This window comes from Microbacterium sp. KU4F, from assembly GCF_056868075.1.
Genome location: NZ_CP200324.1, coordinates 2,408,257 through 2,463,536, shown reverse-complemented (window position 1 = coordinate 2,463,536; position 55,280 = coordinate 2,408,257). Strand labels below are relative to the sequence as shown.

Annotated in this window: 55 protein-coding genes and 1 pseudogene (2 of these 56 only partly in view); 32 read left to right on the top strand and 24 right to left on the bottom strand. The window is 71.0% G+C overall.

From position 1 onward, the window contains the following. The 7 genes and pseudogenes from AC1VNH_RS12565 to hemL form a co-directional block, all read left to right on the top strand. On the top strand, positions 1–173 hold the end of the coding sequence (locus AC1VNH_RS12565; protein WP_243226567.1) for a phage holin family protein. The gene continues 229 nt to the left of window position 1, outside the view; the window shows 173 of its 402 coding nt (coding positions 230–402); its start codon lies beyond the left edge, outside the window; the stop codon is at positions 171–173. Then, positions 170–442 (top strand): DUF3618 domain-containing protein, encoded by a 273-nt coding sequence (locus AC1VNH_RS12560; RefSeq protein ID WP_243226566.1) that lies wholly within the window; start codon positions 170–172, stop codon positions 440–442. The genes AC1VNH_RS12565 and AC1VNH_RS12560 overlap by 4 nt, the downstream gene beginning before the upstream one ends. An 84-nt stretch (positions 443–526) precedes the next feature. Next, on the top strand, positions 527–1,204 hold the full coding sequence (hemQ, locus tag AC1VNH_RS12555; RefSeq protein ID WP_483111729.1) for a hydrogen peroxide-dependent heme synthase: 678 nt from the start codon (positions 527–529) through the stop codon (positions 1,202–1,204). 28 nt (positions 1,205–1,232) lie between these two features. Further along, positions 1,233–2,217: pseudogene (gene hemC, locus AC1VNH_RS12550) on the top strand (hydroxymethylbilane synthase). Next, entirely contained in the window at positions 2,214–3,032 is an 819-nt protein-coding gene (locus AC1VNH_RS12545; protein WP_483111728.1) for a uroporphyrinogen-III synthase, read from the top strand. The pseudogene hemC and the gene AC1VNH_RS12545 overlap by 4 nt, the downstream one beginning before the upstream one ends. After that, positions 3,029–4,012 carry a porphobilinogen synthase gene (hemB, locus tag AC1VNH_RS12540; protein WP_483111727.1) on the top strand — a complete coding sequence of 328 codons (984 nt, stop codon included), beginning with the start codon at positions 3,029–3,031 and terminating at the stop codon, positions 4,010–4,012. The genes AC1VNH_RS12545 and hemB overlap by 4 nt, the downstream gene beginning before the upstream one ends. Positions 4,013–4,088: 76 nt before the next feature. Then, a complete protein-coding gene (gene hemL / locus AC1VNH_RS12535) occupies positions 4,089–5,417 on the top strand; it encodes a glutamate-1-semialdehyde 2,1-aminomutase (protein ID WP_483111726.1) in 1,329 nt (442 codons plus the stop codon). Here hemL and AC1VNH_RS12530 read toward each other — a convergent pair. Continuing rightward, positions 5,408–6,358: a hypothetical protein gene (locus tag AC1VNH_RS12530; protein WP_483111725.1), complete on the bottom strand. Its 951-nt coding sequence runs from the start codon at positions 6,356–6,358 to the stop codon at positions 5,408–5,410. The genes hemL and AC1VNH_RS12530 overlap by 10 nt on opposite strands. A gap of 52 nt (positions 6,359–6,410) precedes the next feature. Here AC1VNH_RS12530 and cofD point away from each other — a divergent pair, with 52 nt between their 5' ends. The 4 genes from cofD (at position 6,411) to eccCa (ending at position 13,919) form a co-directional block, all read left to right on the top strand. Then, positions 6,411–7,379: a 2-phospho-L-lactate transferase gene (gene cofD, locus AC1VNH_RS12525; protein ID WP_483111724.1), complete on the top strand. Its 969-nt coding sequence runs from the start codon at positions 6,411–6,413 to the stop codon at positions 7,377–7,379. A gap of 164 nt (positions 7,380–7,543) precedes the next feature. Beyond that, positions 7,544–8,917, top strand: a complete 1,374-nt coding sequence (locus AC1VNH_RS12520; RefSeq protein ID WP_483111723.1) for a hypothetical protein — start codon at positions 7,544–7,546, stop codon at positions 8,915–8,917. Beyond that, a complete protein-coding gene (locus AC1VNH_RS12515) occupies positions 8,914–9,951 on the top strand; it encodes an RDD family protein (protein WP_483111722.1) in 1,038 nt (345 codons plus the stop codon). Before AC1VNH_RS12520 ends, AC1VNH_RS12515 begins: the two co-directional genes overlap by 4 nt. Continuing rightward, positions 9,948–13,919, top strand: coding sequence for a type VII secretion protein EccCa (eccCa, locus tag AC1VNH_RS12510; protein WP_483111721.1), 3,972 nt, complete (start codon positions 9,948–9,950; stop codon positions 13,917–13,919). Before AC1VNH_RS12515 ends, eccCa begins: the two co-directional genes overlap by 4 nt. Positions 13,920–14,085: 166 nt before the next feature. Here the strand turns inward: eccCa and AC1VNH_RS12505 are convergent, their stop codons facing one another. Next, positions 14,086–14,976: a LysR family transcriptional regulator gene (locus AC1VNH_RS12505; protein WP_483111720.1), complete on the bottom strand. Its 891-nt coding sequence runs from the start codon at positions 14,974–14,976 to the stop codon at positions 14,086–14,088. An 84-nt stretch (positions 14,977–15,060) separates the two neighbouring features. Here AC1VNH_RS12505 and AC1VNH_RS12500 point away from each other — a divergent pair, with 84 nt between their 5' ends. Beyond that, complete coding sequence (locus AC1VNH_RS12500; protein WP_483111719.1) at positions 15,061–16,005, top strand: EamA family transporter; 945 nt, start codon at positions 15,061–15,063, stop codon at positions 16,003–16,005. On the opposite strand, the gene AC1VNH_RS12495 is transcribed toward AC1VNH_RS12500, so the two are convergent. Beyond that, positions 15,933–16,301: a hypothetical protein gene (locus AC1VNH_RS12495; RefSeq protein ID WP_483111718.1), complete on the bottom strand. Its 369-nt coding sequence runs from the start codon at positions 16,299–16,301 to the stop codon at positions 15,933–15,935. The genes AC1VNH_RS12500 and AC1VNH_RS12495 overlap by 73 nt on opposite strands. Before the next feature lie 334 nt (positions 16,302–16,635). On the opposite strand from AC1VNH_RS12495, the gene AC1VNH_RS12490 reads away from it, so the two are divergent. Both AC1VNH_RS12490 and AC1VNH_RS12485 read left to right on the top strand, forming a co-directional pair. Beyond that, on the top strand, positions 16,636–17,631 hold the full coding sequence (locus AC1VNH_RS12490) for an ATP-binding cassette domain-containing protein (RefSeq protein ID WP_483111717.1): 996 nt from the start codon (positions 16,636–16,638) through the stop codon (positions 17,629–17,631). Continuing rightward, positions 17,628–18,452: an ABC transporter permease gene (locus AC1VNH_RS12485; RefSeq protein ID WP_483111716.1), complete on the top strand. Its 825-nt coding sequence runs from the start codon at positions 17,628–17,630 to the stop codon at positions 18,450–18,452. The genes AC1VNH_RS12490 and AC1VNH_RS12485 overlap by 4 nt, the downstream gene beginning before the upstream one ends. A gap of 1 nt (position 18,453) precedes the next feature. Here AC1VNH_RS12485 and AC1VNH_RS12480 read toward each other — a convergent pair whose 3' ends face one another. Further along, positions 18,454–21,279, bottom strand: a complete 2,826-nt coding sequence (locus AC1VNH_RS12480) for an ATP-binding protein (RefSeq protein WP_483111715.1) — start codon at positions 21,277–21,279, stop codon at positions 18,454–18,456. Between the two features lie 229 nt (positions 21,280–21,508). Next, a complete protein-coding gene (locus AC1VNH_RS12475; RefSeq protein ID WP_483111714.1) occupies positions 21,509–22,288 on the bottom strand; it encodes an alpha/beta fold hydrolase in 780 nt (259 codons plus the stop codon). A 60-nt stretch (positions 22,289–22,348) separates the two neighbouring features. On the opposite strand from AC1VNH_RS12475, the gene AC1VNH_RS12470 reads away from it, so the two are divergent. After that, positions 22,349–23,641 carry a condensation domain-containing protein gene (locus tag AC1VNH_RS12470; protein WP_483111713.1) on the top strand — a complete coding sequence of 431 codons (1,293 nt, stop codon included), beginning with the start codon at positions 22,349–22,351 and terminating at the stop codon, positions 23,639–23,641. A gap of 7 nt (positions 23,642–23,648) precedes the next feature. Here the strand turns inward: AC1VNH_RS12470 and AC1VNH_RS12465 are convergent, their stop codons facing one another. Further along, entirely contained in the window at positions 23,649–23,951 is a 303-nt protein-coding gene (locus tag AC1VNH_RS12465) for an antibiotic biosynthesis monooxygenase (protein WP_483111712.1), read from the bottom strand. A gap of 126 nt (positions 23,952–24,077) precedes the next feature. Between AC1VNH_RS12465 and AC1VNH_RS12460 the strand changes: the two genes are divergently transcribed. Beyond that, positions 24,078–25,535: a peptide MFS transporter gene (locus AC1VNH_RS12460; RefSeq protein WP_483111711.1), complete on the top strand. Its 1,458-nt coding sequence runs from the start codon at positions 24,078–24,080 to the stop codon at positions 25,533–25,535. 2 nt (positions 25,536–25,537) lie between these two features. On the opposite strand, the gene AC1VNH_RS12455 is transcribed toward AC1VNH_RS12460, so the two are convergent. Genes AC1VNH_RS12455 through AC1VNH_RS12440 form a run of 4 tightly spaced genes read right to left on the bottom strand, consistent with a single transcriptional unit; the run spans position 25,538 to position 28,920 of the window. Further along, positions 25,538–26,308, bottom strand: a complete 771-nt coding sequence (locus AC1VNH_RS12455) for an IclR family transcriptional regulator domain-containing protein (protein ID WP_483111709.1) — start codon at positions 26,306–26,308, stop codon at positions 25,538–25,540. Positions 26,309–26,330: 22 nt separating this feature from the next. Then, positions 26,331–27,506, bottom strand: a complete 1,176-nt coding sequence (locus AC1VNH_RS12450) for a thiolase family protein (protein WP_483111708.1) — start codon at positions 27,504–27,506, stop codon at positions 26,331–26,333. Continuing rightward, on the bottom strand, positions 27,503–28,180 hold the full coding sequence (locus tag AC1VNH_RS12445) for a 3-oxoacid CoA-transferase subunit B (protein ID WP_483111707.1): 678 nt from the start codon (positions 28,178–28,180) through the stop codon (positions 27,503–27,505). Before AC1VNH_RS12445 ends, AC1VNH_RS12450 begins: the two co-directional genes overlap by 4 nt. Next, on the bottom strand, positions 28,177–28,920 hold the full coding sequence (locus tag AC1VNH_RS12440; protein ID WP_483111706.1) for a 3-oxoacid CoA-transferase subunit A: 744 nt from the start codon (positions 28,918–28,920) through the stop codon (positions 28,177–28,179). Before AC1VNH_RS12440 ends, AC1VNH_RS12445 begins: the two co-directional genes overlap by 4 nt. A gap of 316 nt (positions 28,921–29,236) precedes the next feature. On the opposite strand from AC1VNH_RS12440, the gene AC1VNH_RS12435 reads away from it, so the two are divergent. From AC1VNH_RS12435 to AC1VNH_RS12420, 4 genes are all read left to right on the top strand, one after another. Further along, on the top strand, positions 29,237–30,070 hold the full coding sequence (locus tag AC1VNH_RS12435) for an alpha/beta fold hydrolase (RefSeq protein ID WP_483111705.1): 834 nt from the start codon (positions 29,237–29,239) through the stop codon (positions 30,068–30,070). Further along, complete coding sequence (locus tag AC1VNH_RS12430; protein WP_483111704.1) at positions 30,063–30,632, top strand: TetR-like C-terminal domain-containing protein; 570 nt, start codon at positions 30,063–30,065, stop codon at positions 30,630–30,632. The genes AC1VNH_RS12435 and AC1VNH_RS12430 overlap by 8 nt, the downstream gene beginning before the upstream one ends. Continuing rightward, complete coding sequence (locus tag AC1VNH_RS12425) at positions 30,629–31,033, top strand: DUF4260 family protein (RefSeq protein WP_483111703.1); 405 nt, start codon at positions 30,629–30,631, stop codon at positions 31,031–31,033. The genes AC1VNH_RS12430 and AC1VNH_RS12425 overlap by 4 nt, the downstream gene beginning before the upstream one ends. A gap of 113 nt (positions 31,034–31,146) precedes the next feature. Further along, positions 31,147–32,079, top strand: a complete 933-nt coding sequence (locus AC1VNH_RS12420) for an alpha/beta fold hydrolase (protein ID WP_483111702.1) — start codon at positions 31,147–31,149, stop codon at positions 32,077–32,079. A gap of 58 nt (positions 32,080–32,137) precedes the next feature. Here the strand turns inward: AC1VNH_RS12420 and AC1VNH_RS12415 are convergent, their stop codons facing one another. Beyond that, positions 32,138–34,036 (bottom strand): alpha/beta hydrolase family protein, encoded by a 1,899-nt coding sequence (locus AC1VNH_RS12415; protein ID WP_483111701.1) that lies wholly within the window; start codon positions 34,034–34,036, stop codon positions 32,138–32,140. A 327-nt stretch (positions 34,037–34,363) separates the two neighbouring features. Here AC1VNH_RS12415 and AC1VNH_RS12410 point away from each other — a divergent pair, with 327 nt between their 5' ends. Continuing rightward, a complete protein-coding gene (locus AC1VNH_RS12410) occupies positions 34,364–34,948 on the top strand; it encodes a CatA-like O-acetyltransferase (RefSeq protein ID WP_483111700.1) in 585 nt (194 codons plus the stop codon). Positions 34,949–34,979: 31 nt separating this feature from the next. After that, a complete protein-coding gene (locus AC1VNH_RS12405) occupies positions 34,980–35,948 on the top strand; it encodes a helix-turn-helix domain-containing protein (RefSeq protein WP_483111699.1) in 969 nt (322 codons plus the stop codon). Here AC1VNH_RS12405 and pcaC read toward each other — a convergent pair whose 3' ends face one another. The 6 genes from pcaC to AC1VNH_RS12375 all read right to left on the bottom strand — a co-directional run bounded on the left by pcaC (position 35,949) and on the right by AC1VNH_RS12375 (position 40,770). Beyond that, entirely contained in the window at positions 35,949–36,347 is a 399-nt protein-coding gene (pcaC, locus tag AC1VNH_RS12400; protein ID WP_483111698.1) for a 4-carboxymuconolactone decarboxylase, read from the bottom strand. It abuts the gene before it with no gap. Then, on the bottom strand, positions 36,344–37,123 hold the full coding sequence (locus tag AC1VNH_RS12395; protein WP_483111696.1) for an alpha/beta fold hydrolase: 780 nt from the start codon (positions 37,121–37,123) through the stop codon (positions 36,344–36,346). The genes pcaC and AC1VNH_RS12395 overlap by 4 nt, the downstream gene beginning before the upstream one ends. Beyond that, the gene (locus tag AC1VNH_RS12390; RefSeq protein WP_483111695.1) at positions 37,120–38,046 is read right to left on the bottom strand and encodes a lyase family protein; all 927 of its coding nucleotides are present in this window, start codon (positions 38,044–38,046) and stop codon (positions 37,120–37,122) included. Before AC1VNH_RS12390 ends, AC1VNH_RS12395 begins: the two co-directional genes overlap by 4 nt. Positions 38,047–38,549: 503 nt before the next feature. Then, on the bottom strand, positions 38,550–39,107 hold the full coding sequence (gene pcaG, locus AC1VNH_RS12385; protein ID WP_137418760.1) for a protocatechuate 3,4-dioxygenase subunit alpha: 558 nt from the start codon (positions 39,105–39,107) through the stop codon (positions 38,550–38,552). 1 nt (position 39,108) lies between these two features. Further along, entirely contained in the window at positions 39,109–39,927 is an 819-nt protein-coding gene (pcaH, locus tag AC1VNH_RS12380; protein WP_137418759.1) for a protocatechuate 3,4-dioxygenase subunit beta, read from the bottom strand. 81 nt (positions 39,928–40,008) lie between these two features. Continuing rightward, positions 40,009–40,770: an IclR family transcriptional regulator gene (locus tag AC1VNH_RS12375; protein ID WP_483111693.1), complete on the bottom strand. Its 762-nt coding sequence runs from the start codon at positions 40,768–40,770 to the stop codon at positions 40,009–40,011. A 233-nt stretch (positions 40,771–41,003) separates the two neighbouring features. On the opposite strand from AC1VNH_RS12375, the gene AC1VNH_RS12370 reads away from it, so the two are divergent. The 4 genes from AC1VNH_RS12370 (at position 41,004) to AC1VNH_RS12355 (ending at position 45,176) form a co-directional block, all read left to right on the top strand. After that, on the top strand, positions 41,004–41,756 hold the full coding sequence (locus tag AC1VNH_RS12370; protein ID WP_483111692.1) for an IclR family transcriptional regulator: 753 nt from the start codon (positions 41,004–41,006) through the stop codon (positions 41,754–41,756). Between the two features lie 413 nt (positions 41,757–42,169). After that, positions 42,170–43,354, top strand: a complete 1,185-nt coding sequence (locus AC1VNH_RS12365; RefSeq protein ID WP_483111691.1) for a 4-hydroxybenzoate 3-monooxygenase — start codon at positions 42,170–42,172, stop codon at positions 43,352–43,354. Positions 43,355–43,580: 226 nt separating this feature from the next. Further along, on the top strand, positions 43,581–44,804 hold the full coding sequence (locus AC1VNH_RS12360) for an MFS transporter (RefSeq protein ID WP_483111690.1): 1,224 nt from the start codon (positions 43,581–43,583) through the stop codon (positions 44,802–44,804). A gap of 33 nt (positions 44,805–44,837) precedes the next feature. Then, positions 44,838–45,176 carry an SH3 domain-containing protein gene (locus AC1VNH_RS12355; protein WP_483111688.1) on the top strand — a complete coding sequence of 113 codons (339 nt, stop codon included), beginning with the start codon at positions 44,838–44,840 and terminating at the stop codon, positions 45,174–45,176. Between the two features lie 139 nt (positions 45,177–45,315). Here the strand turns inward: AC1VNH_RS12355 and AC1VNH_RS12350 are convergent, their stop codons facing one another. Next, the gene (locus tag AC1VNH_RS12350) at positions 45,316–45,774 is read right to left on the bottom strand and encodes a MarR family winged helix-turn-helix transcriptional regulator (RefSeq protein ID WP_483111687.1); all 459 of its coding nucleotides are present in this window, start codon (positions 45,772–45,774) and stop codon (positions 45,316–45,318) included. A gap of 89 nt (positions 45,775–45,863) precedes the next feature. Between AC1VNH_RS12350 and AC1VNH_RS12345 the strand changes: the two genes are divergently transcribed. The 6 genes from AC1VNH_RS12345 to AC1VNH_RS12320 all read left to right on the top strand — a co-directional run bounded on the left by AC1VNH_RS12345 (position 45,864) and on the right by AC1VNH_RS12320 (position 51,915). Then, positions 45,864–46,790 (top strand): SDR family oxidoreductase, encoded by a 927-nt coding sequence (locus AC1VNH_RS12345; RefSeq protein ID WP_483111686.1) that lies wholly within the window; start codon positions 45,864–45,866, stop codon positions 46,788–46,790. 64 nt (positions 46,791–46,854) lie between these two features. Continuing rightward, positions 46,855–47,742: an amidohydrolase family protein gene (locus AC1VNH_RS12340; protein WP_483111685.1), complete on the top strand. Its 888-nt coding sequence runs from the start codon at positions 46,855–46,857 to the stop codon at positions 47,740–47,742. A 3-nt stretch (positions 47,743–47,745) separates the two neighbouring features. Further along, positions 47,746–48,939: an acyl-CoA dehydrogenase family protein gene (locus AC1VNH_RS12335; RefSeq protein WP_483111684.1), complete on the top strand. Its 1,194-nt coding sequence runs from the start codon at positions 47,746–47,748 to the stop codon at positions 48,937–48,939. A 23-nt stretch (positions 48,940–48,962) separates the two neighbouring features. Then, complete coding sequence (locus AC1VNH_RS12330; RefSeq protein ID WP_483111683.1) at positions 48,963–49,415, top strand: MaoC family dehydratase; 453 nt, start codon at positions 48,963–48,965, stop codon at positions 49,413–49,415. Positions 49,416–49,465: 50 nt separating this feature from the next. Then, complete coding sequence (menE, locus tag AC1VNH_RS12325; protein WP_483111682.1) at positions 49,466–50,998, top strand: o-succinylbenzoate--CoA ligase; 1,533 nt, start codon at positions 49,466–49,468, stop codon at positions 50,996–50,998. Between the two features lie 2 nt (positions 50,999–51,000). Then, the gene (locus tag AC1VNH_RS12320) at positions 51,001–51,915 is read left to right on the top strand and encodes an alpha/beta hydrolase fold domain-containing protein (RefSeq protein ID WP_483111681.1); all 915 of its coding nucleotides are present in this window, start codon (positions 51,001–51,003) and stop codon (positions 51,913–51,915) included. 12 nt (positions 51,916–51,927) lie between these two features. On the opposite strand, the gene AC1VNH_RS12315 is transcribed toward AC1VNH_RS12320, so the two are convergent. From AC1VNH_RS12315 to AC1VNH_RS12290, 6 genes are all read right to left on the bottom strand, one after another. After that, positions 51,928–52,281 (bottom strand): hypothetical protein, encoded by a 354-nt coding sequence (locus AC1VNH_RS12315; protein ID WP_483111679.1) that lies wholly within the window; start codon positions 52,279–52,281, stop codon positions 51,928–51,930. 42 nt (positions 52,282–52,323) lie between these two features. Further along, positions 52,324–52,887, bottom strand: a complete 564-nt coding sequence (locus AC1VNH_RS12310; RefSeq protein ID WP_483111677.1) for an RNA polymerase sigma factor — start codon at positions 52,885–52,887, stop codon at positions 52,324–52,326. Further along, positions 52,884–53,411: a hypothetical protein gene (locus AC1VNH_RS12305; RefSeq protein ID WP_483111675.1), complete on the bottom strand. Its 528-nt coding sequence runs from the start codon at positions 53,409–53,411 to the stop codon at positions 52,884–52,886. The genes AC1VNH_RS12310 and AC1VNH_RS12305 overlap by 4 nt, the downstream gene beginning before the upstream one ends. Before the next feature lie 64 nt (positions 53,412–53,475). Continuing rightward, positions 53,476–53,883 (bottom strand): hypothetical protein, encoded by a 408-nt coding sequence (locus tag AC1VNH_RS12300; protein WP_483111674.1) that lies wholly within the window; start codon positions 53,881–53,883, stop codon positions 53,476–53,478. Positions 53,884–54,342: 459 nt separating this feature from the next. Next, a complete protein-coding gene (locus AC1VNH_RS12295) occupies positions 54,343–54,645 on the bottom strand; it encodes a hypothetical protein (RefSeq protein ID WP_483111672.1) in 303 nt (100 codons plus the stop codon). Positions 54,646–55,071: 426 nt separating this feature from the next. After that, a protein-coding gene (locus AC1VNH_RS12290; RefSeq protein WP_483111671.1) for a PaaX family transcriptional regulator C-terminal domain-containing protein crosses the window boundary here: on the bottom strand, positions 55,072–55,280 show its 3' portion. Its footprint extends 628 nt past the window's final position; only the last 209 of its 837 coding nucleotides appear in the window; its start codon lies beyond the right edge, outside the window; its stop codon occupies positions 55,072–55,074.

Sequence of the window (55,280 nt, the reverse complement as noted above, 5' to 3'; positions counted from 1 at the left end):
TCTCGTCCTGGTGGCAGCCCTGGGTCGCCGCCCTCGTGCTGTTCGGCGCGATGCTGCTCATCGCCGTCGTCCTGGCGCTGCTCGGTTATCTGCGCTTCCGCAGGATCGGCAAGGACAACCCCGCATCCCACATCGCCGAAGACGTGCGCGTCGTGAAGGAGGCAGGCGAATGACCGCCCCGGTTCCCGTTCCCCGCACCGGTGTCCCCCTGGGCATCACCGACCCCGTCGAGAAGGCGCGTGCAGAGCTCAAGGCGACGTTGGCCGCGATCGAGGAGAAGGCCAACGTCCCGCGCCGCGTGGGGACGGCGGCCGAGCGCCGCATCGCCCAGTTCCGCCGCTTCGCTCGCGAGGAGCCGGCGGCGGCGACGCTGGCCGTCCTCGGCGCCGCGGCGGCCGCGGGCGTCGTCGTGTGGGGCGCCATCCGCGCCTACGTGCGCTGATGGCGTCGCCCGCGTCGACGCATCGCGGATAGCACCGGCGGTCGCCGTTTGGCGTCTGACGACGACGGGGTGAGACTGGAGGTCATGAGCTCCGCACCCGAGTCGACGTCCACGCAGTTCACCCTCTGGGCGGTTTTCCGCCGCGACCCCGCCAAGCCGGTCACTGCGACGGATGACACGGAGCTCGCGGCTCTCGTCGAGCTGATCGAGGCGGGTGGCGTCACCGTCCGCGGGTTCTACGACGTCAGCGGACTGCGCGCCGACGCCGATCTGATGGTCTGGATGCACGGCCCCGTGGCCGAAGACCTGCAGCGCGATCTGCGGCGCCTGCGTCGCACCGACCTGCTGCAGGACCTGCTTCCGGTGTGGAACGCGATGGGCGTGCACCGCGACGCGGAGTTCAACCGCTCGCACGTGCCCGGCTTCCTCCGCGGCGAGCACGCCCGCGAGTGGCTCACGGTCTACCCCTTCGTGCGCAGCTACGAGTGGTATCTGCTGCCGGAGGAGGAGCGTCGTGCCATGCTGGCCGACCACGGCCGAAAGGGCGCCGCGTACACGAACGTGGTCGCGAACACCGTGGCCTCGTTCGCTCTCGGCGACTACGAGTGGCTGCTGCCCATGGAGGCGGATGAGCTGAGTGATCTGGTCGACATGATGCGGGCGCTGCGCTACACCGAGGCGCGTCGCCACGTGCGCGAGGAGGTCCCCTTCTTCACCGGCCGTCTGATTCCCACCTCGGCCATCGCCGAGGTTCTGTCGTGACCCGCGACTGCCATCGCCGGAGCCAGGCGTGAGCGCACCGCTGCGCCTGGGTACTCGGCGCAGCGCCCTTGCCACCGCGCAGTCGCAGCAGATCGCCGATCTGCTCGCGACGGTGTCCGGACGAGAGGTCGTGCTCGTTCCCATCACCTCCGAGGGCGACGTCTCGCGCGCCTCGCTGTCTCAGCTGGGCGGGCGCGGCGTGTTCGCGACGCGCCTGCGTGAGGCCCTGCTGGCCGACGAGTGCGACCTCCTCGTGCACTCGCTCAAGGACCTGCCCACCGCCGACGCTCCGGGCCTCGTGATCGCCGCCACCCCTCGGCGTGAAGACGCCCGCGACGTCGTGATCACACGCGACGGCACCCCGATCGCCGAGCTGGCCGCGGGCAGTGTCATCGGTACCGGCTCGCCCCGCCGCATCGCCCAGTTGCGCCGGCGCAACCCCGGACTCGTGGCGCATGACCTGCGCGGCAACGTGGACTCGCGGCTGTCGCGCGTGCGCGACGGAGAAGCTGGATGCCGTCATCCTCGCGGCGGCGGGACTCGCGCGCCTCGGCGGCGCCGCCGATGGCCTGTTCACCGAGCCGCTCCAGCTCGCGCAGTGGCCCACCGCTCCGGGACAGGGATCACTCGCCGTCGAAGCGCGCCAGGACGCACCGGACGACCTGCTCGCGGCGATCGGACGACTCGACGACGCCGCGACCCGCATCGCGGTGACCCTCGAGCGAGCGGTGCTCGCAGGGCTGGATGCGGGCTGCTCGGCGCCGGTCGGCGCGCACGCTGTGCTCGAAGGCGATCAGCTGCAGGTGCGCGCCGCGGTCTACGCGGCGGACGGAAGTCGCGCGATCGAAGCTGAGAGAAACCTGTGCGTGAGGGACGGGTATGCTGGGCCGACAGGCAGCAGCGATGGTGCAAGAGCTGCCGGCGATGACGACCCGATCGCAGGTGCACGCGAAACGGGGCGTGACGTCGCACGCGAGCTGCTCGAGCGTGGAGCAGCCGAGGTCTCACCATGAAAGCCGAAGCCATGCACGAAGAGCCCCGACGGCACGAAGTCGCCAAGCCCCTGACGGGCTGGCGCGTGCTCGTGCCTCGCGGCGGCCCCTGGGGCGACGGGGTGGCAGCGACGTTGCGCTCGCAGGGCGCCGTGCCCGTCGTCGCTCCCCTCATCAACTTCGCTCCGACCAATGACGAGCAGACGCTCGAAGCCGCTCTCGCCGACCTCGCCGCCGGCCGCTTCGACTGGGTCACCATGACCAGCGCCACCACGGTGGATGTGCTCTTCGCGTACCGCGCGGTCATTCCCCCCTCCACCAAGGTCGCCGCCGTCGGCGAGACCACTGCCGCGGCGCTGCAGGCGGCCGGCTACCGCGTCGATCTCGTTCCCGACCGCGACAACTCCGCCGCCGGCATGGCAGAGCAGATGATCGCGCTCGAGCCCGAGCCGCGCCGCATCCTGACGCTGCGCAGCGAGATCGCCAAGCCCGTGCTGACTCGCAAGCTCACCGAGGCCGGGCATGACGTGCGCAGCGTCGTCGCCTACCGCACGGTCGGCGTGCCGGTCACCGAGCGCATCGCCCACGACGTGGCGTCGGGCCGCATCAACGCGATCCTCGTCACGAGCGGGTCGGTCGCCGAACAGGTGCAGCTGCAGTTCCCCGACATCCCCGAGTCGACCGTCATCGCGGCGATCGGCCCGCAGACCGCGAACGATGCGCGGCGCGCGGGGCTCGGCGTCTCGGTCGTGGCTGACCGGCAGACCGTCGACGCGCTCATCGAGGCCGTGTCGCACTTCGCGCTTCCGCACGCGGCCGACGAGTTCCAGCCGTGAGCTTTCCCACCCATCGCCTGCGCCGGCTCCGCCAGTCCCCCGCCGTCCGGCGCCTGGTCCGCGAGACGCATCTGGTGCCCTCGCAGCTCGTGCTGCCGATGTTCGTGCGCGAAGGCCTGAGCGAACCCCAGCCGATCGGCTCCATGCCGGGTGTCGTGCAGCACTCGCTCGACTCGCTTCGTCGCCACGCGGCGGATGCGGCGGCGGCCGGAGTCGGCGGAGTGATGCTGTTCGGCGTGCCGACCGTCCGCGACGCGGTGGGCTCCGGGGCGGACGACCCCGACGGCATCCTGAACGTCGCCACCGCCGCGGTCGTCGCGGAGGTGGGCGACGAGATCGTCGTGCAGAGCGATCTGTGCCTCGACGAGTTCACCGATCACGGCCACTGCGGCGTACTGACCCCGGATGGCGCCGTCGACAACGACGCGACCCTCGAACGCTACGCAGCCATGGCCATCGCGCAGGCCTCGGCCGGCAGCCACCTGCTGGGACTCTCGGGCATGATGGACGGCCAGGTCGCCCATGTCCGCGGCGCGCTCGACGCCGAAGGCTTCACCGACACCATCCTCCTCGCCTACGCGGCGAAGTACGCGGGGGCCTTCTACGGCCCGTTCCGCGAGGCCGTCGACTCGCAGTTGAAGGGCGACCGCCGCACCTACCAGCTCGACCCCGGCAACGGCCGCGAGGGCGTGCGCGAGGCCGTCATGGACGTCGCCGAAGGCGCCGACATCGTCATGGTCAAGCCCGCCTTGCCCTACCTCGACGTGCTCGCCGACGTGCGCGCATCCGTCGAGGTCCCGGTGTGGGCGTATCAGGTGTCGGGCGAGTACGCGATGATCGAGGCCGCTGCCGCGCACGGCTGGATCGACCGTCGCGGCGCGATCACCGAGTCCCTTCTCGGCATCCGCCGCGCCGGCGCCGACGCCATCCTCACCTACTGGGCCCTCGAGGCGGCCGCGTGGCTGCGCGAGAGCCGCTGAGACCGCATCCGATCCGCACGCACCGGATGCGGACCGGACCGCATCGGATGCGGCGAGATCCTCGGAAGGACGAGTCATGACCGACCGTAACGACGAACTCTTCGCGCACGCCCGCGAGGTCATCCCGGGTGGCGTGAACTCCCCCGTGCGCGCCTACGGCTCAGTGGGCGGGTCGCCGCGCTTCCTCGCATCTGCCTCGGGACCGTACGTGACGGATGCGGCGGGTCGCCGCTACGTCGACCTCGTCGCGTCCTGGGGTCCGGCGCTGCTCGGCCATGCGCATCCCGAGGTCGTCGCGGCCGTGCAGGAGGCTGCGGCCCGCGGACTCTCCTTCGGTGCACCGACGGAGGGCGAGGTCGAGCTGGCCGCGCTGATCGCCGACCGCGTACGCGTGGGCGATGCCGCACCGATCGACCGCGTACGCCTCGTCTCCACCGGCACCGAGGCGACGATGACCGCCATCCGGCTCGCTCGCGGCTACACCGGCCGCGACCTGCTGGTGAAGTTCTCCGGCCACTACCACGGCCACTCCGACGGGCTGCTCGCGGCGGCCGGGTCCGGCGTCGCCACCCTCGCGCTCCCCGGATCCGCCGGCGTCCCGGCCCCCATCGCGGCTCAGACGCTCGTCATCGACTACAACGACCTGACCCAGGTGCACGAGGTGTTCGCGGTGCACGGCGAGAGGATCGCCGCGGTCATCGTGGAGGCCGCAGCCGCCAACATGGGCGTCGTCCCTCCCGCGCCGGGCTTCAACGCCGCGCTCGCCGAGATCGCCCATCGGCACGGCGCCCTGCTCATCCTCGACGAGGTGCTGACGGGCTTCCGCGTACACCCCGCCGGGTTCTGGGGCCTGCAGCAGGAGGCGGGCGAGCACTACGCCCCCGACATCTTCACGTTCGGCAAGGTCGTCGGCGGCGGCATGCCGCTGGCCGCCCTCGGCGGTCGCGCCGAGGTGATGGACACCCTCGCGCCGGTGGGCCCGGTGTACCAGGCGGGCACCCTGTCGGGAAACCCGCTGTCGGTCGCCGCAGGCCTCGCGACACTGCGCCTGGCCACTCCCGAGGTGTACGCGCGGGTCGACGCCGCCGCATCCACCGTCGCGGCGGCCCTGTCGGGCGCGCTCGAACGGGCCGGTGTGACCCATGCCGTCCCGCGGGCGGGTTCGCTTTTCGGCGTGGCCTTCATCGCGGAGGCCCCGCTGTCGTACGCGGCCGCGCAGACGCAGGAGGCGTGGCGGTATCCGGCCTTCTTCCACGCGATGCTGGATGCCGGGGTCTCGCTGCCGCCGAGCGTGTACGAGGCCTGGTTCCTGACCGCCGCGCATGACGACGACGCCCTCGCCGCCGTGGTGGCCGCCCTCCCCGGCGCCGCGCAGGCGGCGGCCGCGGCGCGGCCTCAGGGCTGATCCAGCGTCGACGCGACCGTCGGAATGCCCCGGTCGGTGGGGGTTCCGAGCAGGCGCATCTTGCCGATGCGGATGCCGATCGTGCCGTTGGCCGGCGGCGTGTTCTCCCACACGTCGAGCGCATCGCCGAGTTTCAGCGAGAACATCCCTTCCGCGGTGGGGGCGTCGCGCCAGTCCACCTTGTTCAGGCCGTAGCCTTTCCAGTCGCGCGCCACGAGACGCTGCTCCAGACGGAGACCGGAGCCGTCCGCGAGTTCCTGGGGGAAGATCCCCGTTCCCGCCACGAGCGCGTCGGCCCGGCCCCAGCACGACGCGGGCACCTGATCGATGAGTGAGGCGAGCAGCGCGAGTCGCGCGTCGACGGTGGCCACGTCGAGCTCCTCGGAGCCGTAGGTCAGGATGAATCCGGCACGGATGACGATCGGGCAGCGGGCGGGTGCGACCTCGAGGGCGCTGCGGAATCCGGGGGTGAGCAGGTCGATCGCGAAGGCGGGGATGAACCCCTCGACGCTCCAGCGCGAACTCGGCCAGTTCGGGCTCATCGGCGGGATCCACGGCAGCCGGATGCCGTAGTCCTTGCCGCGCCCGAGCGTGGCGTCGCCGAAGCGGATCTCCGGAAGGCCCGCGGGCAGCCGCATCCAGACGAGGTTCGCCTCGCGACGGTCGCCCCACGAGTTGCCGCCGCTTCCGGTGCGGAACTCGTACCCGACCAGTCGTGCGGCGGTCGCCGGATGGCCGTGCGCCTCGCCCGTGACGACCTCGCTCATCCCGATCGGCCAGATGTCCTGCGAGCGGCGCGCCCGCATCGCCGCCTCCGCGATCTCGAGGGCCGGCGGTGGGGCCGCATCCTCCCACCTCCACCCGCGAGCCTCGAACGCAGGACGCGTGGTGCGTCGTGCGGCCGCATCCGCTTCGCGGCGCTTCTTTCCGAACGGCAGCATGCGCGTAGCGTAACGGCCGGATGCGGCCGGCGGGCTCTGGGAGACTTGGCGGATGGCACAGAACGAGCAGCCCCGAGTCGTCGTCATCGCGGGCGGCGTGGGCGGATCCACGTTCAGCGAAGGGATGCGGGCTGAGCTCTCCCGCCGCAGCGCCGATCCCGCGACGATCATCGTCAACACCGGCGACGACCTCTGGCTGTCGGGCGTTCGTCTGCAGCCGGACATCGACTCCGTGCTCTACCGCCTTGCGGGTCAGAACGACATGGTGCGCGGCTGGGGGCGCGCCGGCGACAGCGAGCGGGTCAACGCCGAGCTGCAGGCGTGGGGAGCCGGCTGGCCGTGGTTCACGCTGGGCGATCTGGATCTCGGAACGCACCTCGCGCGCACCGGCTGGCTGCGCGAGGGGGCGACGGTGTCCGAGGTGGTGGCCCGCCTGTCGGAGCGATGGCCGCTCGGGGTTCGCCTGCTGCCGATGACCGATGCCGAGGTCGACACGCATGTGCTCCTCGAGGACGGCCGGCGACTCCACTTCCAGGAGTGGTGGACGCGCCACCGCGCCACGCTCGCACCTCGCGCCTTCGAGAACCCCGGAATGGACGCGGCCTCGCCCGCGCCGGGCGTCGTCGAGTCCATCGCGCGAGCCGACGTCGTGGTGCTCGCCCCATCCAACCCCGTGGTCTCGATCGGGCCCGTCCTCGCCGTCCCCGGCATCCGCGAGGCGCTGGCCGCGACCTCGGCACGGATCGTCGGCGTCTCTCCCATCATCGGCGGACGCGTCGTGCGGGGTATGGCGGATGTCTGCCTCACCGCGATCGGCGTCGAAACCTCCGCGGCGGCGGTGGCCGCGCACTATGGCACTCGCAGCACCGGCGGCGTGCTGGATGCCTGGCTGCTGGCGGAGGAGGATGCCGCATCCGCCGCATCCGTGGCAGCGCTCGGAATCCGGCCGGTCGTCGCGCCCCTGTGGATGCGGGATGTGGAGGCGACGCGCGCGATCGCCGCGACGGCGCTGGAGGCATGATCGACGCGGGCGCAGAATCGTAGCGGTTCTGTGGACAATCCGCGCGCGGGCGTCGGAGGGCGGTGCCGGACGTTACGCTGTCGAGACGTGAGAAGTGGGGGCGGCACGACGATGGCAGGCGCACACCGGGCGCTGCGGCGAGACACCGCGGCTGGAGGGCAGCAGTGACGACGCCCGCCGACACCGAGGAACGCCGACGGATCGCGATCGTCGACGGAGCCGCGCGCCACGATCTGCTCATTCCGCCGGCGGCCAGCATCGCCGATGCGCTCGCCAGCCTCGGCATCCGGCAGGAGGTCGGCCGCGACGTCCTGCTCGAGGTCGACGGACGCGAGGTGAGCCCGCTGCTCCGGGTCGATGACCTCAGCGACGGTACGGTGCTCGCGCTCGTGGATCTCTCCCAGAAGGTGAAGCAGGACCGCCGCCGCCGTCGCGACCGCTCTCGCGGCGAAGCGCCCGGCGCCTGGTGGGTGCTCGGCGGCATCGCGCTCGTGCTCGCGGTGTTCTCGCTCATCGCCCCCGATGCCGTCCGCGAATCGCTGCGTCTGCCGCTCGCGGGCGCCATGGGGGCCTTCGCCATCACTGCCGGAATGGCGCTCGCGGTGCGCGCGACGGGCGTTGCGAACGGCACGGACGCCGCTCTCGTCGCGGTGCTCACCCTGGCGTTCGCCGCGGGCGCGGGCGTCGTGCCCGCGTTCCCCGCCGCGACCTCGACGCTGCAGGTGTTCGTCGGCCTGCTCTCCGCGGCGGTGCTCGCGGGGATGCTCGCGCTCGTCGGGCGTCCCGCGGGGCTGCACGCACGCCTCTCGGCCGCCACGACCCTGTTGCTCGTGCTGGCCGGGGTCTGGGGCTTCTCGCTCATCCTCTCGCTGCCGCTTTCCGCACCCACCGCCGTCACGCTCGGGCTCGCGCCCGTGGCGCTGCGCATCCTGCTCGCGACCCTCGTCGATGTACCGCCCGGCATCTTCATCGACTACGAGCGTTACCAGACCACACGCTGGAGCGTGCGTCAGCAGCTGCCCGAGGAGATCCACTCCATCGGCGCCGCCGACGCCCGCGACCTCGTCGCACGTTCCACCGGCCGGCTCGTGGCCGGCACGTTCGTACTCACGGTCGCGGTCGCCCTGAGCGCTCCCTTCGCGCTGCCCGACATGGACGATTTCGACCCGCTCGTGCTCTCCGGCCGCATCGCCCTGGCCATCACGGTCGTGCTGGCGCTGCTGCTCGGCGCACGGCGCTTCTCGATCCCCCTGCTGCGGTGGCTGCCGCGCCTCGCCGCGGGCGCCGTCGCCGTCGTCATGGTGCTGACGGCGACCCGAGAGGCGAACCCCGTGCTGTTGACGGTGCTGGCAGGGATCCTCCTCGCCGTCGGTGCGATCGCCGCGCTGGTCATCATCCCCACGAGCCGCGGTGCGCAGTCCCTGCGCTGGTCGCGCTTCGGAGACGTCATCGAGTGGATCGCGATCGCGTTGTCGCTGCCGGCAGGCCTGCTGGCCGCCGACACCATCGATATCCTGCGTGGAATGATGGGCGCATGAGTCTGCCGCCGCAGTTCACGGGCGAACCCGCCGGAGTCGGAGCACGACTCGCCGCCTTCACGATCGACGTCGTGCTCGTCGTCGCAGCGACCGCCACCGTCGCCGTCGTGAGCGGCTCCGCCGTGTTCGGCCTGCTCGTGGGAGCCGAGGCGGTCCTGGCGCTGTGGGTACTCCAGGCCCGCACCGGATCCGGTCCCGGGAAGGCCTTGCTCGGGCTGCGCGTCGCGCGCCTGGATGCCCCCTACTCACCGGGCGCCGGGCGCAGTTTCGTGCGCGGTCTGCTGGTCGGCATCGGCTCCCTCGTGTTCGGCGCGGGAGCATGGGTGGTCGAGGGCTCCGCATCCGCCGACCGCTCCGGGCTGCGGCGATCGTGGGCCGACCGCGCAGCACAGACGGTCGTCATCGCGGTGCCGCGGCGGCCTGCTGCGGAACGTCGGAGCAGAAGGCGCGGCGCCGACGAGATCGTCGCCGTCCCCTCCCCGACCGTCATCGCGCGCCCCTGGTCGCCCGCACCGGTCGAATCCGGCAGAGCCCGGGGACCGATCGCCGCGCCCGCGCCGACCGAGCCGCCCGCCGCTCCCCTCACGGCGCCCGACGCTCCGCCTGCGGCCGCGGCCGTCGCGGGATGGGCGGGTCCCACCGCGGCCGCGCCGCTGCTCGACCAGCCCGAGTCGGGCGAGCGCCCCAGCGGGGAACTGCTGCTCATCTTCGACACCGGTCAGCGCGCCCGCCTGCCTCTGCCCGTCGCCGTCAACCTCGGCCGCAGCCCCGAACAGACCGAGCCGACCGATCTCCTGGTGACGGTGAGCGATCCGGACTCCAGCGTCTCCAAGACCCACCTGCGCCTCGAGTTCGACCACGCGGGCCTCTGGGTCACCGACACGGGTTCGACCAACGGAACCGAGCTCCTCGACGACGACGGCACGGTGGCACCTCTCACGCCGCACGCACGCACCTTCGTCGACGACGACACCCGCATCCGGATCGGGAACCGCATCTTCACCGTCAGCCGACTGATCGGAGCCGCTTCGTGAGCAAGGGACCACGCCTGGCCCCGCCGTCCGTGCCGAGTGGTCGCATCGTCGTGCAGCCGCCGCCGGAGCTGGTTCCGAACGAGGGCGGCAGCAGCATGCTCACCTCCCTGCTGCCGATGCTCGGCAGCGTGGGCGCGATCGTCATGGTGACGATCTCCAACGCGGGCCCGACCGGGTTCATCACCGGCGGCATGTTCCTGCTGTCCTCCCTCGGCTTCGTCGCGGTCAACGGATGGCGCCAGCGCGCGCAGCGCAACGCCCAGGTGCTCGGCAACCGCCGCGAGTACCTCGCCTACCTCAGCGATCTCCGCGAGACCGTCCGCACCGCCGCCCGCAAGCAGCGCCGCCACGGCGCGTGGGTCACACCCTCGCCCTCGGCCCTGCCGTTCATCGCCGAGGAGCGCACCCGTGTCTGGGAGCGCCAGCCCGGCGACGAGAACTTCCTGCTGACCCGCATCGGCGCGTGCGATCAGCCGCTGTGCATCTCGCTCGAGGCGCCCGAGCTTCCGCCGCTCGCCCAGCTCGACCCGGTCGCCGCGTCCGCCGCCCACCGGTTCATGCTCACCCACGAGATCCAGCCGGACCTGCCCTTGGGCGTGACCTTGACCGACTACGCGCGGATCGAGATCGTCGGCCCCGACGAGGATGCGGTGCGCGCTCTTGCCCGTGCCATGGTCGTGGGCGCGGCGACGCTGCAGGATCCCGAGGACGTCGTCGTCGCGATCCTCGCCGGGCCGGACCAGCTGCCCGCCTGGGAGTGGGCCAAGTGGCTGCCGCACGCGCTCTCGTCGCGCTCCAGCGACAAGCTGGGCCCCGCCCGCATGATCGCCTCCTCGCTGGACGACCTCGAAGACCTGCTGCCCGCCGGGCTCCGCGAACGCGCGCGCTTCGCTCGCGGCGGCGGCGCGACGCCGCACGTGATCCTCGTCGTCGACGGAGTCCAGCTGCCGATGGGCGATCCCGTCGTCGGCGGCGACGGGATGCTGGGTGTCACCGTGGTGGAGCTGCCCGGCCGCTGGGGAGAGCTCGAGAACCCCGACGTCCTGCGCATCGTCATGCCGGAAGCAGCCGCATCCGATCGCCACGCCGAGCTCATCGACGTGGTGTCGGGCTCACGCACCTTCACCCCGGACACGACCTCGATCGCCGTCGCCGAGGCCACCGCGCGCCGGCTCATGCCGCTGTACTCGAACCCTGCCGCACTCGCCGAGACGCCCGGCGCCCAGCAGGGTCAGCGCGAGCTCGTCGAGCTGCTCGGCATGCCCGATGTGCGCGAGATCGACTTCGACCGCACCTGGTCGGGGCGCCTGGAACGCGACCGCCTGCGCGTGCCGATCGGCCAGGACACGACCGGCGCCCCGCTCGTGCTCGACCTCAAGGAAGCCGCCCAGCAGGGTATGGGCCCGCACGGCGTGATGATCGGCGCCACGGGTTCGGGTAAGTCCGAGGTGCTGCGCACGCTCGTGCTCGCACTCGCGCTGACCCACTCCCCCGAGCAGCTGAACTTCGTGCTCGTCGACTTCAAGGGTGGCGCGACCTTCGCCGGGATGGCGGGGATGCCCCACGTCTCGGCGATCATCACCAACCTCGGCAGCGAGCTGGCCCTCGTCGACCGCTTCCAGGACGCCCTGCAGGGTGAGATCGTGCGCCGCCAGGAGCTGCTGCGCGCCGCCGGCAACTTCGCCAACGTGTCGGACTACGAGAAGGCGCGGCGCGGCGGCCGCACCGACCTCGCACCGCTTCCGGCCCTGCTGATCGTGGCCGACGAGTTCAGCGAGCTGCTGGCCGCGAAGCCGGAGTTCGTGGAGAGCTTCATCAACATCGGCCGCGTCGGCCGTTCGCTCCAGGTGCACCTGCTGCTGGCCTCGCAGCGTCTGGAGGAGGGAAAGCTGCGCGGTCTCGACACCTACCTGTCGTACCGCATCGGTCTGCGCACGTTCTCGGCCGCCGAGTCCCGCACGATCATCGGCACCCCCGACGCCTACACCTTGCCGCAGGAGCCCGGTGTGGGCTACCTCAAGGCCGACACCGACAACCTCGTGCAGTTCCGCGCCGCCTACGTCTCGGGAACACCGAAGACGAAGCTCACCGGTGGGCGCTCGAGCGAATCGGCCGACACGTCCGGCGAGGCCGCGCGCATCGAGGTCTTCACCGCCGCCCCCCAGCCGCTCGAGCTGGTCGAGGAGCCCGTCGACGATTCGCGCGACATCGCAGCGCAGCCGGTCGAGGAACGTTCGACCTTCCAGATCGCGGTCGAGCGGATGAAGGGTCGCGGCCCCGCCGCCCACCAGGTGTGGCTGCCGCCGCTGGAAGAGCCCTCATCGCTCGACGAGCTCATGCCCGACCTCGTCGTCGACCCGCGGATGGGGCTGCACTCCCCCGCCTGGCGCGCGGCCGGAGCCCTCACGGTTCCGCTCGGAATCGTCGATGTGCCTCTCGAGCAGCGCCGCGAGAACCTCGTGGTCTCGCTCGGCGGTGCGGCCGGACACGTGGCGATCGTCGGAAGCCCGCTGAGCGGCAAGTCGACGCTGGCTCGCACGCTGGTCTCGGCCCTCGCGCTGACGGCGACACCGCTCGAGCTGCAGTTCTACGTGCTCGACTTCGGCGGCGGTACCTTCACGGGTCTGCAGCGCCACCCGCACGTCGCCGGCGTCGCCACGCGCACCGAGGCGGAGGCCATCCGCCGCACGGTCGCCGAGGTGGAGTCGATCATCGACGACCGCGAGCGGTACTTCCGGCAGAACGGCATCGACTCGATCGACACCTACCGGCTGCGACGCAGCCAGGGCGTCGTCGACGACGGCTACGGCGACGTGTTCCTCGTCGTCGACGGATGGGCGACGCTTCGCGCCGACTACGAGGCGCTCGAGACGCGCGTGCAGACCATCGCCGCGCGCGGCCTCAGCTTCGGCGTGCACGTGATCGTGACGGCCAACCGGTGGCTCGAGATCCGTGCCAGCCTCAAGGACCTCATCCAGACGCGCCTCGAGCTGCGTCTGGGAGACCCGACAGACTCCGAGATCGACCGCAAGCAGGCGGCCAACGTTCCCGCCGGTCAGCCCGGTCGAGGCCTCAGCGCCAAGCGCCTGCAGATGCTCGCCGCACTGCCGCGCATCGACGGTTCCTCGGATGTGGCCGCCCTCGTCGACGGCGTCGACGACATGGTCGCCCGGGTCGGCGCCGCCTGGCAGGGGCCGGCGGGTCCGAAGCTGCGGCTGCTGCCGGAGATGATCACCCTCGACGAGGTGCGGGCGCAGACCACGCCCGACGACGCCCGCATCCTGCTCGGTGTCGATGAGGCGCAGCTCGCGCCCTTCGGCATCGACCCGCGCAAGGAACCGCACCTCTTCCTGTACGGCGACTCCGGGATGGGCAAGTCGTCGTTCCTGCGGGGCATCGCGCAGGAGATCATGCGCAAGTACGGCCCGACCGAGGCGAAGATCTTCGCCGTCGACTACCGTCGCTCGCTCCTGGGTGAGATTCCGCAGGAATACCTGGGCGCCTACCTCACCTCGCACGAGCCGGCCACGAGCGGGCTCGCCGAGCTGGCGCAGTTCTTCTCGAGCCGCATCCCGGGGCCCGATGTGACCCCCGAACAGCTCCGCGAGCGCAGCTGGTGGAAGGGCGCAGAGGGCTTCGTGCTGGTGGACGACTACGACCTCGTCGCGACGAGTCAGGGCAACCCTCTCGCCGTGCTGCAGCCGCTGCTGGCACAGGCCGGCGACCTCGGCCTGCACGTGGTCCTCACCCGCCGTACCGGTGGTGCGAGCCGCGCGGCCTACGACCCGATCATCCAGCGCTTCACCGATCTGGGTGTCACCGGCATCCTGCTCGGCGGAAACCCGGAGGAGGGTCCGCTCATCGGCCGCGTGAAGGCCGCGCCCGCGGCGCCGGGTCGCGCCCAGATCGTGAGCCGTGAGCAGGGCCTGCTCTCCGCCCAGCTCGCCTTCTCCCCCTCCCACCACTGACCCCTCGGGCCCGCCCTCGCGGCCCCCGCCCCTTCTTTCCCGCGAGACTGCGTCTCCCGCACGAGATCACTGTCATTACCCGTGATCTCGTGACGGAAATGCAGTCTCGCGGTCGGTAGGGGGAAGAGCAGCGGGCGCGGAGAGGGGGCCGGAACGGCGGGCGGGCTCAGGATGCGGGGAGCAGCTCGCGGATGAGACGCACGGCGGGCGAGTCCGTCATGCTCGTGCGCCACACCAGCGCCACCGGACGCGTCGGCTCGGGGTCGCGCACCGGCACCGCGACCACGGACTCCGGCAACTGTCCGCGCCCCAGCTTCGGAACGAGCGCCACGGCGAGCCCGTGCGCCACGAGCTCGATCTGCGACGCGAACTCCAGGCACCAGAAGTCGATGCGCGGCGGATGCGGCTCGCCCCGGAACATGTGGCAGAACCACTCGTAGCAGATGGTTCCGTCGGGCGTGCTGGACCACACGTGATCGCGGACGTCGGCGGGGCTGATCGCAGCCCTCGACGCGAGAGGATCGTCGCGGTGCACGAGCAGATCCGCGGTGTCGCGGAGGAACTCGACGCTGCGCACGCTCGGCGGCAGCGTGAGCGTGACGCCCTCCCAGTGGTGCACGATCGCGAGATCCAGCGTGCCGGCGGTCACCGCCGCGACCGCATCCCACGGGTCGATCTCGGTGACGGTCAAGCGCAAGTCGGGCGCTTCGACGGCCGCCCGCGTGACGAGCCCGGGCACGACGCCGCGTACGGCGGTCGAGAAGACGCCGAGACGCAACGTGCCCGTGGGTCGGGCGCCGGCGTCGTGCAGCCGTGAACGCAGTTGCTCCACCTGGCTACGCAACTGCGCCCCCTCCTCCACGAGCCGGCGGCCCGCGGCGGTGAGCACGACACCGCGGCCCTGCCGATCGATGAGGCGGGCGCCGAGGTCGCGCTCGAGTCGCTTGATCTGCTGCGACACCGCCGACGGCGTGTAATCGAGCTCGGCCGCCGCGGCATGGACGGTGCCGGTGCGGGCGAGGGCGAGGAGCGCCTCGACGGCGGCGAGATCGATCATGGCGAGAATGTATCACCGGCCTGCATGGATCCATGCAGAACCGTGCGCTGGTGCTGCACGAACGTGCTCGGTCACGATGGGCGAGTGCCCCTTCGTTCCTCTCTTCTCGCCGCCCTCGTCGCCGTCATCTGGGGCGTCAACTTCGTCGTCATCGACGCAGGCCTGGACGGCATGCCGCCCGCCCTGTTCGTCGCGCTGCGCTTCATCGCCGTCCTCGTGCCCGCCGTCTTCTTCGTCCCGCGACCCCGTGGGCGGATGCGGGATGTCCTGCTCATCGGGCTGTTCATGAGCCTCGGTCAGTTCGGGCTGCTGTACACGGCCCTCGCGATGGGGATGCCTCCGGGGCTGGCCTCTCTCGTGCTGCAGGCCCAGGTGGCCTTCACGATCGTCTTCGCCGCCTTGGCCCTGCGCGAAGCGCCCCGCCGCTCGCAGGTCGTCGGCGTGGTGGTGGGTGCCGCCGGACTCGGAATCGTCGCCGCGGGACGCGACGCCGCCACCCCCGCGCTCGCCCTGCTGGTGACCCTGGCGGCGGCGGCCTCATGGGCCATCGGCAACGTGATCGCGCGACGCCTCGGCGGCGCAGGAAAGGGCGGCGCGCTCGCGGGGCTGTCGGTGACCGTCTGGTCGGCGCTCGTCGTCCCCGTACCGATGGTGCTCCTGGCCCTCCTCCTCGACGGAGCGGACGCGGTCGGCACCGCGCTCACGCACCTCACCACGGCGCAGCTGCTGTCAACCGCCTACACCGCGTGGCTGGCGAGCCTGGTCGGCTACGGCATCTGGAACACGCTGCTAGCCCGGCACACCGCATCCGCTGTCGTCCCGTTCACGATGCTCGTGCCGCCGGTCGGGATCGCTGCGGCGTGGCTCGCACTCGGCGAGACACCCGCGCCCGCCGAGCTCGTCGGCGGCGCCGTCCTGCTGATCGGCGTCGGCATCGCGGTGCTCCGCCCGCGCGGTCAGAAGGTGAGCGGGGTGTCCTCGGGCACACGCGGGCGGAGCGCGGTCGGCGCCGGCCAGCCGAGCTCGTAGGTGCGAAGCGGCGCATCGATCGCGCCGAAGTCCTCGCTCTTGACCACGATGCGCTCCGGAGTCACCTCCACCAGACGCACCGCCAGCGGAGCTTCACCCTCGCGCTCCAGCATCCACTTCTCGGCGAGCCAACCGAGGCCGCGCACCTCGAGCGCCTCTTCCGCGTCGAGCCATTCGATGGGCTCGGTCATGTCGTGGCCGAGGAGATCGACGGCGACCCAGCCGGATCCCTCCGGCCGGATCCACCCGAGCAGCTCGCCGTCGTCGCGGCGGTGCGGGGTCCAGTCCGGGTTCATCCCGCCACCCTACGACCTCGCATCCACCCCCGGGAACACATGACGCACCGTCCTCCCCGCCCTCTCGGCCACGCTCCTGCCCGCGAGACTGCATTTCCATCACGAGATCACGGGTAATGACAGTGATCTCGTGCGAAAGATGCAGTCTCGCGGGTAGAGGGTGAGGAGAACCGTGCACGCGGGACGGGGATCCGAGAACCGGGCAGGCGGGAGAAGCGAGAGTCGAGGCCGCCGGCGGGGCGTGACAGCGCGGTGACAGCGGTGAGTGCGGCATGACAGCGGCATGACGGCGGATGCGGCGCACTCTGGGAGCACGCCAGCAGAAAGGCTCCCCATGACCACCTCACTCCCTCCCGCCGTCCGGGCCGAAGGCCTCGTCAAGGTGTTCGGCGACAACCGCGCGGTCGACGGCGTCGACCTGCTCGTTCCCACCGGCACCGTCTACGGCGTGCTCGGCCCCAACGGCGCCGGCAAGACCACCACCATCAACATGCTCGCAACGCTCATGCGTCCGGATGCGGGCAGAGCCGAGATCTTCGGCCACGACGTCACCGCCGAGCCGCAGGTCGTACGCCAGCTCATCGGCGTCACCGGCCAGTTCGCCTCCGTCGACGAGACCCTCTCGGCCACCGAGAACCTCATGATCTTCGCGCGGCTGCTCGGCCTCAGCCGTGCCGACGCACGCGCGAAGTCGACCGAGCTGCTCGAGCGCTTCGGTCTCACCGATGCCGCACGACGCCCCCTGAAGAAGTTCTCCGGCGGGATGCGGCGGCGCCTCGACCTCGCCGCCTCCCTCATCGCCCAGCCACCGCTCATCTTCCTCGATGAGCCGACGACGGGCCTCGATCCCCGCACCCGCGGGCAGATGTGGGACACGATCCGCGAGCTCGTCGCCGGAGGGTCCACCGTGCTGCTGACCACGCAGTACCTCGACGAGGCCGACCAGCTCGCCGACCGCATCGCGGTGATCGATCACGGCCGCGTCGTCGCCGAGGGCACCTCCGACGAGCTCAAGGCGTCGGTCGGCACCGCCAGCTTGCAGCTGCGCGTCTCGGAGACGGCCGACACCGCATCCGCTCTCGAGATCGTCGAGACCGTGCTCGGGGTGCGCGTCACGCTCTCCCCGGAGGCCTCCCGAATCACGGCCCCCATGGCGGATGCGGACCGCGTCACCGACCTGCTCATCGCCCTGCGCACCGGCGGCGTGCGTCTGGCCGAGATGAGCGTGCAGAAACCCACCCTCGACGAGGTGTTCCTCACCATCACCGGTCACGACACCGGTTCGGGCGCCGCCGACGAGACCGAGACGAAAGAGATGGTGACCGCATGACCACCCTCGCACCCCACCGCATCGTGCCCGCGACCGAGCGCTCACTGAAGAACCGGACGAGCCTGTCGCAGACGGTGAGCAACACCCTCACGATGGCCTACCGCGGCCTCGTCAAGATCCGGCGCACGCCGGAGCAGCTCGTCGATGTGACGCTGCAGCCGATCATCTTCACCCTGATGTTCGCCTACATCTTCGGCGGCGCGATCTCCGGCGACGTGCAGAACTACCTGCCGCTGCTGATCCCCGGCATCCTCGTGCAGACGGTCGTCACCACCTCCGTCGTCACGGGCACGCAACTGCGGGAAGACATGGACAAGGGCGTGTTCGACCGCTTCCGCTCCCTGCCCATCGCACGCATCGCTCCTCTGTCGGGCGCGCTGCTGGCCGACACCCTGCGCTACACGATCGCCACGACTCTCACCTTCGGCATGGGCTTCGTGATGGGCTACCGGCCCGGAGGGGGCGCTCTCGCCGTCATCGGCGCGGGCCTGCTCGTGATCGTCTCGTCGTGGGCGATGAGCTGGATCTTCGCGTTCTTCGGCGTGATCGCCCGCACCGCGGCGAGTGTGCAGGGCATCTCGATGCTGGCGCTGTTCCCGCTGACGTTCCTCTCGAACGCCTTCGTCCCGGTCGACACGCTCCCCGACGTGCTGCGGTGGTTCGCGGAGATCAACCCGATCTCCCACCTCATCACCGCGGTGCGAGACCTCGCGAACTCCGGCGTCGTCGGCACCGACCTGTTCGTCTCCCTCGCGGGCGCGGCCGTCATCGTGGCGATCTTCGCCCCGCTGACCGTGCGCGCCTACATGCGCAAGGCCTGAGTCAGAGCATCGCCACCAGGTCGGCGAGATCGGCGGGGCCGGATGCGGAAGCGTCCGGCCCCGCCTCCGTTCCGATCGTCGCCCGCACACGCTGCACGACGGGATCCGTCTCGTCCGCCCGACCCCGCAGCACCGCCGCGATCTCGAGAGCGCGCCGTGCTCCGTCGGGGCGCTCGGTCGCGGTGAACAGTTCGGCGGCGGCGAGCGCCGCATCCGCCATGATCGGCTGGTCGCCCGATCCGGTCGCGAGTTCGATGCCGAGGCGCACCTCGTCACGCGCCTCGTCGATCCGCCCCACCAGCACGAGCGCCTGCGCATGACGCGCGTGCATCCACGCGTGGATCTGCGGCGGGATCCCCGGCAAGGATCCGTCCCGCAGCGCGGGCGGCATCGTCTCGAGGATCGCCAGAGCCGCGCTCCCGTCTCCGACGATCACCTCGAAGGTCACCGCGGTGAGGGATGCCTGAAGCACCGCGCGGTCGGATCCGTCGCGACGCGCGGCGTCTTGCATCCCGACCAGACGTTCCCGCGCCTCCCGGATGCGGCCGAGCCGCACCAGCAGCACGATCGCGAAGGCCTGCTGCTGCAGCTGGTCGGAGACGGAGGTCAGACCCTCGAGCGCGCGGCTGGCGGCATCCGTGATCTCGAGCGCCTCCTCGAGCCGGCCGTGCAGCATGAGCCACTCGGAGCGCATCTGGCTGGCCAGGGCGATGCCCCACGTGTCGCCCACCTCGCGCAGCAGGCGCAGCGCCTCCTCGCTCTGGCGATCGAGCCGCTCGACGTCGCCGCCGTTCTGCGCGATCGCCGCCTCGATCGCGGCGACGACGCCGCGCGACCAGGTCGGTGCGCCCACGAGGTCGGCGGGGTCCAGACGGAAGTTCGGCAGCCAGGGCGTGCCGGGGCGCCCGTCGCCGATGGCTCGCGCCTGGGCCTTCAGCAGGACGGGCAGGATCAGCGACAGCTCGGACGGATGCGCCGCCGCGGCCTCGGCGATCCGGTCGGCGTCCTCGGCGGTGAAGCCTCCCGAGACCTGCGCGTCAGCGGAGGCGAAGATGAGTCGGACCCCCGTGATCACAACCCCCGCCTCGGAGTCGAGGGTGGCATAGGCGCCGACGAGTTCGAGGGCGGCGCGCAAGGCCTCCAGACGCTCGCGCATGATCCACGCCCAGATCTGCGCGCGCACGAGCTCGACGGCCGTCTCGCTCATCTGCACCCGCGCACCGCTCCAGCGGGTGGCGGCGGCCAGGTTCTCCTCGTTGGCATCGAACCAGGCGATCGCGGAACGCACCGCGGGCGTGCGCAGCTGGGCGTCGCACTCGAGGGCCCGCCGCGCGAGCACCCGCGCCTGCGTATCACGCGCCCGATCCTCGGCGCCGCGACGACGGAGCTGCTCGATCCCGTACTCGCGCACCGTCTCGAGCACGCGGAAGCGGCCGCGCGCCCGCTGCACGAGCGAGCGGTCGACGAGCTCGTCGAAGACGCTCGCGGGCAGGGCGAAGGACGCGGCGACCGCACCCGCATCCGCCGCGTCGATGCCGTCCGGGAACACGGCCAAGGCGAGCAGTCCCTCACGCTCCGGTTCGCCGAGCAGGTCCCAGCTCCAGTCGATGACGGCGCGCAGGGTCTGGTGGCGGGCCGCCGCCGAACGAGGGCCGCGATCGAACAGCGCGAACCGGTCGGAGAGGCCCGACTCCAGCTCGTCGACACCGAGCGTGCGCGCCTTCGCACCGGCCAGCTCCAGGGCGAGCGGAAGTCCGTCGAGGTGGCGTGCAATGCGCGCGACGGCCGGAAGCTCCTCGGGGGTCGGTTCCGTGCCGCGCGCGGCGAGGATGCGGGCGGCGAGAAGGGCGGTGGCGTCCGCATCCGGCAGCGGACCGAGCTCGACGAACGCCTCGCCGGGCAGCCCCAGCGGCTCGCGGCTCGTGACCAGCACCCTCACGCCTGGCGTCGTGAGCACGGTCGCCACCACCGCGGCCGTCTCCTGCAGCACGTGCTCCGCGTTGTCCAGCACGAGCAGCACGGCGCGACCCGCGAGGGCGGCGAGCACGCTGTCCACCGCGGAGAGCTCGCCCGCGGGGTTGTCGGTGAGCCGGATGCTGCGCCCGAGCGCCGTGACCACCGCGTCCCAGACCTCACCCGGCTGGGCCGGCGCGAGCTCGACGAAGACGGCGGGCGGCTGGTGCCTGGCCGTCTCGAGGGCGAGGGTCGTCTTTCCCGCGCCTCCCGGACCCAGAAGCGTGACGAGTCGGAATGCCTGCAGCTGAGAGGACATGAGGGCGAGTTCGTCGGCACGACCCACGAGCGGGGTGACAGCTGCCGGGATCGCCGGCACGGGCGTCGGCGCGTCCTCCCTCGACGGCGCCGCAGCCCGGGCGAGCCGCTCAGCGTGCGCGCGGTCTTCGAGAAGGTCTCGCAGCACCCAGTCGAAGCCGTCGGCCAGCCACGGCTCGCCGCGCCACAGAGCGAGCGCCTCACGCGCGAGGGATGCGGGGTCCGCCCCGGCGCGTGCCGCCTGCACGAGGTCGGCGAAGCGCACAAGGTCCACGTCGTCGCGGGCGACGCCGAGCACGTAGCCGCCGGGTTCCGCGCGGAGGATCCCCTCGGGCAGGGTCCGCCGCATCCGCGACACGAGGGACTGCAGCGACGCGCGCGGGTCCTCCGGGGGATCGTCGGGCCACACGTCTTCGGCGAGAGCCCGGTAGCTGACGGTCGTTCCCGCATCCAGTGCGAGCCTCAGCAACAGCGCACGCTGGCGCGACCCGCGCACCTCGATGGGCGAGCCCGCCGCATCCTCGGCCGCGAAACCGCCGAAGAACTGCAGCCGCATGCTCTCACTGTAGAGCGCGCCCGCATCCGACCCCGCCGGGCCGTCGGCGGACCCTCGCGCCGCGAGAGGGCATTTCCGTCACGAGATCACGGGTGAACACAGTGATCTCGTGCTCGAAATGGGCCCACACGCCCAGAGGCTCCGTGTCCGCGGAGCGGGCGTGGAGAGGGCGTGGGGACAGTCTCGCGGGGAGAGGAGGGGTGTGCCCCGAAGCGCGGGACGCCCGGGCTCAGGCGCGGGTGGTGACGTGCTCGGCGAACAGGCCCGGCCAGGCCATCACCCCGTAGGGGCTGCGGGCCACAATTAGGCGGCTGTCGTCGATGAGCTCGCGCAGGGTTCGCGCGGTCTTGAGCGGATGCGTACGGTCGCCGGTCCAGGCGAGGATGAGGGTCGGCACCTCGATGCGGGCGATGCGCTTCTTGGGCGGGAGACCGGTCGCGGCGGCTCCCCGCAGCACGATCGGCAACAGCTCAGCCGGCACGGTGGGGCGCGTCTCGGGCGCATCGGCGAGCGCCGGGGGCACGGGAGCCGTGTTGCCGATCTCGAGCAGCGCGGCGAGACCCCCACGCTCGACGAGTTCGGCGTTCGCCCGGTACACGTCGCCCTGTGCCCGGCGCCGCTTGTAGGCGGTGGGCGGCGTGACGAGGGTGAGCGTCGAGAAGCGGCGCCGGTCGGCGGCCGCCGCGTGCAGCAGAGTCCCGGTGCCCATCGACGGACCGACGCCGTGGACCTTCTCGCCGGGCGCGACGGCGTCCAGCAGCATGAGCAGGTCTTCGGCGAGCGCGTCCCAGCCGTAGTCCGATTCACGATCCGTGCCACTTGATCTTCCGTGGCCGCGCGCGTCGTAGCGCAGGATGCGGTGCCCGCGCAGAGCCCGGCCGAGATCAAGGCCCAGCTGCGCATCGCGGCTGCGGCTCGAGGTGAGCCCGTGCAACTGCACGACGAGAGGCCCCTCGTCGCCGGTGATGTCGTAGTCGAGGCTCGCTCCCCGCACGCGTAGCGCCGGCATCCGCGTCTCCGTTCCCACCCGTCCACTGCCCGCAATCTGCGCCCCTTAGACTACGGCGCCATGCGCCTGACCAATGTCGCCCACCTCCGGCTCCCGCCCGGGCGGCTGCACAGCTACGACGTCGTGATCGAGGCGACGGATCAGGAGCTGCCCGTCTCGTTCGATCAGGGCCGCCATGTGGGCGAGGGCGACCGGCCCGGATCGTGGATGGCGATCTCGTTCCGCCTTGCGGGCGCCGAGCGACAGGCTCTGGGTCGAGCATGGGATGCGGTCGTCGCCCGTCACGGCACGCTGCGCTCCGTGTTTCGCGCAGGCGAGCGCGTCCGCCTGTTCGCCGGCGAGCAGACGCCCGGCGTGTGGCGCACGCATCCCGCCGCCGGCGGGATCGCCGAGGCGCTGCGGGAGGCGTTCGATGCCGGCTGCCGCCCCCACGCGGCAGGATCCTTCCTGCTGTGTCTCGTGGAGCCGGATGCGGGCGAGCCTGTCGTCGTCATCGGCAGTGACCACGCCCACGTCGACATGTGGTCGCTCCTCGTGCTGGGCCGCGATCTGGACCGCGCGTTGCGCTGCGTGCAGAAGGGCGAGGAACCGGATCTGACGCCCGCGCATCCGTTCGCCGAACACACCGCGCTGCTGGAAACGATGGGCGAGTCTCCCGCCGACGTGCACGACGAGTGGGAGCGCCTGCTCGCGGCCGGCGGGCAGGCCATGCCGCGCTTCCCGCTGCCACTCGGCGACATGAGCCGCGCACACGACGAGGTCGTGGAGGTGCGCGACGTGCTCGATCCCGCCCAGGTCGTGGAGCTGACCCGGGTCGCGGACGAGCGAGGCGTTCGGCCGACCGCGGTCGCGCTCGCGGCGGTCACGCGGGCCACCCGCCGTGTCGCCGACGCGCCCCTACGCGCCGTCTTCCCCGTGCACAGCCGGAACGATCCACGCTGGACGGATGCGGTGGGCTGGTTCATCACGAACTCGGTCATCGAGTGCGAGGAGGGTGACCCCGACGCCTGCGCCGCGGATGTCCGCCGGGCGCTGTGGCTCGGCTCGCATCCGCTGGCGCCGGTGTTCGCACCGCGCGGGGGGATGCCCCGCACACCGGGCATGTTCGCACTGTCGTGGCTGGACACACGCCGCCTTCCCGTCGCGGTCGACGACCCGCAGGCGTCGTGGATCTCCGCCGTGATTCGAACCAACGGCGTGATGATCTGGTTCGTCATCAACGACGCGGGCCTGCATCTGCGCTGCCGCTACCCCGACACCGTCGAGGCGCGCACCTCGCTCACTCTCTGGCTGGATGCGGTGGAGAGCGAGCTGAAGGCGGCGGCGACCGCACCCCTTCCCGTCGCGGGCTGAGCGGCGCTCACCCGGCCGCGTCGACGCGGAAATGGCGCAGGGCCAACGGCGCCTCGAGGTACCGCTCCTCGCCAGGGAAGGTGACGGGCTCGGTGCGCCAGCCCGTCCCCGCGTAGGCGACCAGATCCGCGTCGTCACGCCAGGCGGAGACGTACTGGATGCGGCGCGGCTCCGCCTCGTCCACGAGGACGTCGTGGCGCACGAGGCCGTGGTATCGATCGGGGAAGTCGGCGACGAGCTCACGCAGCCGGGCGAGGAACTCCTGCTCGGCGCCGGCGCGCACGATCGCCTCGGATACGCGGAGGATCATGGCGACAGGCTAGCGAGCGGCACGCCGCGCGCACCGCCCGATGTCTGCCAATCCGGCGCCGATGGCAGACGGATGCCGGCGGCGACCTCCCGCGCCCAGCGGCATCGCGGGGATACGGTGGCCGTTATGACGGCGTCCGAGAGCACCACGCGCGACACCCGCTTCTTCGGCCAGCCCTGGGCACTGGCCCACGTGTTCGGCGTGGAGATGTGGGAGCGGTTCAGCTTCTACGGCATGCAGGGGATCCTGCTGATCTACCTCTACTACTCCGCCACCGACGGCGGACTCGGCCTCGACAAGCCCGTCGCGACGAGTATCGTCGGCGCCTACGGCGGCGCCGTGTACCTCTCGACGATCCTCGGCGCCTGGATCGCCGACCGCCTGCTCGGATCCGAACGCGTGCTGTTCTTCAGTGCGATCGTGATCATGGCCGGACACATCGCGCTGGCCGTCCTGCCCGGTTTCGTCGGTGTCGGTGTCGGCCTCGCGCTCGTGGCCCTCGGCTCCGGCGGACTGAAGGCCAACGCCACATCCGTCGTCGGCACGCTGTACACCGACGACGACCCCCGCCGCGACGGCGGGTTCTCGCTCTTCTATCTGGGCATCAACCTCGGCGCGTTCTTCGGCGCACTGCTGACCGGGCTGCTGCAGTCGCTCGCCGGGTTCCACTGGGGCTTCGGACTCGCGGCGGTCGGCATGGCCATCGGTCTCGTGCAGTACTCCTTCGGACGCCGCCAGTTGCCCGCCGAGGCGCGAGCGGTGCCGAATCCGCTGCCGCGCGAGCGGCACGCACTGTGGATCGGCATCGCCGTGGCCGGTGTCGTCGTGATCGCGGCCAGCGTGCTGCTCGGCATCGTGCGCGCCGACAACCTTGCCCTCGTCGTCATCGTCGTGACGATCGTGGCCGCGATCGCCTACTTCGCCGTCATCCTGAGCTCACGGCGCATCGACGCGACAGAACGCTCACGCGTCTACGCGTTCATCCCGCTGTTCGTCGTGAGCGTCGGTTTCTGGTCGCTGTACCAGCAGCAGTTCACCGTGCTGACGATCTACTCCGACGAGCGCCTCAACCGTGACCTGTTCGGCTGGGAGATGCCCGTCTCGTGGGTGCAGTCGATCAACCCGGTGTTCATCATCCTGCTCTCGGGCATCTTCGCGGCCCTCTGGACGAAGCTCGGCCGACGGCAGCCGTCGACGCCCGTCAAGTTCGCGATCGGGGCGATCGTGATGGGCGTCGCGTTCTGGTTGTTCCTCTTCTGGGCGAACGGCGGACCGAACGCCACACCGCTGCTGGGCGTCATCGGCATCCTGTTCGTGTTCACCGTGGCCGAGCTGTTCATCTCACCGATCGGTCTGTCGGTGTCGACGAAGCTCGGGCCGACGATCTTCCACACCCAGATGGTCGCCCTGTTCTTCCTGTCGGTCGCACTCGGAACCGCCATCGCCGGGCAGCTGGGCGAGTACTACGACTCCGAGAACGAGGTCGGCTACTTCTCGATCCTCGGGTTCATCGCGATCGCCCTCGGCGTCGTGCTGCTGCTGGCAGTGAAGCCGGTGCTGCGACTCATGAAGGGCGTGCGCTGACCTCAGACGCGGCGCAGCTCGTCGCTCGCCCGCTCCGCGGTGGCGACGAGGGCCGGCAGGTAGTGCTGCACCAGGTGTTCGACACTGTCGCGCGTCGCCGATGACGAGACGTTGATCGCAGCCGCGACCCGACCGCTTCGATCGCGCACACCGACGGCGATCGAGCGCAGCCCCGCCTCGAGTTCGCCGTCCACGACCGCCCACCCCTGGGCTGCGACCCGGTCGAGTTCGGCGCCGAGGCGTGCCGCATCCGTCACGGTCCGATCGGTGAGCGGATGCAGGTGCGCCAGTGCCTCGGCACGAGCGGATGCGGGCAGCGCCGCCAGCAGCACGCGCCCCATGCTCGTGGCGTACGCCGGGAAGCGGGTGCCGATCGTGATGCGCACGCTCATGATGCGCCGAGCCGGCACACGGGCGATGTAGACGATGTCGGCGCCGTCGAGCACGGCCGCCGACACGCTCTCTCCGACCTCGCGCGAGAGCAGTTCGAGGTGCGGCTGGAGCACGTCGGGCAGCGACAGCGACGACAGGTAGCTGAAGCCGAGCTCGAGCACCCGCGGCGTGAGGGCGAACAAGCGTCCGTCGCTGCGGACGTACCCGAGGCTCACGAGGGTGTGCAGGAAGCGGCGGGCGGCCGCGCGCGTGACCTCGGCGCGGCGCGCGACCTCGCTCAGGGTGAGCTCCGCGTGGTCCGCATCGAACGTGCGGATCACCGCGAGGCCCCGGGCGAGCGACTGCACGAACTCGCCGGATACGTCGCCCTGCTCGCTCATCCGCTCACCATATCCGCGTCGGTCACCTCTCGAGGACGACCGCGAGGCCCTGCCCCACCCCGATGCAGATCGCGGCGACCGCGACGCCCCCGCCGCGGCGGGCGAGCTCGTGTGCGGCGTGACCGATGATGCGCCCGCCGGACGCGCCGAGGGGATGGCCGATGGCCAGCGCACCGCCGTGGATGTTCACGCGCTCCGGATCCAGGTCGGGCCATCCGGCGACGCAGGCGAGGCTCTGCGAGGCGAACGCCTCGTTCAGCTCGACGACATCGACGTCGTCCCACGTGAAGCCGGCGCGGGCGAGCGCCTTGTTGGCGGCCTCGATGGGCGCGATCGGGAAAACATCGGGGTCGACGCCGTGGGCGGCGCGGGCGGCGATACGTGCCAACGGCTCCCCCGGCAGCGCCCCCTCGGCCGCGACGAGCACCGCGGAGGCTCCGTCGTTGATGGGCGACGAGTTGCCCGCCGTGACGGAACCGTCGCCGTCCGCCGCGAACAGCGCCCGCAGACCCGCGAGCTTCTCGAGGGAGGTGTCGGGGCGGATGCTCTCATCGCGGGCGAGTTCGGCGCCGGGGACCTGCACGATCTCGCCGTCGTACACACCGGCGGCCCACGCTTCGGCGGCGAGGCGGTGCGAGCGTGCGGCGAACGCATCCTGCGCCTCGCGCGAGATGCCCCACTCGCGCGCGATCTTCTCCGCCGACTCGCCGTTGCTGATCGTCCAGGGCTTCGGCAGCGCAGGGTTGGTCATGCGCCAGCCGATCGCCGTGTTCCACAGCGTCTGGTTGCCCACGGCGGGCCACGGCTTGGCCGACTTCTCGACGACGAAGGGCGCGCGGCTCATCGACTCGACGCCTCCGGCCAGGATGATGTCGGCGTCGCCGGACTCGATCGCCCGGGACGCTTGGATCACGGCCTCCACCGACGAGGCGCACAGTCGGTTGACGGTCGCACCCGTCACAGTCGTCGGGAATCCCGCGAGCAGCGCGCCGAAGCGGGCGACGTTGCGGTTGTCCTCGCCCGCCTGGTTCGCGTCGCCGAAGATCACGTCGTCGATGCGCGCCGGGTCGAGGCCGGTGCGTTCGACGGCCGCGCGCATGACGAGGGCGGCGAGATCGTCCGGCCGCATGCCGGAGAGCGCACCACCGGCTCGACCGAACGGTGTGCGGACGGCGTCGTAGACGAAGCTCGCGGTCATTTCTCCTCCTGGGACGCGGATGCGGCCGCATCCGTCGCATCGATGAGATCGAGACCGGTGAGCTGGCGCAGCTGCTCGATCGTGTTGTCGCCGAACGCCTCGGTGACGGCGAAGCCCGCATCCGTGATCTCGAAGACCGCGTGATCCGTGTAGACGCGCGAGACGCAGCCCACGCCGGTCAGCGGGTACGTGCAGGCGGCGACGAGCTTCGGCTCGCCGGCGCGGGTGAGCAGATCCGTCATGACGTAGACCGACTTGGCGCCGATCGCGAGATCCATCGCACCCCCCACAGCGGGGATCGCACCGGGCTCACCCGTCGACCAGTTGGCCAGGTCGCCGTTCTGCGCGACCTGGAAGGCGCCGAGCACGCACACGTCGAGATGCCCGCCGCGCATCATCGCGAAGGAGTCGGCGTGGTGGAAGTACGCGGCGCCCGCGACGGCCGTGACCGCCTGCTTGCCGGCGTTGATGAGATCGGGGTCGATGCGGTCCGGCGCAGGTGCCGGTCCCATCCCCAGCAGGCCGTTCTCGGTGTGCAGCACGATCTCGCGGTCGGCGGGCAGGTGGTCGGCGACGAGTGTCGGCGCACCGATGCCGAGGTTCACGACGGCGCCGTCGGGGATGTCGGCGGCGATGCGGCGGGCAAGGTCTGCGCGGGAGACGCGGGTGGTCATCGCTGCTCCTGGTTCTCGAGGGGGCGGCCTTCCAGGTCGGTGCCGCCGACGAACACGCCGTCCCTCAGCCAGCGCCGCTCGCCGACCGCGACCACTCGATCGACGTAGAGCCCGGGAGTGACGACCGTCTCAGGGTCGATCGAACCCAGCGGCACGATCTCGTCGACCTGCACGATCGTCGTGGTCGCCGCGGCCGCCATGATGGGCCCGAAGTTGCGGGCGGTCTCGCGGTAGACGAGATTGCCCCAGCGATCCGCCTGGCGGGCCGAGACCAGCGCGTAGTCGGCGCGGATGGGGTGCTCGAGCACGTAGGTGCGTCCGTCGATCTCACGGTGCTCCTTGCCCTCGGCGAGCTCGGTGCCGACGCCGGTCGGCGAGAAGAACGCACCGATCCCCGCACCGGCGGCACGGATGCGTTCGGCGAGGTTGCCCTGCGGGACGAGCTCCAGCTCGATGCGGCCCGAGCGGTAGAGGTCGTCGAAGACCCAGGAGTCGGACTGCCGGGGGAAGGAGCAGACGATGCGACGCACACGTCCGGCGGCGAGCAGCGCGGCGAGTCCCGTATCGCCGTTGCCGGCGTTGTTGTTCACGATCGTGAGGTCGCTCGCGCCGTGCGCGATGAGGGCGTCGATGAGTTCCACGGGTTGGCCGGCGCGGCCGAACCCGCCGATCATGACGGTCGAGCCGTCCTCGATGCCTGCGACCGCCGATGCGATGTCGGCGACAGTTTTGTCGATCACACATCCTCCTTCGGAAGTGTTCGCTCCCTGTCGGGATGTTCGCTCTGCGAACGTACGTACGTCTGACGAACATCCTACGCCGCTTCCCCACCCGCCGTCACCCCTCGCCCATGCTCAAGGGACCCGAAGTGCGGTCCCGACGCCGGAAACACCGCATCTTGCGTCCCTTGAACACGACATCCTCCTGTTCGAGGGACGCTGGGTGCGGCCATTCGGGCGGAAAGTCCGCAGGTGGAGTCCCTTGAAATGTGGGTCGATCCGGGGAGATCGAGGTTGGCTATTGTGCATAGCTTTATGGCTATGTAGTGTGTGATGCATGAACCCCTCATCCTCCTCCGCCGCCTCGACGCAGCACCTCCGGGTCGAGGGCGGCGAGATCGGTTTCGACGTCACGGGCGAGGGCCCGCTTCTGCTGCTCGTGCCCGGAATGGGCGAGTTGCGCTCCTCGTACCGGCACCTCGCGCCCCTCCTCGTCGCGGCGGGCTACCGCGTCGCCACCGCCGACCTCCGCGGTCACGGCGACAGCTCGGCGGGCTTCGACGCCTACGGCGACGTGCCCACCGCATCCGACATCGCGGCCCTCATCCGCCACCTCGGCGCCCCCGCGGTGATCGTCGGCAACTCGATGGCGGCCGGCGCCGCGGTGATCGTCGCCGCCGAGCACCCCGAGCTCGTCTCGGGGCTGGTGCTGGTCGGACCGTTCGTGCGCACCCCGCCGAGCCAGAGCGCGGTGGCGGCGCTGATGCTCCGGATGCTGATGGCTCGCCCCTGGGCCGTCGCCGCCTGGAACGCGTACCTGCCCACTCTGTACTCGGGCGCGAAGCCCGCCGATTTCGAGGCCTACCGCGCCGCGATGATCCAGGCGATGCGGCGCCCCGGCTACGCGCGGGCGTTCCGCCTCACCACGCGCACCGACCACGGCGACGCTGAGCGGAGCCTCGCACGCGTCACCGCGCCCACGCTGGTGGTGATGGGAAGCGCCGACCCCGACTTCGCCGACCCTGCTGTCGAGGCGGCATGGATCGCCGAGGCTCTGCACGGCACGAGCGTCATGATCGAGGATGCGGGCCACTACCCGCAGTCCCAGCAGCCCGAGCGCACGGCCGACGCCCTCCTCGCCTTCCTGCGCGAAGGGACCGACCGTGCCTAGGGCCGGGCTCACCCCCGCGATCGTCATCGAACGCGCCGCCGCCCTGCTCGACGCTCCGGATGCGGGGCCGCTGAGCTTCGCCGCGCTCGCCGAAGACCTCGGCGTTCGTGCGCCGTCGCTCTACAAGCACGTCGACGGGCTCGCCGGGCTGGAGCGGGGCGTCATGCTGCGTGCCAAGATCGAGCTCGGGCACACCCTCGCCCGCGCGACGGTGGGTCGCTCCCGCGGCGACGCCATCCGCGCGATGGGGCATGCCTACCGCGACTGGGCGCTGGCCCACCCGGGCCAGTACCCGCTGACGATCACTGCGCCGGCGACGGGCGACGAGGAGGACGAGCGGGCCTCCGCATCCGTTCTCGAGGTGGTCGCGGGTGTACTCGTCGGGTACGGCCTCGAGGGCGACGATGCGATCGACGCGATCCGATTCCTGCGGGCGAGCCTGCACGGCTTCCTCTCCCTCGAAACCTCTCGCGCGTTCGAGCTTCCCGTCGACATCGAGCGCAGCTTCGCGCGGGCGATCGACTCCGTCGCCGGCTCCCTCGAGACCTGGGGTCGAGCGTGAGCACCGTGGCGGCGCGCCGTCCGCCGATACCCGCCGCGCCCGTGCCGGCGATCCACCGCATCGAAGGCGCCGCCATCGCGATCGCCACGGTCGTCGCGTTCGTGACGGCCGGATTCGCGTGGTGGTGGCTGGCAGCCCTGTTCCTGCTGTTCGACGTGTCGATGCTGGGGTACGCGTTCAGCATCCGTACCGGCGCACGCGCGTACAACCTCGTGCACAATTACACGGCACCTCTGCTGCTGCTGGGGCTCCACGCCGCACTGTTCGCGGCAGGAGTCGCGACGCCTGCCCTCGCAGTCGTCGCCGCATGCTGGCTGTTCCATGTCGCCGCAGACCGCGCCCTCGGCTTCGGCCCCCGACCGAGCGCATCGGCGGATGCGGCGTCCGCCACGTCCCGGTGACATTTGTCACCCCGGCCGGTGACGCGGCGACACTGCCGCAGCGCCCGCCCGACTGATGTCCTGAGGGGGCGATGTCACCCGCGTCGCGCAGGAGACACGCAGCTCAGGACATCATGAACAAACGCACCAAGATCACCCTCATCGTCGCCGCAGCCCTCGTCCTCACCCCGGCCGTCGCCGTCGGCGCGATGGCGACCGCCAACGCCGTCGCCACGAACTCCGAAGCCTCCGAGATCACCCCCTACGGACAGCGCGTGAGCGTTGACGGCCGCGAGATGAACGTCGTCGTCAGCGGCGATAACGAGCAGACGATCGTGCTGCTTCCCGGACTCGGGACCGCAGCTCCCGGTCTCGATTTCGCCCCGCTCATCGATCAGCTCGACGACGACTACCGCGTGATCGCCGTCGAGCCGTTCGGCACGGGGCTCAGCGACGGGACCGATGTCCCCCGCACCTCCGAAAGCATCTCCCGCGAGGTGCACGGAGCCCTGCAACAGCTCGGGGTCGACCGGTACGTGCTCATGGGGCACTCGATCGCCGGCATCTACGCGCTCACCTACACCTCGCTCTTTCCCGACGAGGTGACCGCGTTCGTGGGCATCGACAACAGCGTGCCCGACCAGCCGGGGTCCGACGAGCCGATCCCCACCGACGCGATGCTGCTGCTGAACGACCTCGGCATCACGCGGGCACTGCAGGCGATCTCACCGGACCCCTACGAGGGACTTCCCTACGACGAGCAGACGAAGCAGCAGATGCGCATGCTCGCCACTCGCAACACGACGGCATCGACCATGGTCGATGAGATGCAGCACGCGAGCCGGAACTTCGCGGATGCGAGCGGCACGAGCTTCCCCGCGTCCCTCCCGGTGCTGCTGTTCGTTCGAGAGAACGACACGGATGTGGCGGACTGGGTGTCGCTGCATGAACGCCAGGCGTCGTCGGTGGACCGCGGCGAGCTCGTCGTCATGACCGGCGACCACTACCTGCACCACACGCTCTCGGCGCAGATCGCGGCCGAGACGAAGCGGTTCCTCGACGGCTGACGCACCGCGGGCGGTGGGGGATCGCACTCCCCCACCGCCCGCGTCGACGCCGTTCAGATCAGGCGTCGATGTCGCTCTTGCCGGCGGAGCGCCGGCGCAGGCGCACGGCCACGACGACGAGAACGAGGGCCAGCAGCAGCGGGAGGACGACCCGCACGGTCATCGCCAGACCGCCCCATTCCTGCACGTCGCCCTGCACGGCCGTGCCGCCCACAACGTTCCACGTGACCAGCAGCGCCGAGACGAACGCTCCGACGTAGATCGTTCCGGTCTTGTGGAAGAAGTACGTCGACAGCGCACCGACGACCGCCAGCACGACGATGAACGGGTAGCCGATGATCGTGAGCAGCGACTCACCGGGCAGCGCCAGCTCACCACTGACGAAGAGCGGGAGGTAGTTGATGATCTCCAGCACGACGAAGCCCGCGGGCAGCACGATCGCGGAGGCGATCATCTCCGAGCGCATCGAGGAGGCGCGCCCGGTCCACCGGAGCGTGCGGTGGAGCGTGAAGGTGAGCATCAGGAAGAACGCCGTGAACGGCAGCAGGTAGAGGACGAACAGCGCGAAGCGCGTCGCCGTCAGCGGCTGCAGCTGCAGGACGTAGAAGCGGAAGTCGCTCTTGAACAGCCAGTCGGAGATCACCACGAGCAGGTAGGCCGCGCCCACGCTGAACAGTGAGAGCACCGCGGCCCGACCGATCAGCGCGCCGCGCCGAAGCCCCGGCGCGCCCTCGACCTCCGCCGCGCGCACGGATGCGAGCGGGTTGCGGCGCCGCTGCACCCACGCGGTGACCGCGTAGATCGCGAGGCCGATGAGTCCGTTCAGCAGCGCCCAGACGACGATGCCGGTCGAGTAGGACTGCCCGAACACGGGACCGGCCGGGATCCAGGCCGCACCCCACGTGTTGAACCAGAAGAACGTGAACGCGGGGATGCCGGTCGTGAGGATCGCCGAGACGATCCACGGCCAGCCCCAGCGGCTTCCCGCGGCTGCCGGAACGGGCCGGCGGATCGCCGAGAAGAAGCCGGTCGCCAGCAGGAGTCCGCCCGAGGCGAAGATCACGAGCACGCCACCGATCATCGCGACGAGGGTGCCGAGCTCCTTGATCCACCAGGTCTGGCCGGCCGCGTCGTGACCGCCCTCGAGCGTCTTGTCGAACCATGCCACGATCTCCTGCGTCACGGCGGGATCGTGGGTCACACCCGGGTGATTGTTGGCGGGTCGCAGGAGTTCGCGTGCGGTGCCGTCGTCGATCGAGCCGTACAACTGGCCGGGAACGACCGGCTCGTCGGTTCCGAACATCGTCATCAGCTTCGGACTCGAGGTCAGATCCCGCGTGTTCGGCGAGGCCCACATCGTTCCCGAGAACTCCTCCCACTCGGCGAAGACCACGAGGGTGTTGCGCGGGAAGTCGGGCGTTCCCTCCGGACCGAAGAAGCCGATGGCCGAGTCCAACAGGACCATGGAGGCGTATCCCTCGGGGAAGGCGGCCGCCGCGTTCATGATGGTCGAGCCACCGAGCGAGTGCCCCTCGAGGCCGATGTTGTCGGGGTCGACGATGTCCAGACCCCGGAGGTAGGCGAGACCCGCGGGACCGTTGAAGCCGTTGCCGAAGGCGGGCGCGTCCGAGCGACCGTGCCCGGCCTGGTCGAGCGCGAGCACGACGTAGCCGCGGCGGCTCAGCTCGACCGCATTCGCCGTCTGCATCTCGCGCGAGTTCACGTAGCCGTGCACCGCGAGCACCGCGGGTGCAGGGGTCTCCGGAGTGGCCGTGACGGGCACGTACAGCAGCCCGGAGACGCTCGTGCCCGCGGTGCCGGTGAACGTGACGTCACGCACCTGGACGGAACCCGCCGACGTCTGCACGAGGGCGGCCGTGGCGCCGCCGGCCAGCACGAGAGCGACGGCGATCGCGAAGAGCGACCACAGCCTCACGAGGGATCGGGGAGAGGACATCGAAACCAACTTCCTTGTTGTGTGCGAGGAGGGCGGTCGGGCTCATTCGGGCCCGACCTGCCTCGGAGTGTAGGGATGCGGCGACACCGAGAACGGGCTGAGATGTCGTTCTGCACCGATGTGCATGCGCGCACATCATTCTGGCTCACATTTGCCTCTTTTGCTGCACATCGGTTCTTCCCAGACAACTTGGGCGTCATCGTGACAACCGTCATCGCCGCGTGCGCGCACCACCTGAGACGATCGATGCATGGACGCTCCGCAACCGATCGATCTCGAGACGTGGCCGCGCCGCCAGCACTTCGAGCACTACCTCCGCGCCGTGCCGTGCCGTGCACGTACGCGATCACCGTCGAGGTCGACGCGACGGAGTTCGCAGCCGCCGTGAAACGGACGGGGCGGCGCACCTACATCTCGCAGATCTGGGCGCTCGCCCTCCTCGTCAACCGTCACGACGAGTTCCGGACAACGCGGGACGACCCCGGCGCACCGGCGGTGTGGGGGCGGACGCATCCCTCCTTCACGATCTTCAACGCCGAACGCGAGACCTTCGCGAGCGTCTGGACGCCCTTCGATGCGGACTACGCCGCCTTCCACGACGCCGCCGCGCGGGTCATCGCCGAGCACGCCGGAGCCACGGAGTTCTTTCCGCAGGGGGCGCCGCCGCCCAACTGCTTCGATGTCTCGAGCCTGCCGTGGACCTCGTTCACCGGATTCACCCTCAACATCGACGGCGGCTCGCAGCACCTGGCCCCGATCTTCACGCTCGGCCGCTACGTCGAGCGTGAGGGGCGCCTGCTCCTCCCCCTCGCTGTTCAGATCCACCATGCCGTCGCCGACGGGTTCCACACGGCGCGGCTCGTCAACGAGTTCCGCGAGCTCCTCGCCGACCCCGACTGGGTGACCGGCTGAAAGCCGGCGCGACCGGCAGAATGGGCACATCATGGTGCCACGCGAGGAGTCGAAGGACCCGCAGGGGTCCGACCTCGTCTACGGGTGGCTGAATCCCGCATCCGCCGAGAAGGACGCGCGGGACAACGACGACGTCATCATCGTGTCGGGGATGACGGGCGGGCCGCCTTCGGTGCGGGCGAGCTTCGCGCTCGGCGCGTTGGAGGTCGCTCTCGTCGCCGGCGGGGCCGTCGAGGTCTCGCCGTGGGAGACGTCACGCCAATGGCAGGGCGTGGTGGTGGGGTACCTCGTCTCGGGATCGATGAGCGTCTCGCAGGACGAGCGCACGGTCGAGCTCGGGCCCGGCGACGTCGTGCTCTACACCGGCGCCCACGGCTACCGCCTCAGCTCCCCGGGTGCGCACGAGTACCTGCTCGTGCGCATTCCGACCTCCGTCCTGGCGCTGCGCCACGGCGAGCTCACGACGCTGCTCGCGGCCGACCTCACCCCGCTGGGCTCGACACCTCTGCTCCGCGCGGTGATGTCGACGCTGGCGTCACCGGATTCGCAGCCTTCCGACGCTGCCGCCGGTCATGTCGCCGATGCGCTCGTCGCCGCTGTGCACGCGGTGCTCGCCGACGGCCGCGAACCCGGCACGGCGACCGTGCTCTCGCTGTTCCACTCGCTCGTGCTGTGGATCGAGGAGCACCTGCAGGATGCGGAGCTCGACGCCGGTCGGATCGCCCACGCGCACGAGCTGTCGCCCCGCGCGGTGCGGCGGGTGTTCGCCGCCAACGGCGTGACGGTGTCGAGTCTCGTACGCGAGCGCCGGCTGGAGCGCATCCGCGACGAACTCGTCGACCCGGCCCACGCCCGCGAGAGCATCGGCACGATCGCCGCGCGGTGGGGCTTCCCCGATCCCGCCACCCTCTCGAGCGCCTTCACGCGGCGCTACGGCGCGTCACCGCGTCGATACCGCGCCGACCTGCAGCGGCAGGGACAGCCCGGCGCCGCAGACTGATCACTCCTCGGCGAAGACGTCCTTGACGATGCGGAAGGCGGTGTTCGCCGCCGGCACCCCGCAGTAGATCGCCGACTGCAGCACGACCTCGACGATCTCGTCGCGACTCAGTCCGTTGCGCTGGGCGGCCCGCACGTGCATCGCGAACTCCTCGTGGTGACCGAGGGCGATGAGCGCCGTCAGGACCGCGATCGACCGGTCGCGTCGGGCCAGGCCGGGCCTGGACCAGATGTCACCCCAGGCGTAGCGCGTGATGAGGTCCTGGAAATCCGCCGTCTCTGCGGTGGTGCCCGCGACGGCGCGATCGACGTGGGCGTCGCCGAGCACCTCGCGGCGCACCCGCATCCCGTCGTCGTATCGCTGCTCGTCGCTGCGGCCCGCACCGCTCGGCCGGCTCATCGCGCGACCTCGCGGAAGAACTCGCGCAGCACGGATGCGGTCTGCTCCGGCTGCTCGGCGGGTGGCAGGTGCGCGGCGGACTCGATCACAGCCACCCGTCCGTCGCGCACGCCTTCGGCGATCTCGACGCTCTTCGCCTCGGGCGCCACCTTGTCGTCCCGCCCGAAGACAGCGAGCACGGGAGCGGCGATCTCACCCAGCCGCGGGCGCACGTCGTAGGCGGCGAGCGCCTCGCAGCACCTGGCGTACCCCTCGTCGTCGGCATCCTGCAGCGCGTGCAGCAGCCGGCCGCTCAGCTCCGGGCGACGCTCGATCGAGCCCGGGGCGAACCAGCGCTGCGCCGAGCCGATGATCACCGACGAGGTGGACTGCGCGCGCACCTGAACCGCCCGTTCGTGCCAGCTCGCTGCATCGCCGAGCTGAGCACCCGAGGCGAGGATCGCCGCACCGCGGACGAGTTCCGGGTGACGCAAGAGCAGTTCGAGCCCCGTCGCGCCGCCGAGGGACACCCCGGCGTAGAGGATGCGTTCGCCGCCGATCGCGCGCACGGCATCCGTGACAGCGTCGGCGATCTCGCCGACGCTGAACGGCGAGCTCGGCGAAGGGGCGGCCCCGTGACCGGGGAGGTCCCAGCTCACAACGCGGTAGTCGTCTGTGAGGAGCGGGGCGACGTCCTCCCACAGGATCGTGGAGGTGCCCAGCGACGGGCCGAGCACGACCAGCGGAGCATCGGCGGGGCCGGCCACCTCGGTCAGGGCGATCGTGGGTTGGGTCATGCGGGATCCTCGGTCGGGGCTTCGATGCTCTCGCGAGCGGCATCCGCCGGCGCGTCGGCGACGGCCCGGTCGACCAGCGCGCCCGCAAGACCGGTGTAGGCGGCAGGGTCCAGGAGGGCGTCGACGTCGTCGGCGGGATGCGGCGCGCCGGGCGCACGGTCGAGCGCGGCCTCGAGCGCGTCGCGCACGAGCGCACGGAGGTCGCCCCCCGCGGTTGCGGCCCCGACGATGCGACGCACGTCGTCGGACCCGATGACGGGCGAGAGCACGATGGAAAGCCGCTCCGACACCAGCAGCCCGTCGGTAGCGGCGAGAGCGCGAGCCACGGCGACCTCGTCGACGCGCAGACCTGTCACGAGCGCGAGGCTCGTCTCGGCGGCGCCGAGCGCGAGGCGCAGCAGCTCCCGCAGCGTCGGCCATTCCGCGTGCCACGCCCCGTCGGGGCGCTCGTCTGCGGCGAGCGCGGCCGCGAGGTGCAGGGTCGCGCCCAGCTGCGGTGCACGCAGCGCCGCCGAGCGTACGAGCACGGCGCCGGTGGGGTTGCGTTTCTGGGGCATCGCACTCGAACCGCCGCCGACGCCCTCCGCGAGTTCGCCGATCTCGGTGCGCGAGCCGGTCGCGACATCGGTCGCGAGTTTGCCGAGAGCGTCGATCGCCTGCACGAGCGCATCGCCGAACTCGGTGACGGGCCAGCGCGAGACGTGCCACGGCGCGTCGGGGGCGGCGAGCGCGAGCTCCGCGGCGTACGCGGACGGGAGAGCGGATGCCGCATCCGTCCCGCCGATCTCGACGAAGGAGGCGAGGGTGCCGCCCGCGCCTCCCAGCTGCGCGGGAAGCTGCCCGACGGCGTCGCCGAGCCGGACGCGCGCACGGGTGACGCCGCGCAACCAGCCCGCGGCACGAGCACCCACGGTGGTCGGCACGGCATGCTGCGTCAGCGTGCGGGCGGCGGCGACCGTGTCGCGATGGACGACGGCGAACCCGGAGAAGCTGCGCCTCGACCTGCCGGAGAACCCCCAGCAGATGCAGCCCCGCGCGCCGGGAGACCAGCATGAGCGCCGAGTCGAGGATGTCCTGACTCGTCGCGCCGCGGTGCAGCCACGGACGCACGTGGATCGACGCGCGATCGTCGAGGCGGGCGATGAGCGGGATGACGGGATTGCCGCCGCCGACGGCCGCACTCGCCAGTCGGGTGATGTCGAGCCAGTCGGCGTCCACGAGCAGGCCGGCTCCGGACCATCCGAACTCCTCGGACGCGGCCGTGGCGACCGCATCCGGAGCGACACCGACGACGGCCCAGGCCCGCACGAGGGCGACCTCGGCGGTCACGAGAGCGGCAGCCACGGCATCGTCGGCCACGAGGGAGTCGTGCGACACCGTCACCGGGGAGAGCAGCCCCACATCCGTGAAGGGCGCCCCGGGTTCGTCAGAAGGCAAGGAAAACGGTCTCCTTCTCGCCCTGCAGGTGGATGTCGTGGGTGAGATCACCCTCGGGCGTGCGCGTCGCGACGAGCGTAGCGCGCTCGTGGGGCTCGAGCGAGGAGAGCAGGGGGTCCGCCGCGAGCAGCTCTTCGTCGTCCGGCAGGTAGATGCGCGTGTGCAGCTTGTTCGGGAGCCCGCGAGCGAAGACGACGGCCGCGTAGAACGGCGCCTTGCCGTCGATCGGACCGGGGTTGCGCGTCCAGAAGTCGTACGCGCCCTCATCCGTCGTGAAGCTGCGGCCGAAGCCGGTGAAGGTGTGGTCGTCGCGGCGACGAGAGCCGCGCGCGCGAGAGATCGTGCCGTCGGTGTCGGCTCCCCAGATCTCGATCACGGCGTCGGGGATCGGAGCCCCCGCGCCGTCGTAGATCGTCCCCGACAGCACGATCGCGCCGCTGGAGTGCGGGAAGACGACCTCGTGCATCTTGGGGTACTCGAGACCGAAGGCGAAGAAGGGTCCGACCGTCTGGCCGGAGGTGGCGGGAAGGCGCGTTGCTTCGGACATCTCAGTGCTCTCCCTCGGGCTCGAACCAGGTCGCATCCGGGCCGTCGACGACGATGTCCCAGCGGTAGCCCATCGAGAACTCGGGCACGGTGAGGTCGTGGTCGTAGGCGGCGATCAAGCGGTCGCGATCGCGCTGATCGCGGATGGTGTTGTAGATCGGGTCGAGCGCGAACAGCGGGTCGCCGGGGAAGTACATCTGCGTGATCAGGCGCTGCGTGAAGCCGCCGCCGAAGAGCGAGAAGTGGATGTGGGCGGGGCGCCAGGCGTTGATGTGGTTCTTCCACGGGTACGGACCGGGCTTGATGGTCGTGAAGGTGAAGCCGCCGTCGTCGCCCGTGATGGTGCGGCCGGCACCGGTGAAGTTCGGATCCAGCGGAGCCGGATGCTGGTCGCGCTGGTGGATGTAGCGGCCGGCCGCGTTGGCCTGCCAGATCTCGACGAGCTGGTTGGCCAGAGGACGTCCCCAGCTGTCGAGCAGGCGCCCCGTGACGGTGATGCGCTCACCCTGCGGCTCGCCGCGGTGCTGGAGCGTCAGGTCGGACTCGATCTGCGCGACGTCGCGCTGTCCGTACGCGGGCGAGAACAGCTCGATGGTCTCGGGGTCGACGAGCCGCGGGTTCTTGGTGGGGTGGCGCAGCAGGCTCGAGCGGTAGGGCGCGAAGTCGTAGAGCGTGGTGGGCACGTCCTCGCCGGCGGCCACGCGACGGGCGGCGTCGGCGTGAGCGTCCGCGATCTCCTGGTTGATCTTCGACTGCGTGGGCATGTCGGCCGAGGCCAACAGCGACTCGGGAGCCGCAGCCTGGGGCGGAGGGGTGGACATGGAACCGTCTCCTTCGACGTCACACGGGTGGGGTGTCCAGGGTTGCACCGGCGGGCCGCATCCGGTCGCCTCCGTTCTCACTCAGTGAGAATCAGATCCTCGGAGAGCCTTGGTCAGATCCTTCGCCGCCTGCACGACCAGCGGGGCGAGACGCCTCTCATCGGCGCCGTCGAGGTGCGTGACGACGCCGAGCGCGGTGGCCGGCAGCCCCGAGATCGTGCCGAGAGCGGCGGCGACCGAGATGTTGCCGAGCGTCATCTCCTCGCGGGTCACGGCGTAGCCCCGGCGCCGGGTGAGCACGATGTCCGCACGGAGCACGTCGGGGTCGGTGATCGAGTGCCGTGTCTCGGGCATGAGGGGGGCGGCGAGGTACGTGTCGAGCCATGCTTCGTCGCACGTCGCGAGCAGCGCACGACCCACCCCCGTCGTGTGAAGCGGGTGTCGTCCACCCGCCCGCCCGAGGGTGGGAACCGAGGCGCGCCCGGTGATCCGCCCCGCGAACAGCACGACTGCATCCGGTGGGGTCGGGGCGTCGAGCACCGCGAGGTGGACGTTCTCCCCCGTCGCCTCGTACAACCGCACGAGGTGGGGCAGCGACTGCTCCCGCAGCCGCAGCGCCAGAGGCGAGAGTTCGCCGAGCTCCCACATCCGCGCACCGACGGCGTACGTGTGCGCGGAAGTGCGCTCGACGAGGCCCTCGCCGATGAGCTGGACGAGGAGGCGATGCACCGTCGAGAGGGGAAGGCCCGCGCGTTCGGCGAGCTCGGCGGCGGTGAGCTCGGGTGCGTCTTCGTCGAACGCCCGCATGAGCGTCATCGCCCGACGCAGCACGCCATCCGCCATGCCCTCACCCTAGCCGCGGGGTGACTGCGGGATGCGGCCCGGCGCCTGCTGCCCGGCTGGCGGTTGCCCTGCTTCCCTGCTGGCGGCTGCCCTGCTGATGTCCCACTTTCTGCAGCGCATGTCCCACTTGCCGCAAGAATTCATGCCCAAACCTGCAGAAAGTGGGACATGCCGGGTGGAGGTGTGGCCGAAGCGGGACATGCGCGCGACGGGATGCGTGAGATGGTGGCGGCATGGCCAACTCGCCGAGCGGCGACTCGATGACGGCACGCATCGTGCGCGTGCTCGAGACGTTCACCGCCGACCGCACGGTGCAGACGGCGGCGGAGATCGGCCGGCGCGCAGGGCTTCCCGCATCCACCGCCCACCGCATCATCGACGACCTCGTCGCAGAGGGGCTGCTCGAGCGCGACGAGGAGCGGCGCATTCGCATCGGCATGCATCTGTGGGAGCTCGCGCTGCGCGGATCGACGGCGCTGCGGCTGCGGCAGGCGGCGCTTCCGGCGATGTCGGCCGTGCAGGACGCCATCCGCGAGCACACGCAGCTCGCCGTACTCGAGGCCGACGAGGCGCTGTTCGTCGAGCGGCTCTCGCATCCGGATGCGGGCGCAAACATCACCCGCATCGCCGGGCGCCTCCCGTTGCACGCATCCTCCGCCGGGCTCGTGCTTCTCGCGCACGCCCCCGCCGCCCTTCGCGAGCGGGTGCTCGATGCGCCGCTGCGACGCGTCGCCCGCGAGACCGTGACGGATGCGGCGGAGCTGCGCCGCATCCTCACCCGCATCCGGCGCGACGGGTACGTGATCGCGCCGGGGTCGATCGAGTCGGTGTCGACGGGCGTCGCCGTGCCGCTGCGCGAGGAGGGCGAGGTCATCGCGGCGCTCTCGGTCGTGCTGCCGCGCGACGCCGACGCGGAGCTTGCCCTGCCACCGCTGCGGATGGCCGCCGTCGAGATCGAGGCGGGACTGCGCGGCACCCGGGCCTGAGCGCGCGGCGCTCGGGCCTGCGCGCGCGGCGCCCGGGCCTGTGCGCGCGGCACCCGGGCCTGAGCCCGCGGCGCACGAGCCCGTGCGTGATGCCGGGATACGCGCGATGCCCGTGCCCGAGCGCGCGGTGCCCGGGCCTATGCGCGCGGTGCCCGGTCCTATGCGCAATGCCGGGGGTGCCGCGACCCCGCATCCGCCACACTCTCCTGCATCCGCCACAGTTCACGACGGCCGCACCTGCGCAAAGGTGTGGCAGGTGCGCATATGCGACGCAACTCGGGCACCCGACACCCAGCACCAACGCCGCATGGAGTGCCCGAGCAGTCCCATTCAATGGGACTCTGTCACCCCCGTTCTGACCGCAGGGCACACTGGTGCGCAGCATCAACAGGCCCGTCGTCGAAGGAGACGTCATGACCGTTATCCGCACCCGCGTCGCCATCGTCGGCGCCGGTCCCGCCGGACTCCTGCTCTCGCACCTGCTCGCCGACGCCGGCATCGAGTCGGTCATCGTCGACTCCCGCACGCGCGAGCAGATCGAGACCACCATCCGCGCGGGCATCCTCGAACAGGGCACCGTGGATCTGCTCGTCGCAAGCGGCGCGTCGAAGCGCGTGCTCACGGACGGCAACCGTCACGACGGCATCGAGCTGCGCTTCGCCGGCGAGGGGCACCGCATCGACTTCCCCTCCCTGACCGGCCGGAGCGTCTGGCTGTATCCGCAGCACGAGGTGCTCAAGGACCTCGTCGCCACACGGCTCGCGGCCGGACAGGACCTGCGTTTCGGGGTGCGCGTCGACGCGGTGGAGGACGCCGCATCCGATCGGCCGCGCGTCATCGGCGTGGATGCGGACGGGCAGCGCGTCGAGATCGAGGCCGAGTTCGTCGTCGGCGCGGACGGCTCGCGCTCGGTCGTGCGCCAGACGCTCGGCGGATCGGCGGCCGGGTCGTTCCGCGAGTACCCGTTCGCCTGGTTCGGCATCCTCTGCGAGGCCCCGCCGAGTTCTGAGGAACTCATCTACAGCAACTCGGATGCGGGCTTCGCCCTCATCAGCCAGCGCAGCAGCACGGTGCAGCGCATGTACTTCCAGTGCGACCCCGAGGCCGATCCCGACGCGCTGAGCGAGGCGCAGATCTGGGACGAGCTGCAGGCGCGGGTCCCGGGCACGACCCTCCACGAGGGGCCCATCTTCCAGCGAGACGTCCTGCGCTTCCGCAGCTTCGTGGCCGGCGAGCTGCGCCGCGGCCGCGTCGCACTCATCGGCGATGCGGCGCACACCGTGCCGCCGACCGGCGCGAAGGGCATGAACCTGGCTGTCGCCGACGTCGTGCTGCTCGACATCGCGCTGCGCGCGCTGCTGCTCTCCGGCGACGAAGACCCGATCGACGCCTTCTCCGAGACGGCGTCGCGGCGGATCTGGAAGGCCCAGCACTTCTCGTGGTGGATGACCAGCATGCTCCACCGCACCCCGGACGCATCCGACTTCGACCGCCGGCGACAGCTCGGGGAACTCCGCTCGATCATCGACTCGGATGCCGGCCGCACCTACCTCGCCGAGGCGTACACTGGCTGGCCGTTCGAGACCCGCCTCGGCTGACCCGGGCGGCACGCACACGCTCGCGCGTCGGCGCCCAGACCGGCCCCGCGGGGCCGCCCGCGGTACTGCGACATCCGCACGACCAACGCGACTCGCGCCTCCCCACGAGCCCCGCCGGGCACCACCCGCGCCACGCCTCGTGCACACGTCGCAGTGACGGCGCAGGCATCCGCCGCGCGAAAGCGGGCGCAGACGGAGGCGGCGGGCAGGGTAGAGTCCGGTGCTCGTGAGCATCCAGACCCCCGGCGAGCGACCGCACCGACGCGGCCGCGGGCTCCTGCTGCTCGTCGCCGTGGCGCTGGTCGCCGCCAACATGCGCGCGACGATCACGGGTGTCGGCCCAGTGCTCGAGGAGATCGCGGACGATCTCGGCACGACGACAGCGGCTCTCGGCTCACTCGCAGCGGTGCCCCTTCTCGCCTGGGCGATCGTTTCGCCGCTGACCCACGGCCTGTCACGTCGGTTCGGGATGTCGCGCGTGCTGCTCGTCGCCCTCGTCGCGCTGGGCGCGGGAACGGCCTGGCGGTCACTGCCGGGCACGGAGGTCAACCTGTGGCTGGGAACGGGCCTGATCGGCGCCTCCCTCGCCGTGGCCAACGTGATCATGCCGGCGGTGATCAAGCGCGACTTCCCGGGGCGCGTCCCGGTCATGATGGGCATGTACACGGCGCTGCTCGGCGGCGTGGGAGCCATCGCCTCGGCCGTCGTCGTGCCCATCTCGCACGCCGTGGACGATCCGGATGCCGGGTGGCGCGTGGCATTGGCCGCGACCGCCGCGCTCCTGCCGCTCACGATCGCCCTGTGGGCATGGGCCCAGCACGGCCGCACCCCGCGGACCGCGCCGGTATCTGCCTCACCCGGCGTCTCGCGCAGCACGGGGATCTGGCGCGACCGCCTCGCGTGGCAGATCGCGGCCTACATGGGCGCGCAGTCGGCGTCGTTCTACATGCTCGTGACGTGGATGGCCCCGCTCGCCGCATCCACCGGCAAGTCTCCCGTCGCCGCCGGCGTCGACGTCGCGCTGTACCAGATCCTCGGTGTCGTCGGATCGTTCGCCGTCGCCTTCGCCCTGCAGGGGCGCCTGCGCCGCGCCGTTCCCGCCGCACTCCCGCTGCTCGCGATCGCCGCCGCGATCGGCATGATCCTCGCGCCGCAGCTGCTGACCGCATGGGCCCTGATCTCGGGCCTGTCGGCGGGAGCGTCGCTGAGCATGTCGCTCACGCTGATGGCGCAACGCGCGAGGGACGCCGCCGCATCCTCCGCGCTCTCCGGGATGTCGCAGTCGGTGGGATACCTGCTCGCCGCCGTCGGCCCCATCTCCTTCGGCGCCCTCCACGCGCTGGACGGTGGCTGGACCGCGCCGCTGCTGCTGTACATCGCCGTGCTCGTCGGGCAGTGCGTGGTCGGGGTCTCGGTGGGACGCGACCGGTACGTGCTCGAGGGGCGCTGAGCGGATGTCGGCGGCACCTGCGACGCTGGGAGCATGCGTGCGCAGCTGACCGCCGACCACGAGATCCCCGAGCGCGCCCCGCTGCGCGTGCACCCCGGTGAGCGGGTGACGGTCGGCGAGCGCGACACCGAGTGGCCCGCGTTCGTGTTCGTCACCGCGGCGAACGGATGCGGGTGGGTGCCGGCTCGGCACATCGACATCGACGGCACGGCGGGGATGGTGCGCACCGGCTACGACACCACGGAACTGCCCGCACGGGCGGGTGATGTCGTGGAGATCCTCGCCGACGACGCCGAGAGCGGCTGGTCGTGGTGCCGCGACGCCACGGGCCGCGAAGGATGGGTTCCGAACCGCGCGCTCGCGCGGATGTAACCGCATCCGTAGCTCAGGAGAAATCCCTCCAACAGGACGATCCGCGGCGGCCCCTCCTGCACAGCGGAGGTCTCCTGCCGAAGGGATGCGGGCCCCCGCGGCGCCCACGTCTCCGCCGCGCCAGGCGCCGGCCGGCGCCTCAGGGGAAAGCGATGCGGCGGAGCAGGTCGGCCAACTGCACGCGCTCGGCGGCCGAGAGGTTTCCGTGCAGGTCGCGCTCCGCGGCCTCGGCGGCGGCGAGCGCGCGTGCGTGGAGCGCGAAGCCTTCGGCCGTCGCCACCACGACGTTGGCACGGCGGTCGGCGGGGTCGGGCCGCCGTTCGATCAGGCCCCGGCGCTGCAGGTCGTCGACGAGGGCGACGACCTGGCTGGGATCGAGACGCAGGAACTCGGCGAGCTCACGCTGCGAGGGACCCGCCGCGGTGTCGCAGGCCAGCGCCAGCACCGAGTACGAGCGCACCTTCAGTCCGACGGCGGCGAGCGCCGCGTTGCCCGCGGCGAGCGAGAGGGCGTTGGCGCGGGCGAGCAGGAAGCTGACGTCGTCGGCGAGCCGGGCGCGCGCGTCCGATCGCACTGCGGCTCCCTCGCTCTTCGCCATGGATCGATCCTAACAAAAGGTGCGGGAAACAATAATTGACAATTTCAACTAGTCCGGTTTCAATGAGAGCACGAACGAAGGAGTCCCCCATGTCCCTCGACGGCAAAGTCGCCATCGTCACCGGATCCGGCCGCGGCCTCGGCCTCGCCTACGCCCAGGAGCTCGCCCGCCAGGGCGCGCGCGTCGTCGTCAACGACGTGGATGCGGCCACCGCCGCCGAGGCGGTCGCATCGATCGAGCGCGAGGGGGGCCAGGCCGTCGCGGTGGTCGCTCCCGTGGGCTCGTCCGAGACGGCGAAGGAGCTCGTCCGCACGGCCGTCGACACCTACGGCCGGCTCGACATCCTCGTCACCAACGCCGGCGTCCTTCGCGACACCGTGCTCTGGAAGATGAGCGACGAGGCCTTCGACACCGTCATCGACGTGCACCTGCGCGGCACGTTCACGTGCGTCCGCGAGGCCGCCACCTACATGCGCGAGAACGAGATCGCCGGTCGCATCATCTGCATCGGCTCGCCGACCGGTCAGCGCGGCAACTTCGGCCAGACCAACTACGCCGCCGCCAAGGCCGGCATCGTCGGCATGGTGCGCACCTGGGCTCTCGAGCTCAAGAAGGCCGGCATCACCGCCAACGCCGTGATCCCCGTGGCCGCCACCGCCATGACGGCGACCCTCCCGTACTTCGCCGCGGCGGTCGAGGCCGAGGAGGCGGGTGAGCCGATGCCCGCCTTCTACCGTCACGACCTCGGCTTCGGAACCTCCGACGACGTGGCCGGCCTCGTCGCCTTCCTCGCCTCGGATGCGGCGGCGAACGTCTCCGGCCAGGCGATCGGCGTCGGCGGCGACCGCATCCAGCTCTGGTCGCACCCCGAGCCCGTGGTCACCGCGTACCGCGAGGGCGGCTGGAGCGCGGCGGCGCTCGAGTCGGAGTTCGCCGACCTGGTCGGCGACAGCCTGCAGTCGGTCGGCGAGCGCTTCCCCGCCCTGCCGGAAGAGCTGCAGCGCCCCCGCCCCTGAGACTCGAGGGGTCCGGTGAGACCGGGCCCCTCGCACCACGCATCCCCGAGGACGAGGAACGCCGATGACCACGCGCTACGAACCCGCGATCGACCTATCCGCCATCACGGCGATCGACGTGCATGTGCACATCGAGGTCGACGCGCACGGCCACTCCTCTCTTCCCGACGATCTGGCCGAGGCTGCATCCGCGTACTTCAGCGCCGACGTGGGCCGCCCCGATCTGGATGCGGTCGCCGCGTACTACCGTGAGCGCTCCATGGCAGCGGTGGTGTTCACCGTGGACGCGCAGACGGAACTGCAGCATGCGGCGCTGTCGAGCGAGGAGATCGCGGAGGGCGCGGCGCGCAACAACGACGTGCTCATCCCGTTCGGCTCCGTCGACCCGCGTCAGGGGAAGGCTGCGATCGATCGCGCGCGACACCTGATCGAGGACTACGGCGTGCGCGGCTTCAAGTTCCACCCCACGGTGCAGGGCTTCGACCCGAGCGACGAGCAGTACTTCCCGCTGTTCGAGACGATGCAGGCGGCCGGCGTGGTGACGCTCTTCCACACGGGGCAGACGGGCATCGGCGCGGGTATGCGGGGCGGCCGCGGCTTCCGCCTCGCGCTGTCGAATCCGATGCTGCTCGACACGGTCGCAGCGCGGTTCCCCGACCTGCAGATCATCATGGCCCACCCCTCGGTGCCGTGGCAGGACGAGGCGATCTCTGTGGCGACCCACAAGCACAACACGTGGATCGATCTGTCGGGCTGGAGCCCGAAGTACTTCCCGCCGCAGCTGGTGCGGGCGGCGAACTCGTTTCTGAAGAACCGCATCCTGTTCGGCTCGGACTTCCCGCTGCTCACCCCCGACCGGTGGCTGCGCGACGTGGAGCAGATCGAGATGAAGCCCGAGGTCATGCCCGGCATCCTCAAGGACAACGCCGCTCGTCTGCTCGGACTCGGATAGCCCATGAACCCGAGACTGCGCAGCGAAGCGCCTTTCGGTCACGACGCGCTCGGGTACGCCGAGGCGATGCTCAGCGAGGGCGCCCGCGCTGCCCTGGCCCGCCTCGACGACACGTTGCGCACCCGGATCGCGCCGCTGCTGCCCGCGGCGTGGGAGAGCGCGACCCTGCCGGCCACCGTCATCGACGCCCTCGCGCCTCTCGATCTGATGCAGCCGGTCGGCGTGGAGCCGTCAGAGGCCGCATCCTCCGTCTTCTCCGGCTACCGCGCGTTCGTCCTCGCCCGCACCGACGTGTCGGTCGCGACGGCGTACAACGCGCAGTCGGGACTGTTCCGCACCGCCGTGCGCCGCGGCGGCTCACCCGAACAGGTCGCCGCGCTGGACGACGCGATCCGCAGCTTCGCGCTGCGGGGCGTCTTCGCACTGACGGAGCCCGACCACGGCTCCGACATCGCGGGCGGGCTCGCCACGACGGCCACGCGCGAGGGAGACGGCTGGGTCATCGACGGCGCGAAGCGGTGGATCGGCGGCGCCGACACCGCCGACGTGCTCGTCGTGTTCGCACGCGCCGCCGACGACGGCGAGGTGAAGGCATTCCTCGTGCCCCGGGACGCGCCCGGCGTCACGCTGACCCGCATCGAGGGCAAGGTGTCGCTGCGACCCATGCAGAACTTCGACATCCGCCTCGACGGCGTGCGCGTCGAGGAGAGCGCGCGGCTCCAGCGGGTCGACAGCTGGCGCGACGTGGCCGAGATCCTGCGGTCGCTGCGCTCGGACGTGGCCTGGATCGCGACGGGCCTGCAGGCCGGCGCCCTGGATGCGGCGGTCGCGTACGTACGAGAGCGCGAGCAGTTCGGCTCGCCGCTGGGCGGCTTCCAGCTCGTGCAGGAGAAGCTCGCCCGCATCCTCGGCAACCTGACCGCATGCCTCGGCATCGTCACGCGTCTGTCCGCACGGCAGGATGCGGGCGTGCTGCGCGACGAGGATTCGGCGCTGGCCAAGATGCAGACCGCCCGCCTCGCCCGTGAGAGCGTCGCGCTCGCCCGCGAGGTGCAGGGCGGCAACGGCATCCTCCTCGAGCACGGCGCCGCACGGTTCTTCGCCGACGCGGAGGCCGTCTACTCCTACGAGGGCACACACGAGATGACCGCCCTGATCGTCGGGCGGGGGCTCACCGGCTCCTCCGCCTTCGTCTGAACATCCACCGAAAGGAACCCATCATGACCACGACCGCCGCATACGCCGACGCCGCATCCCTCGCGGGCACCGACCTCGGCTTCACCGACTGGCTCGAGGTGACCCAGGACCGGGTGAACCTCTTCGCGGACGCGACCGACGACCACCAGTGGATCCACATCGACCCGGAGCGCGCCAAGGAGGGCCCCTTCGGAGGTCCGATCGCGCACGGCTTCCTGTCGCTGTCGCTGACCGTGAAGTTCTGGTCCGAGCTCTTCGACCTCGACGGCGTCAGCACCAAGGTGAACTACGGCCTCGACAAGGTGCGCTTCGTCTCGCCCGTCGCCGTCGGCGCCCGCATCCGCGGCGGGGCCGTGATCGCCGAGGTCACCGAGGTGCCCGGCGGATACCAGTTCGCCGTCGACCAGACGATCGAGATCGAGGGCGCCGCCAAGCCCGCGGTCGTCGCGCGCGGGCTGTACCGCTTCTACGCCTGACCCATCCCCACGGGGCTCCGCCCCGAACCCACCACCACGAGGATGCAACGATGCATGATCACGGACTGGGATCCTGGATCACCAAGAGAAGACTGAAGAACCCCGGCAAACCGGCGATCATCGTCGACGGCGGCGAGACGCTGTCGTACGGCGAGCTCGCCGACACTGTCGATCGCACGGCGGCCGTGCTGCGCGCACGCGGCATCGGCAAGGCGGATGCGGTGGCCTACCTCGGTGAGAACAGCCCGGCGTTCCTGCAGGTGCTTTTCGCGTGCGCCCGGCTCGGGGCGGTGTTCGTGCCGGTGAACACGCGCCTCGCGGCGCCGGAGATCCAGCACGTGCTGACGGACTCCGGCGCCCGGGTGCTCATCCACGACCCGGAGTTCGCGGAGCGCATCATCCCGGGGATCGAAGCCGCATCCATCGGCGAGGTCATCCTCACCGGGGAGGGCATCTCGCACCATCCGGGCCTGTCCGCGCTCGTGCGCGACGCCGACGGCACCTCGATCGGCACGGCCGAGGTCACGCACGAGGACCCGGCCGCGATCGTGTACACCTCGGGCACCACGGGTCGCGCGAAAGGCGCGGTGCTCACCCACGGCAACCTCACCTGGGTCGCACTGAACTGCATCATCGACTACGACGTGGTCTCGACCGACATCGCGCTGATGATCTCGCCGCTGTTCCATGTGGCCTCGCTCGGCATGGGCGCGCTGCCCGTCATCCTCAAGGGCGCGACGCTCGTGCTGGAAAAGGGGTTCGATGCCGGCCGCGCGCTGATGCTGATCGAGCGTCACCGCGTCACGATGCTCAGCGGTGTGCCCACGACCTACCAGTTGATGGCGGATCACCCGGACTGGCCCACGACCGACCTGTCGAGCCTGCAGAAGCTGACGTGCGGCGGCTCGGCCGTGCCGACCCGCATCCTCAACGCCTTCGAGGCGCGCGGACTGTCGTTCTCGCAGGGCTACGGCATGACCGAGACCTCGCCGGGCGCCACATCCCTGGCACCGGCGATGACCCGCGCCAAGCAGGGCAGCGTGGGCCTGCCGCACTTCTTCACCGAGGTGCGCGTGACCGACGACACCGGCGCCGTGGTCTCTCCGGGCACGGTGGGAGAGATCGAGATCGCGGGACCCAACGTGTTCCCCGGATACCACGGGCTCCCCGGCGAGACAGCCGCCGCCTTTCGCGAGGGCGGCTGGTTCCGTTCCGGCGACCTCGGCTATCTCGACGAGGACGGCTACCTCTTCATCTCCGACAGGCTGAAGGACATGATCATCTCCGGCGGCGAGAACATCTATCCCGCCGAAGTCGAGAACCTCATCAACGACATCCGCGGAATCTCCGGAGTCGCGGTCATCGGGGTGCCCGACGAGCGGTGGGGCGAAGTCCCCTGGGCCGTGGTGACCGTCAAGGAGGGCGCAGAGGTGACGACCGAGTCGGTGCGCACCCAGCTCGACGGCGTACTCGCCCGGTACAAGCTGCCCAAGAACGTCGTCGTCGTCGAGGACCTGCCCCGCACCGCATCCGGCAAGGTCCGCAAGGCCGCGCTGCGCGAACTGTTCGGACGGAAACACTGATCATGTCGCTGCTGTCGCGCCCCGCCGTCGCACGATTCGTCGCGCGTCGGCTGCAGAAGGCGATGCCGCGCATGATGGCGGCGCAGGCCGGCGGGGTCGACCCGCACGAACGTCTGCCGGAGTTCACCGCCGAGCGGCGCGAGCTGATCGTCCCCGCCGATCCGCCCGCGCCCGTCGTGATCTATCGCGCGGATGCGGTGGCCACCCCCGGCGTGCACGTGAACTTCCACGGCGGCGGCTACATCCTCGGCCAGCTGCACGGCGACGATGCCCTCTGCCGCGCGATCGCGAGCCGGGCGGGCGTCGTGGTGGCCGATGTCGACTACGCGGTGGCGCCCCAGCATCCGTTCCCGACCGCCGTGCACCAGGCGATGCGGGTCGTGCAGTGGGTCATCGACAATGCCGACGCGCAGGGGTGGGACGCCACGCGGCTCACGATCGGCGGGCAGAGCGCCGGCGGCGCGATCGCCGCCGCGGTCGCGCGGCAGGCGCTGGATGCGGGCGGCCCCCGCATCCGTCTGCAGGTGCTGCACTACCCGCCGCTCGATCTCACGGTCCCCGCGGCCGGGAAGCACTCGCCGCTCGCGAAACCCCTCCTGCGTCCCTGGATGTCGGAGGTCTTCGACAGCTCCTACGTACCCGATCCTCGAACCCGCGCCGACCCGCTCGTCTCGCCGGCGGCCGCATCGGACACCGCCGATCTCACCGGGATCGCGCCGGCCGTCGTCATCGCCGCATCCGACGACATCCTGCGCGACGAGGACGAGCACTACGCCCGGCGCCTCGAGCGCGCGGGCGCCCTGGCGGAGTTCTGGCAGGTCGAGGGCGCCGACCACGGCTACGACGGTGGCGATGACACGCTCGCCCGGGAGAACTACCTGCGCATCGCGGCACACATCCGCGCCGCGCAGGTGTGACGGCTCGCCCGCTCAGCGTTCCTCGGACTCGGGCTTCTTCCGGATGACGTCTGCGAGCGGATCGACGGGCAGACCATCCCCGATCTGCGACGTGGGCTTGACGTCCCGGTGAGGGTGTGTGGGTGCGCCACGGCCGAGGTACGCATCGCTGTAGGGGTCGGAGGCGTACAGGGTCTCGCTCTCGAGCCTCTTCCTGCGGTGGGGTCGGAACGAGAGCAGTGACACCGCGCCCAGAGCGAGAACCGCCCCGACGATCACCACCCAGAGCGGGACCCGCCACGCGAACGCGATGGATGCCCAATACAGCCCGAAGCCACCGAGCACGATCGCGACGATGAGCGCCCGCCGCCAGTGATAGAGCGCCATATTCCACGGTAACCCGGCATCCCCACGCTCACCAGGGTCTGCTCAGCCTGCGCCGCGCTGTCCGTTCGCCGACGCGCCCGCCGTCGAACCGATGCCCTCGGATGAGAGAGTCGCCTGCAGTACCCCCCGGGCCCGTGCGTGTCTGCTGCGCACGGTGGCCGCATTCATGTCGAGCAGGCGCGCGGCATCCGCCAGCGTGAAACCGTCCCAGTAGACGAGTCGGATGATCTCTTGATCGACGCGGTCGAGGTCGGCGATCGCTGCCCGGACGTCGATTTCGACGGGCGACTGTTCCCGCGTGCCCGCCTCCCGGAGATGTTCGGCGAGCTTGTCTGTCAGCGCGTGACGTCGCGCACGGGTTCGTCGCCCCTGCGACAGCACGCGGCGCGCGACGCCGAACATCCACATCCGCGCCTCCGTGGGATCGGCGGGCACCGAGCGGACCCTGCGCCAGATCACGACCAGGGTCTCCCCCAGGAGGTCCGCAGCATCCTCACGATCCGGCGTGCGTCTCACGAAGTAGTCGAGCAACGGGCCGCCGTGCGCCTTCACGAGCTGCGCGACGTACTCGGCATGGGTCTCGGAGCCGGGCGACGGAACGCTCAATGCAGGTCCCCCGTGCAGTCGGTGTCAGCACCCATGCCGCCGTTCGTGAAGAGCGCCGCATCGACCCCCGCGAAGACCACGTCATGTTCCGCCTGCACCCACGGTGAGATCTCGCCGGCCGCTTCGTATGCCAACGCTCGTTCGTAGATCTTCTCCCCGACGCCGTCCCAGTTCTGAGCGGCGAAGGAGGCGACGGCCTCGGTGTTGGTTTCGACGTAGTCGATCTCCCCATTGAAGAGCTCGATCGTGCATGACACCTCGCGACCCGTATCCGTGACGTACGAAACGGGGATCTCGAAGTCAGGGATCATGCGCGGGTCGGTACCGGCGGTCGACGCGAGGGCGAAACCCGGCAGTGCGAGCACGGGAACGGCAACCCATGACAGCCGACGCAGGCGTCGGCGTCTGGTGGCGCGGAGCCGCGCCGCGATCCCGACGCGCTCGACCTCCATCGCGATCGAGGTGTCGATCGAGACAGGATGCGGCGCACTCGCTCGCAGCAGATCGTCGATTCCGGTGTCCATGTGCTCCTCCTAGGTGCTCACCTAGTACATGGCCGGCTCGCCCCCGGTGCGTTGCGCGGGGACGTCATCTTTCTAGGTCGCGGGAGCTCTGTCCGAGCAGCAGCAGGACCACGAGCACGGTGGAGGCTGCGGTCGGGTCGTCGACGTAGACCTGCGCGGTGTACTCCCCCGCACTCGGCAGCTCGATCTCAGCAAGCTCGCCGGAGAGGAAGCTCCCGAATCGCACCGACGGCGTCGGCAACGACAGGGCGCAGTCGAACACCTTCTCGCCCTGCGGTGCAACGTCATCCGTGATTCGCACCCGGACGGTCACGTCGCCGTCGAGGTCGTCCCGTGTCGCCACCATGATCGCGGAGGCGGTCGCGACGGCCGACTCGTCGCCTGTCAGCCACTCGGGAAACTCCGCACCCTCCGAAGCGAACAGCACGACCTGCGCGTGCAGCGGCGTCACCGTGATTTCGGACTCGCTCATCTTGGTCCTCCCTGTGGGATGGCCAGGTTACTGTCCGTCGGGCACGACTCAGCCGCATCCGGACCCACCGGCAGCGCCCCACACCGGCCCGGGCCGTTCCGGCTGAGCCGTGCCGGCCCGCTGTGCCCGCGTCCACGTCCGCGCCCCAACTCCTGCAGAACCGGCTGGTGACAGCCCGCCCCCACACGAGCGGTCGGGGTCTGCAGGAGTTCGGGCACGGCTCAGCCAGAACCGACACCACCGGCAGTGCCCCACACCGACCCGGGCCGTCCCGGCTGAGTTGTGCCGGCCCGCTGTGCCCGCGTCCACGTCCGCGCCCCAACTCCTGCAGAACCGGCTGGTGACAGCCCGCCCCCACACGAGCGGTCGGGGTCTGCAGGAGTTCGGGCAGCTGCGGGCATGCCACGAGGCGACGCGGAGGACCGGGCCTTCCGGCTGAGACGTACCCGAAGCCGCCCCTCAGGACGAGGGGATCAGAAACAGATCATGGACGCTGAGGCGGTGCTTCACGTCACGCATCTCCCGCGGGCCGAGCCAGTTCAGCGGTGACCTGAACAACGGACGGAACAGGACCCTTTGAAGAAGGACGACGTTGTTGAAGGCCAACCACCCCAAGAACGCGCCCGGGCGGATCGGACGCCGGAATGTGAAGGGCACGACGACAAGCCAGGCGACGAAGCCCACCGGGACCAGCACCCACAGAGTGAGGCTGTGCACAAGGCCAACGAGGATCACGGCGATCTTCGAGCCTTCCGACCACACGAGAAACCCCTCCGGTTCGACAGCCGGTCGGCTGCCGGTGCCGCAATAGTGTCACCTCCCCGCATCCGACGCGGCTCTCCGCACCCGAACTCCTGCAAAACCAGCCGGTGACAGCCCGCGAACCAACCCCGAGCGGGTTCTGCAGGAGTTCGGGCACGGCTCAGTCGCATCCGCCCCCACCGGCAGCGCCGCGCACCGACGCGGGCCGTTCCGGCTGAGCTGTGCCGGCCCGCTGTGCCCACACCCCACATCCGCGCCCCAACTCCTGCAAGACCGGCATCCGACGCCCGGAACCAACTCGGGCAAGCCGGTTCTGCAGGAGTTCGGGCACGGCTCAGCCAAAACCGACACCACCGGCAGTGCCCCACACCGACCCGGGCCGTTCCGGCTGAGCTGTGCCCGAGACCCGAGACCCGAGACCCGGGATCAGTCCCCGGGCAGCGCGCCCGCCAGGGCCTCCGCGGCCGCCGCCGACCACGCGGCCCGACGGGCGCGGTAGATCTCCGTCGTGCGCTGGGCGGGCCAGTCCTCACCGAGATAGTCGAACGGCAGGCGGGGGTCGCTGCGCAGCAGCTCCAGCCAGTCGGCGACGAGCATCGTCAGCGCGGCCAGCGGCGGGGCCTCGATCGTCTCGG

Bases quoted from the DNA above. Each gene is read 5' to 3' on its own strand.
- hemQ (WP_483111729.1), top strand. From the start codon at position 527: ATGAGCTCCGCACCCGAGTCGACGTCCACGCAGTTCACCCTCTGGGCG.
- AC1VNH_RS12450 (WP_483111708.1), bottom strand. From the start codon at position 27,506: ATGACCGCGAGCTTCGTCTACGACGCCGTCCGCACACCGTTCGGTCGA.
- AC1VNH_RS12315 (WP_483111679.1), bottom strand. From the start codon at position 52,281: ATGGCGCTCTATCACTGGCGGCGGGCGCTCATCGTCGCGATCGTGCTC.
- AC1VNH_RS12560 (WP_243226566.1), top strand. From the start codon at position 170: ATGACCGCCCCGGTTCCCGTTCCCCGCACCGGTGTCCCCCTGGGCATC.
- AC1VNH_RS12485 (WP_483111716.1), top strand. From the start codon at position 17,628: ATGACCACCCTCGCACCCCACCGCATCGTGCCCGCGACCGAGCGCTCA.
- AC1VNH_RS12465 (WP_483111712.1), bottom strand. From the start codon at position 23,951: ATGATCCTCCGCGTATCCGAGGCGATCGTGCGCGCCGGCGCCGAGCAG.
- AC1VNH_RS12355 (WP_483111688.1), top strand. From the start codon at position 44,838: ATGCGTGCGCAGCTGACCGCCGACCACGAGATCCCCGAGCGCGCCCCG.
- AC1VNH_RS12530 (WP_483111725.1), bottom strand. From the start codon at position 6,358: ATGCTGCCGTTCGGAAAGAAGCGCCGCGAAGCGGATGCGGCCGCACGA.
- AC1VNH_RS12350 (WP_483111687.1), bottom strand. From the start codon at position 45,774: ATGGCGAAGAGCGAGGGAGCCGCAGTGCGATCGGACGCGCGCGCCCGG.
- AC1VNH_RS12495 (WP_483111718.1), bottom strand. From the start codon at position 16,301: ATGAACCCGGACTGGACCCCGCACCGCCGCGACGACGGCGAGCTGCTC.
- AC1VNH_RS12490 (WP_483111717.1), top strand. From the start codon at position 16,636: ATGACCACCTCACTCCCTCCCGCCGTCCGGGCCGAAGGCCTCGTCAAG.
- hemL (WP_483111726.1), top strand. From the start codon at position 4,089: ATGACCGACCGTAACGACGAACTCTTCGCGCACGCCCGCGAGGTCATC.
- AC1VNH_RS12545 (WP_483111728.1), top strand. From the start codon at position 2,214: ATGAAAGCCGAAGCCATGCACGAAGAGCCCCGACGGCACGAAGTCGCC.
- AC1VNH_RS12365 (WP_483111691.1), top strand. From the start codon at position 42,170: ATGACCGTTATCCGCACCCGCGTCGCCATCGTCGGCGCCGGTCCCGCC.
- AC1VNH_RS12345 (WP_483111686.1), top strand. From the start codon at position 45,864: ATGTCCCTCGACGGCAAAGTCGCCATCGTCACCGGATCCGGCCGCGGC.
- pcaG (WP_137418760.1), bottom strand. From the start codon at position 39,107: ATGTCCGAAGCAACGCGCCTTCCCGCCACCTCCGGCCAGACGGTCGGA.
- AC1VNH_RS12335 (WP_483111684.1), top strand. From the start codon at position 47,746: ATGAACCCGAGACTGCGCAGCGAAGCGCCTTTCGGTCACGACGCGCTC.
- AC1VNH_RS12515 (WP_483111722.1), top strand. From the start codon at position 8,914: ATGAGTCTGCCGCCGCAGTTCACGGGCGAACCCGCCGGAGTCGGAGCA.
- AC1VNH_RS12420 (WP_483111702.1), top strand. From the start codon at position 31,147: ATGAACAAACGCACCAAGATCACCCTCATCGTCGCCGCAGCCCTCGTC.
- AC1VNH_RS12395 (WP_483111696.1), bottom strand. From the start codon at position 37,123: ATGACCCAACCCACGATCGCCCTGACCGAGGTGGCCGGCCCCGCCGAT.
- pcaC (WP_483111698.1), bottom strand. From the start codon at position 36,347: ATGAGCCGGCCGAGCGGTGCGGGCCGCAGCGACGAGCAGCGATACGAC.
- pcaH (WP_137418759.1), bottom strand. From the start codon at position 39,927: ATGTCCACCCCTCCGCCCCAGGCTGCGGCTCCCGAGTCGCTGTTGGCC.
- AC1VNH_RS12455 (WP_483111709.1), bottom strand. From the start codon at position 26,308: ATGAGCGAGCAGGGCGACGTATCCGGCGAGTTCGTGCAGTCGCTCGCC.
- AC1VNH_RS12505 (WP_483111720.1), bottom strand. From the start codon at position 14,976: ATGATCGATCTCGCCGCCGTCGAGGCGCTCCTCGCCCTCGCCCGCACC.
- AC1VNH_RS12300 (WP_483111674.1), bottom strand. From the start codon at position 53,883: ATGAGCGAGTCCGAAATCACGGTGACGCCGCTGCACGCGCAGGTCGTG.
- AC1VNH_RS12340 (WP_483111685.1), top strand. From the start codon at position 46,855: ATGACCACGCGCTACGAACCCGCGATCGACCTATCCGCCATCACGGCG.
- AC1VNH_RS12405 (WP_483111699.1), top strand. From the start codon at position 34,980: ATGGTGCCACGCGAGGAGTCGAAGGACCCGCAGGGGTCCGACCTCGTC.
- AC1VNH_RS12330 (WP_483111683.1), top strand. From the start codon at position 48,963: ATGACCACGACCGCCGCATACGCCGACGCCGCATCCCTCGCGGGCACC.
- AC1VNH_RS12475 (WP_483111714.1), bottom strand. From the start codon at position 22,288: ATGCCGGCGCTACGCGTGCGGGGAGCGAGCCTCGACTACGACATCACC.
- AC1VNH_RS12480 (WP_483111715.1), bottom strand. From the start codon at position 21,279: ATGCGGCTGCAGTTCTTCGGCGGTTTCGCGGCCGAGGATGCGGCGGGC.
- AC1VNH_RS12305 (WP_483111675.1), bottom strand. From the start codon at position 53,411: ATGGACACCGGAATCGACGATCTGCTGCGAGCGAGTGCGCCGCATCCT.
- cofD (WP_483111724.1), top strand. From the start codon at position 6,411: ATGGCACAGAACGAGCAGCCCCGAGTCGTCGTCATCGCGGGCGGCGTG.
- AC1VNH_RS12375 (WP_483111693.1), bottom strand. From the start codon at position 40,770: ATGGCGGATGGCGTGCTGCGTCGGGCGATGACGCTCATGCGGGCGTTC.
- AC1VNH_RS12445 (WP_483111707.1), bottom strand. From the start codon at position 28,180: ATGACCACCCGCGTCTCCCGCGCAGACCTTGCCCGCCGCATCGCCGCC.
- AC1VNH_RS12470 (WP_483111713.1), top strand. From the start codon at position 22,349: ATGCGCCTGACCAATGTCGCCCACCTCCGGCTCCCGCCCGGGCGGCTG.
- AC1VNH_RS12370 (WP_483111692.1), top strand. From the start codon at position 41,004: ATGGCCAACTCGCCGAGCGGCGACTCGATGACGGCACGCATCGTGCGC.
- menE (WP_483111682.1), top strand. From the start codon at position 49,466: ATGCATGATCACGGACTGGGATCCTGGATCACCAAGAGAAGACTGAAG.
- AC1VNH_RS12435 (WP_483111705.1), top strand. From the start codon at position 29,237: ATGAACCCCTCATCCTCCTCCGCCGCCTCGACGCAGCACCTCCGGGTC.
- AC1VNH_RS12320 (WP_483111681.1), top strand. From the start codon at position 51,001: ATGTCGCTGCTGTCGCGCCCCGCCGTCGCACGATTCGTCGCGCGTCGG.
- AC1VNH_RS12460 (WP_483111711.1), top strand. From the start codon at position 24,078: ATGACGGCGTCCGAGAGCACCACGCGCGACACCCGCTTCTTCGGCCAG.
- AC1VNH_RS12415 (WP_483111701.1), bottom strand. From the start codon at position 34,036: ATGTCCTCTCCCCGATCCCTCGTGAGGCTGTGGTCGCTCTTCGCGATC.